Below are 55,772 nucleotides of genomic sequence, written 5' to 3'. Positions count from 1 at the left end.
GTAGAGCTCACGGTCGGGCGCCAGTGTCGGCAGAGCCAGGGAGGACACGGGCATGCGCGGTTCGGGGACACTGGCGAGTTCTGCGAGCTTTCCGCCAGCGCCTAGCAGGTCGTCTAGGGCAGCGGCCAGTTTCGGCGACGGAGCCTGTTTGCCGCCCAGAACGCGCACGAGATAGCCGTGGTCGTAGTTGGTGGCGCGTGCCGCTCCCCGGACGGACAGACCCTCGTCCCGTAGGGCCTCCCGGACGCGCTGGGAGAAATCGGTCATGGGGGCGCTCCATGTCACTGGTGACCGGTGACTTCCAGAGTAGTCACCACTGGTCGCCTCCCGTAGGGCCGCTTCCGAGACGAAGCATGGATCCATGGCTTCCAGCAGCCCCCACGGCGGGGACCCCGCAGCCGAACGGCCAGCGCCCGCAGTACGGCACAGCGTGACGACGTTGGCGGACCTGGCGCGTCTGACACAGCCTCGGGCGAGCAGGGTCCCCCGGGTGTATCCGGCCCTCCCCGTTCCGCTCCCCCGTCGCAGCGCCCAGAAAGGACAGTGACCATGCCGAATGAGAACCGCGTCTACCGTCTCGTCGACCCGTTCCCGCCGGAGACAGCGGAGGAACGCGCGGACGAACTCTTCGACGATGTGTCCGGGAAGCTCCGGGACCGACCCGAGAGCAGGTCCACCAAGGCGCAGCTACGCGCGCACCTTGAGAGCGCCGACGCGGCGTTTCAGGCCTTACACGACTGGGTGATGGCGGGCAACCCACTGCCCGACCCATGGCGTCGGTTCTACGAGCCCCGGGACAGCGAAGCCGATCCCGGCTGCGTATAGATGGGTATCTGGTTCGGGTACTGCCGCACAGTGGCGGGGATCCGCCCGTGCGGACCGGCCCCTTCCCGACTTCGCGGTGTCGATGGATCTGGCGGTTTCGACATGACCGGCACGGGCAGCGGTCCGCCAGACCCCACAGCTGATCAGGTAGCTGCGATCGAGTGGGCGAAGGCCTTCGAGGCCATCTCGCCTGACAGCTTCGCCCCGGCCGTCGTCGCTCTGCGAGCGCGCTACGGCCACAAGTACGTCATCCGGCGCAGCGGACGTCTGTGGATAGCAACGGACGTCGACCCCGCCACGGAAACCGCGCCGACCATCATCGAAGACAACTTGACCCACTTCGTGGCCGCACTGGAGAGCCCGGGACCACGCGTGGGCGCTCCCTTCGACCACCCAACCCAATAGCCGCACGCGCGCCGGACCCTCGCAGGGGCAGAGTTCCGGCGCGCGTTTGGCGTTGGCCCGGTCAAGGAGGGCACGACCGCCCACACGCGCGAGGGTGAGGGGGCGACCGAGCGGGGCGCCTCGCGCGCGTGCGCGCGCGTAGGACAGGGTCGACCGGTCGACCTTTCCCTTAAAAGCATGTGTGATCTAAAACACTATAGAACTTCGCGGCAGCTTCGCACCCATGACCGATTTCTAACGAAATGTCCGCGAAGCTTCGCAGCAACCTTGTTCAGATCTGCACAAGTCTGAATGTCTACAGCACTCATATATGGACCCTGGCACAGCTCGAATGTGATCAGAGATCCCACACAAGTCCCATATGGCGGTAGCCTGATCGCACCCTCGAACACAGAGCTCCGACTGATTGGCGACCACGTGCGGCCGCCGATGGTCGCCGGGAGCCATTGGCATTCCCAACCCTCCCGGTCGCGAAGGGAAAACTGTGGTTTCGAGGAAAGATGACGGTTGGTTGCGCCGCCCTGAAGCATGGAGGTGCTTCGAACTGCTGGTTCGCTTGTTGAGCGACTGGCTGCGAGGCTAGCCCGACCCCTGGCCTCAATGACAGGGGCCGGGGCCAGGTGGTGAGGTCCGTTGTGTTCTAGCCGACCCCTCGGACCTCACCGCTCATACAACCAACGCTTACAGAAAGGTAGACTTACTCCCACCCCTGCAGTAGGCCAACTACCACTTGGCCAACTGTCGCTTGGCATCACTGATGCTACATCTTCGCACGTACTAAGCGCTAATTAGCGCTGACTACTGTCGCAAATTTCATGTTAGTAGCAACGCCAGACTTGCGCTTATCTTGGGCCAAATCCACTATGAACTTGCCCGACCACCCTCGCGCCTCTCACTGACTTAAGACGTTCTGCCCGTGTGGCAGTACGGTGAGCCGGTTATCGACCAGTGCGGTCGACTGCATGAGCCGCACGGCGTCTTGGGTCGTTCAGGCTCCTCGTTGGCAGAGAAGTCACGCTTGGGTCCGTCCGCGCTGTCCGCATCATCCCCAATGGCGCCTCCGGCCTGGTCAACAGTGCCGAGCACAGGGAACCGCCTCGCTTCACGCGCACCCATCCCACCAGCACCACTATCCCAACGGGAACCTCCCGTTCCGCCAGCGTCCGCTGGGCACCACTCCTGTGGACGGAACAGACAGGGCGGACACACGACGGGGGCGGGTTCACCGCCTGGTGGACCCGCCCCCGGAAAAAGGTGGCGAGGGTCGCTCCCGCAACCCGTGCAGCCGGCGGAACGGGGAGCATCCGGATACCACCAGGCGCAGGTGGGGACGGGTAGGACACCACCCCTGACACGTCCGGGAGCTTCCCGGCACACCTTGATACTCAGGCAGCGGTATCCAGTGAAGTACCAGCGGCGGGGGCCTCTGAGCTGGTGGTCAGCTCCGGCGCCCCTTCCGCTGCAAGCGGCTTCGTCGTGCCGAACGGCAACCCCCTGACATGACGAAGGCCCCGCCCTACTCTGAGAAGTGCGACCGACTCAGGAAGACGAGGCCCGACATGCCAGAGCCCACCCCCGTGCCTGACGACCCAGGGCTCACATTCGGGCAACGGCTGAAGGTGCAGCGAACACGGCGGGGCATGACTCGCGACGTCCTCGCCGGCCTCGTCGGCAAGTCCGGTTCGTGGGTGAAAGCCGTGGAGGCCGGACGCCTCCAGGCCCCCAAGCTCTCCATGCTCCTACGCCTTGCCGAGGCCCTGCGTGTGCGGGACCTCGCGCAACTCACCGGCGACCAGTCCATTCCCATCAGCCTGTTCACCGGCCCCGGCCACGCCCGTCTTCCCGCCGTCCGCTCCGCCGTCAACGCGATGCCCGTGCTCACCAGCCGCGCCGCACCACCGGTGGGGCACCTGCGGGCGCGTCTCGACCAAGCCTGGGCGACGAGGCACAGCAGCCCCCGTCACCGCGAGGTTCTCGGCCAACTCCTTCCCGACCTGATCGGCGACTCACAACTCGCAGCGCATCAGGCGGACTCCCGCGCGGAGCGCCGAGCGGCGCAAGCCGTACTCGCCGAGGTCTACGCGCTCTCACAGTTCTTCATCGCCTACCAGCCCGCGCAAGACCTCCTCTGGCGGGTCGCCGAGCGCGGCATGATCGCTGCCCAGGACTCCGGAGACCTGCACGCGATCGGCGTCGCGTCCTGGCTGATGGCACAGGCACACAGGGATGCCGGAGACTGGGACGCTGCTGACGTGGTCACCTCGCACACCCTGGAGTTGTTGACCCGGCACTCCGATGGGGCGACCACCTCCGTCGCAGCGATCCACGGCGCCATGCTCTTCGAGGACGGGTACACGGCCGCACGGCGCGGAGAGACCGGCGCGGCATGGGGGCGGTGGGATGCCGCGAACTCCGTCGCCGACCGGCTTCCCGGCACGTACTACCACCCGGTCACCAGCTTCTCGCGGGCCATCATGGGAGCCCACGCGGTCACGATCGCCGTGGAGCTGCGAGCGGGGGGTGAATCGGTCCGGCAGGCCGACCGCACCGTGTCAGCGGCGATCCCGTCCCGTCCGAGGCGGGCTCGGCACGAGATCGAACAAGCACGCGCCTACTACCTCGACGCACAGCCGGACGTCGCCCTCTCCGTCCTGGAAGCGGCGAACGAGGCCGCACCGGAGACCATCCGCTACAACGGGTACGCGCGCCGGATCATCTTGGAAGAGCTGGACGAGCGCGACGGGCGGCGCCAACGACGGGCGTCCGAACTGGCCGACAGGATGGGACTGCTCACCGCGTGATCATGGGGGGACAAACTGTGTCCTCCCCCTGGTGTCACGAGTCGTAGCGTCGTCCTCACACAACCCCCGAGGTGAGCGATGATGACCGACCGACACACGGACGAGGCGCCGTCCCGACGCGTCCATCCGTCCGTGATCGAGATCGTCGCGGCCGACCACCCCTCATGGGAGATCAGCCGCGACCGCGCCGGAGACACACCCGGCCCTTGGCAGGCGACGCGCGGGGACGTGACCGTGTCCGCGCCGACCCCGCCCGAACTCCTCGACTCCCTGGAGGCGCACGAGCTCGACCGGCTCCGAAAGGAGCACGCGGGCCGGTGGAAGGTGTGGCGGACCCCCCGGTACTGGATGGCGACCGCCCTGGTCGCCGGGGTGGAGCCGACCCTCATGGAGGAAAGCGCCGGCGTTCTCGAAGCGAAGATGCTCCACCCCGGCACGTGGGGGCAGCAGACCTGGAAGGGCACGCCGTGACCTTCGAGGAGTTCGTCCGGCTCACCGCGCCACGCACCACCCGCGACCCCGAGCCCGATTTCCCACGGGGCGCTCCGCTTCCCCGTAAACGCGCACGCGCCGTCCCGCCCGCACCTGAACAGCGAGGAGAGCACCGTGAACCACCACGCCCCGACGACAGCCCGGCGGGCTTCCCGCCTCCCACATGGTGACGGTCGAGGGTTGAACCGTTGACCGGCAAGTATCGCGACACCCCCGGGGCCCGGTCGGACACACGACGGGGGCGGGTCCACCGCCTGGTGGACCCGCCCCCGGAAAAAGGTGGCGAGGGTCGCTCCCGCATCCCCCCTCAAAGTACGGAAGCAACCCTCGCCTGGGAAGCGGCCAGCAACTCCTCCCCCCGGGAGTCGCGGCCTGTAAGGTCTGCCGCGGATCGATCTTGTCGTTCCGCGTTGTTGAAGACACTACCCACCCCAACCTCGAAGAACAACCCTCAGTCACGAGAAACTACTTAAAGTGATCGTCATCGCTGTGCAGGCCCCGCGCCAAGGGCTCCGGATCTTCGTCAACCAGGGGTCATGACGGCGCCCCCGGGAACCGCGCATAGCCTGGACCGGTGAGATCACCGCTCCTCAGCCCTCGCTGGCTCGGCATCCACCTGGTCGCCCTGCTCGTCGTCCTCGTGTGCGTCGCAGGCACCTCGTGGCAGTTCGTCCGCGCCTTCGAACCCGACCGGGAGGTCATCACCAACCCGGTCGAGGACCTCGCGACCGCCCGCCCCGTCGCCGACCTGTTGGAACCGGGCGAGTACATGCACCCGGAGTCCTTCGCGAACCAGGCGGTCGAGGCCACCGGCCACTACGACACCGGCGCCCAGCTCCTGGTGCCCCGGGTCGTGGACGGCGTCTCCGGCCACGACGTCATCCTCCCGCTGGTCACCGCGGACGGCAGCGCCGTCACCGTCAACCGGGGCTGGGCCGAGGAGGGGCAGGACATCCCCGACGCCCCCGGCGGCGAGGTCACCGCCACGGGCTGGCTGCTGCCGCCCGTCGGCGCGGAGGGCGTCGTCCCCGTCGAGGTCTCCGAGGGGCAGGTCGAGCGCATCGCCGCGTCCGTCCTGGTCCAGGAGTGGAACCACCCCCTCTACGAGGGCTACGTCACCCTGCCCGCGCAGGACCCGGCCACGGACTCCCTGGTCCCGGTGCCGCCGCCCGAGCCGCCCACCGAGGTCAAGATCAACTGGCGCAGCCTCAGCTACACGGTGCAGTGGGCGATGTTCGGCGTCTCCGCGGTGGTCTTCTGGATCATCCTCATGCGGCGGGAACTGGCGGAGGCCCGCTCCCGGAGGGAACGGGCCTCCGACGGGGAGGGCGCGGAGGGTCAGCCGGCGGTCGCGGGCTCCTGAGCCCGCTCATCCGCGGCGCGCTCCTTGGCCTGCTCGGACCTGACCACCCGGTGCTCGACCACGAAACCGACCACGGGGACGGTGCCCGCCAGGGCCACGCCCAGCGTGCGCGCCGCGCTCCAGCGCCGGTCCAGCGCCACCCACAGCACCGCGAACACGTACACCATGTAGATGTAGCCGTGCGGCATCGCGATGAAGAGCATCAGCGGCGACTCGGGGCCGAACCACTGCTCCCAGCCCTGCGGCGCGGCCGTCAGGGAGAAACGGGCCGTCTCACCGACCAGGTACTTGGCGGGCATGGCCACGAAGGTCAGCCCCAACAGGAAAACACCGGTCACGTACGCGAGCACCCTGTACAACGCGAACGACACACGCCTCTTGTCCACCGCTACCTCACACGCTTCAGAAGACTTCCGCCCCGAGGAGGGTCGGGGTCCCTCCTCGAGGCTAAACGCTGTCCGGGACAGCGGCCCCCCGGGGTGGCCGAGGCCGGACAATCTCACATCCGCGCAGGTCAGCCCTTGTTGGAAACCCGGTCCGGGCTGCTCCACCGGCCGTCGGAGTCGGTGGTCCACGCCTTGGAGATCATGCGCAGCGAGAGGTAGGCGTCCACCAGGCGGATCGGGAAGAAGAACAGCCCGTACAGCAGGTAGGACGGCCGCCGCCGGATCATCGCCATCAGGCACGTGAGCATGTAGTCCGGGACGAACAGGCCGATGGCGATCGCCAGGAGCGGCAGGAACGCCGACACCGCGGTGAAGGCCCCGCCGAAGAACGGCAGTGTCGCGAACGGCGCCCCGCCGAGCGTGCCCACCAGGACGAACACCCCGAGCAGCGCGGTGAGCAGCAGGACCAGGGAGACCAGCACGACCTCGGCGATGTAGAGCGCGAGGAACGCCCAGAAGACGCTCGGCCAGAACCTGTGCCTGCGCACGGTCTGCCAGAAGCCCAGCGTCCACCGGCTGACCTGCTTGTAGTAGTCGGCGAACGTGAAGGGGTCCTGGCTGTAGGCCTTGGTGTCGGGGTTCATCGAGATGCGGCCCAGGCGCTTGTGGTGCACCTCGAAGGTCATGTTGAAGTCCTCGATCACCAGCCCCCTGGGGTTGACGTCGATCTCCCTCAGCGCCTCGCTGCGGTAGACGCTGGCGAAGCCCGGCACGATGAACGCCGTGTTGGTGTACCTCCAGGTCTGCCCGAACCGCATGAGGTACTGGAGCATGAAGTACAGGCGGTCCCGGTACGCGGAGATCGTCCTGCCGACGACCGTGCGCTCCTCGGGCTTCCACTCCGAGACGACGAATCCCGCGACGGCCGCGACCGTCGGGTCCTCCAGCTGCCGCCTCGCCCCCTCCACGTACCCCGGGTCGAGTTCGGTGTCAGCGTCGAGGATGAGGACCCCGCCGTAGTTCTCGGTCAGGGAGAACTCCTCGATGACCGCCTCGATGGCCCCGGCCTTGCCGCGGTTGGTGAGGAGTTCGAGCACGTTGACGCCGGTCCTGGCGGCGATCTCCGCGGTGGAGTCCTTGGAGGAGTCGGAGACGACGTAGATGTCCCAGCGGTTGAACAGGCTCAGCGCGGAGCCGATGGCCGCGTGGATGACGGGTTCCTCGTTGTGCGCGGGGATGATGACCGCGAGGGAGACGCCGGGGTCGCCGTCGGCGCCCTCGGGGGCTGTCTCGGCCTCCCCCGCGGCGTGGGACACGGCGACGGATCCGGTCGGCCCGCCGGGGAGTCCGGCCCTGACCGCGCCCGCCTCGGGGGCGCCCGCTCCGACCAGGACCCGTTCCGGGGAGGCGTGCCGGACGGGCCGGCGCCGCCGCGCGCGCGGCCGGACCACGGCGCGGATCGAGTCCTCGCTCAGCCGCAGGAGGCCGATGGCGGTCCACAGCAGGAGGTTGGCTCCGAACGCCAGCCACAGGAACACGTAGCCGAACGCGCCCAGACCCGCTGCGGCCGCCATGTCCGCGGCGAACGCGAACCAGTAGACGAAGAGTGAGACGGCGAGGACCAGGGCGATCAACCCGGTCAGCAGGCCACCGATGAAACGCGCGATACGCACAGCGCTAGGACCTCTCCGAGAAATATCGGTTTCGGGCCGACATTGACCCGCAAAGTCGGTGTTAGGTTGACGTCCTACGACACGGAGCGGTTGACCCTGGTTCGCGTCCTATGTAGGCCACGCAAATCGTATACACGGGCTTGCGTGAGGTGGTACCCATTAGAAGATATTTGCGAGGAGGACCTGGGGCAGAGCACGCCCCTGGTTTATTACGGCTGTCTGGAACCAGGCCAATCCTTGCAGAGGGCGACCCATGGAGAGAAGGAGAATGCTCGGAGTGATCGGCGGCTCACCATCCCCCTCGCCTGATCCGGCCCGCAACAGGGATGACTGCGGACCCATGAGCAACACTGTCACCAGCGATGACATCGAGCCCCTGGAGCCGATCACTCGGGTGGCGCTCCACCAGCCGCACTATCTGCCCTGGCTGGGCCTCCTCGACAAGATCGACCGTTCCGACCGTTTTGTCGTATTGGACACGGTTCAGTTTGAACGGCGCGGATGGCAGAACCGAAACTACGTCGCGGGCCGGGACGAGCCCGTCCTGCTAACCGTGCCGGTCAACCAGGGCAAGCGCGACGATCGCATACTGGACAAGCATATTGACAACGGGCAGCAATGGAGGACCAAGCACTACAAGGCACTCTCGGAACACTGTTACCGCAGAGCTCCTTACTGGCGCGAATACCGCGATGAAATCGCCCACCTGTACGAAAGAGAGTGGGACAACCTCGCGAAGCTCGCCACGGAGACGATCCGCATGCTGATGCGCTGCTACGGGATCGACACCCCGTTGGTGCTCGCGAGCGAGATCGGGGACTTCCCCGGCCGCAAGAGCGAGCTGCTCGCCCAGATCTGCGCCAAGGCCGGCGCGGACGTCATGCTCTCCGGCGACGGCGCCAAGGACTACCTGGACGTCGGGACCCTGCGCCGCTACGGGATCGGCGTCGAGTGGCAGGACTTCCGGCATCCGGTGTACCCGCAGCACACGCGCGGAGACGCCGGCTTCCTACCGCGCCTGTCGGCGATCGACCTCCTGCTCAACGCCGGGCCGGACGCGCTCCACGTGCTCCGCCGGGCGAGAACCCTGAGCTGACCGCGTGTCGGCACGCGGACCGGGGTCCCGCCCGCGCCCGCGGGTCCGGGACCTCTCCACGGGTTCGGGACAACCCCGATCGCCCCACCTCGGTTAAGGACGGGAAACCGGCATGACGACGGACTGGTCACAGGAACGCATCCTGGTCTACGCGCCCCACCCGGACGACGAGATCCTCGGCTGCGGCGGCCTCATGAGCAAGGCCAAGAGCGCCGGCGCCGAGGTGTTCGTCCAGTTCCTCACCGTCGGGGACACCGCCGACCAGTCGCCGAAGGGCTTCTCCACAGCCGAGGAGCGCTACGCGGAGATCAAGAAGGTCTCCGACCACTTCCGCTGGGACGACTGGCACATGGCCCTCCCCGGCGACGCCCACCACCTGCGGCTCGACACCGTCCCCCGGGTTGACCTGACCCAGCTGATCGAGCGCGGGAGCCCGCTGTCGATCGAGCGGCTCAGGCCGACCGTGGTGCTGGCCCCGCACCGCACCAGCTACAACCAGGACCACCAGGTCACGGCCGAGGCCGTGCACACCGCCCTGCGCCCCTCGAACGCCGCCCTGCGGCACCACCCGCGCCTGGTGCTGGCCTACGAGGAGGCCGCCGACCAGTGGCGGTCCGAGCCGGTGGCGCCCCCGAACCTCGTCGTCGAGCTGGACGAGCCGCAACTGCTGGACAAGCTCCTCGGCATGGAGCTGTACGGGTCGCAGAGCCACACGCACCCGCACACGCGCTCCGAGCTGACCCTGCGCAGCCTCGCCGTCCTCCGCGGCATGCAGGCCGGGGTCGCCCTCGGGGAGGGCTTCCACGTGCTGCGCTGTCTGGCCTGAACGACCGGGCCGCGTCCCGGTCCACACACTTCTCCGACACGCGCCCCGCTCGCGCAACTCCGGAAGTACCGCAACGCACATCGCCCGCAGTGGAGGGGAAACCATGAAGGCTGTAGTGACCGGAGGAGCCGGGTTCATCGGCTCTCACCTGTGCGACCACCTGGTCGCACGGGGATACGAGGTGACGGTTCTGGACGACCTGTCGACCGGCTCCGCCGACAACCTCGCCCAGGCGGAGGGTTCGCCCGGATTTCGCTTCGTGCGCGGGGACGTCCTGGACAGGGACCTGGTCGACGACCTGGTCGCGGAGGCGGACACGGTGTTCCACCTCGCCGCGGCCGTGGGCGTCTACAACATCGTCGACAACCCGCTGCGCTCCCTGAGGGTCAACCTGCACGGGACCGAGAACGTGGTGGAGTCGGCCGTCGCGCACCGGGTGCCGTACATGATCGCGTCGACCAGCGAGGTGTACGGCAAGAACGACGCCGACGGGCTCAAGGAGGACGACGACCGGATCTACGGTTCCGCGACCAAGAGCCGGTGGTCCTACGCCGCGGCCAAGGGGCTGGACGAACTGGTCGCCTACGTGCACGGCTCCGAGTCCGGCGTCCCGTGCGTGATCGCCCGCTTGTTCAACGTGGTCGGTCCCCGCCAGACCGGCCGCTACGGCATGGTCGTCCCCCGGTTCGTCGACCAGGCGATGTCGGGGGAGCCGATCACCGTGTACGGAACGGGGACGCAGCGCCGATGCTTCGGCTCGGTGTTCGACGTGGTGCCCGGCCTCCTCGGACTGATGGAGACCCCGGAGGCCTTCAACCGGGCCGTCAACCTCGGCGGCCACGAGGAGATCTCCATCAAGGGTCTCGCCGACCGCGTCGTGGAGCTCACCGGTTCGTCGAGCGCGATCACCTACATCGACTACGAGAAGGCCTACGGCGACGGCTACGAGGACATGCAGCGCCGCTACCCGGACACGTCGCTGGCGGGTCGCCTGATCGGCTACCGGCCCGAGCGCGACCTCAACGACATCATCCGGTCGATCGTCGAGCACCGGAACACGCCGCGGGCCGTACCCGAACCCGTGTAGGACCTCCTTCCGCACGACCGGCCAGGGGCGCCTCCCCGCCCCCGCCGGCCCCTACGGCGTGACGGCACGACGGCGGCGAGAGGACCTGTCGCCGGTGCCACGACGGGTGGCCGCCCGCCCCGGCGGGCTCCGGCGCGCTCCAGGCCCGCGGAGGGCAGGAGCGACCGCGCCGGGCTCTCCGCCGCCCGGCCCGAACAGGGCATAGGGAGGACAGGACTCGGGGTCCGCACGCGGACGGCCCGTGCCGCGAGCCGTCGCAGCGGCACGCGGCACCGGTCAGAGACCCAGCAGCTCCGTCAGCACCAGGACCACGCTCAGGGCCAGCACTGTCGCGCACAGGAGCGCCATCGCCCACGGTCGGGCCACGGACAACGGGGGCCCGTCCCCCTCCGGGTCCCGGGTGCCGTACGCGGTCCTCCGCCAGCGCACCCACAGGTGCGCGCCGAGTACGGCGCACACGAGCAGCAGACCCGCCGTCGTGGCCACGCGCACCGACGGGGACGCCCGGAGTGCGGCGGCGGCGTCGTGGGTGAGCGCGCCGCGCAGGAACAGCATCCCCACCACCGCGAGCAGGATGAGCGTCCGCTGCCAGGACAGCAGGGTGCGTTCGGGTTGGAGCCCGGGGTCGCCGCGCTCGACGGGCGCGTTCACAGGAGGTTGCCCAGCAGGACGAGGGCGCACACCAGCCCCACAGCGAACGCGGTGACCAGCGGGAGCAGGCTCAGCCGCAGAGTGCCGCCGCGGCGCATGATCCTCTGCACGCGGTACCAGCGCAGCGGGGCGTAGACCGTGATGACCCCGGCCAGTGCCGCCAGGAGCAGGCCGACCGCGGTGCGGGACCACTCCGCCCAGCCGAGGGGCAGCAGGTGCAGGACCGCCACGGCGCCGGCGAGGAGGGCCAGGGAAGTCCTCACCCAGGCGAGGAAGGTGCGCTCGTTCGCGAGTGTGAACCGGTAGTCGACGGGCCGATCCGGCGCGTCGTCTTCCGGTGCCGCGGCGTCCTTCACGGCCACCCCCGTTCGCATGGCACTTCCCGTTTTCCGTCCCCGCCCGGTCACGTTGCCACACAGTGGGTCCGTGCCTCTCGATCGACACTAGCCGCGGTTCGCCTTTCCTCCCCAACAGGTATGTAACACGTGTTGTGTTGGAAATCGCCCATCTGGGGCGGGTGTCCGTGCCATCGGCAACGCATGCGGAACAAACGAGTGGGCACGACCGCTGTAGGACTGAGAGATGGCGGTTGGCCGACGGTCGACTCCAACCAACGAAGAGATCAGGAGACCACGTGCCCACGGTCGAGCTCACCAAGGACAACTTCGCGGAGACGCTGAAGGACAACGACTTCGTCCTCATCGACTTCTGGGCGGACTGGTGCGGTCCCTGCCGGCAGTTCGCCCCGGTCTTCGAGAAGTCCGCGGACACCCACACCGACATCGTGCACGCCAAGGTGGACACCGAGGCTCAGCGCGAACTGGCCTTCGAGTTCAAGATCCAGTCCATCCCGACGCTGATGATCGTGCGCGAGCGCACCGTCATCTACAACGAGCCGGGCGCTCTGCCCTCCGAGGCGCTGGAGAGCCTGATCACCCAGGCCAAGGAGCTGGACATGGACGAGGTGCGCCAGAAGATCACCGAACAGGGCGGCGACGCCCCGGAGTAACCCGGGACACCGGAAACCCCACGCCCGGCCCTCCCGTGACAACGGCGGGGCCGGGCGTTCGCGTGCCCGGGCACGGGTCGGCCACGCCCGTGCCCGCCTTCGGTGACAGGTCGACAACGCTCGGCGTTCGGAACGCCTCCGAGTTCACCGCGCACGTTCACCTAGGCCACGAGGATCGTTCACCCGGGCTTCATGTGGACGGATTTGCATGGGATTCGACCGCGCTCCGCCGGTTCTACCCCCCATGACCGCGCAAGCACCGTCCGACCCGGAAGTGGACCCATGTCTGTCAGCAACACCGCGACCCCTCGCGGCACCGATCGAGGCACCGAGTCCGGTCGCGGCGTCGCACCCGACACCGTCCGGTACAACCGCGAGGTCCCTGGTCTCGGAGACCCCGTCTTCGACGTCTCCGGCCTCTCGATCCACTACGGGTCCAACAAGGCCGTGCGCGACGTGAACCTCAAGGTCGGACCGCGGCAGATCACCGCGATGATCGGCCCGTCCGGTTGCGGGAAGAGCACCGTCCTGCGGACGCTCAACCGGATGAACGACCTCATCCCCGGTGCCCGCATCGAGGGCCGGGTGACCTACCACGGTGAGGACCTGTACGCCTCCGAGGTGGACCCGATCGAGGTCCGCCGCCGGATCGGCATGGTCTTCCAGAAGCCCAACCCGTTCCCGAAGTCGATCTACGACAACGTGGCCTACGGTCCGCGCATCAACGGCGCCCGGGGCAACATGGACGACCTGGTCGAGGAGACGCTGACCAAGGCCGCCCTGTGGGACGAGGTCAAGGACAAGCTCAAGGAGAGCGCCTTCGCCCTCTCCGGCGGCCAGCAGCAGCGCCTGTGCATCGCGCGCACGATCGCGGTGAACCCCGAGGTGATCCTGATGGACGAGCCGTGCTCCGCGCTCGACCCCATCGCGACCCTCAAGATCGAGGACCTGATGTACCAGCTGGCCAGCGAGTACACCATCGTCATCGTGACCCACAACATGCAGCAGGCGGCGCGCGTGTCCGACCGGACCGCGTTCTTCACCGCCGGGGTGGACGACGAGGGCGACCGCTACGGCAGCCTGGTCGAGTACGACGAGACCACCACGATCTTCAGCAAGCCCTCCGACCAGCGCACGGAGGACTATATCGCCGGTCGCTTCGGCTGATCGGCTCCGCGGTCCCACCCGGCGCGACCAACGATAGTGAGGCCGCTTCGGCTGATCGGCTCCGCGGTCCCACCCGGCGCGACCAGCGGTCGCGAGGCCCCGTCGGCGCCCGCCGGGGGCCGGCCGGGACGGGACCACCGCGACGGGACCGCCCTCCCCGCACCTTCGACGAAGTGGACCCCCCATGCCCGCGCTCACGCCCTCCGCGTCCGTCCCCCCTCCCTCGGGTGCCCTGGGGGAGACGGACTGGGTGGAGCGCCCGGACCGGTGGGAGGGCCCGTTGCGGGTGCTGCTGGTCGAACCCGAGTCGGAGCAGTCCCACCAGCTGGTGCTGTCGCTGAGCGGCCACGACGTGGACATCACCGTGTGCGTCGACGGAGCGGAGGCCCTGCTCCGGGTGGGGATGATGCGGCCGGACACGCTGGTGACCAGCGCGACCCCGCCCGAGGTGGACCTGGAGACGCTGGTGCGGGTCACCCGCCGGGCGACCGAGATCCCGATACTCATCGGGGTGGGGCCGGGCGACTCCCAGCGGGCGATGCGGGCCCTGGCGGCCGGCGCCACGGCGTGCGTGAGCCGCCCCTACCGGATCCCGGAACTGGCGGCCCTGCTGCGCGGCTCGCTCCCCGGGGCGGACCCCTCCGGCCCGGAGCACGGGGCCTCGCCCGCCGCGCTCCGCTCGGGCGCCCTGGAGCTGGACGCCCTGGGGCACCGGCTGTTCGTGGACGGGAACCCGGTCAACCTGGCCCTGCGGGAGTTCGGGATCATGGACTTCCTGCTGCGCAACAACGGGCGGGTGGTCAGCCGCGAGGAGCTGTGGACCGAGGTGTGGCACAAGCCCCTCCCGCCGGTGAACAACACGATCGCCGTGCACATCCGCCGTCTGAGGCACAAGCTGGGCGACTCCGAGGCGCAGCCCCGGTTCATCCACACGGTGCGCGGAATCGGATACCGGCTCGATACCGCGAATGGTGGTTGAGCGAATGTAAAGCGCTGTCGACGAACACTCAGGGTCCTCCGCCGGACACCGGAGCGACCCATTGTTCATCTCGGCGTCACTTTGCCGCCCGACACACGTGAAGGTGAATCCACGGGCAACCGGACACGTCACCTTCCTTGCCGTTCGGTCACGGAGAAAACCCCGCAGGCGTCGGCATACCCGCAGGTCATCACCGTGTGTTCCAGGCACATGACAGAAGCCGACAACAGCAGAACAACCCCGCCGTTATTAAACGGTGACCTCCATTCACTCCGCATTCACCCGTCTTCTACCATCCAGCCTCCATTTCGATGTCAGCGCGACTTTCTGCGCACTTACTGTCGTTTCACGTCAGCCCCGACAGCGGTGATTCAACGAGGAGAACTACGACATGCGCAACGGGCGTTCCAAGCTCGCCGTCCTGGCGGCCATCCCCCTGCTCGCCACGGCGTGCGGTGGTGGCGGCGACGCAGCAGGTGACGGTGCGGACGGTGGTGGCGGCGATCTCAGCGCGCAGCTGACCGGCGCCGGAGCCAGCTTCCCCGATCCCCTGTTCCAGGACTGGATCTACGAGTACTCCAACGGCGTCCAGCCCGGGGTCAGCGTCAACTACCAGAGCGTCGGCTCCGGTGCGGGCGTCGAGCAGTTCCTCGAGCAGACCGTCGACTTCGGCTCCTCCGAGGAGTTCCTGGGCGAGGAGGACCTCGCTGCCGCCGCCGAGGCCCGCGGCTGCGAGGCCGTGCAGTTCCCCGTCGTGTTCGGCGCGGTCGTCATCGCCCTGAGCAACCCCGACCTGGACGGCCTCGTCCTGGACGCGGAGACCCTCGCGGGGATCTACTCCACCGAGATCACCACGTTCGACGACCCGGCGATCGCCGAGCTCAACCCGGACATGGACCTGCCGGACGACGAGATCATCCCGGTGCACCGCGCCGACAGCTCCGGCACCACCTACGTGTTCTCGCACTACCTGACCACCGAGGTCGAGTCGTGGGCGGACGAGTACGGCGAGGGCAAGGAGCTGGACTGGGCCGACGGCCTGGTCGGCGGCCAGCAGAACGACGGCGTCGCCCAGGGCATCACCCAGAACCCGGGCGGCCTGGGCTACGTGAACCAGTCCTTCGCCCAGGAGGCCGACCTGGCCGTCGCCCACATCGTCAACGAGGACGGCACGCCGATCGAGCCGACCCTGGAGTCGACGATCGCCGCCACCGGCGAGGCCGAGATCCCGGACAACTTCCAGTTCTCCATCGACAACATCGGTGGCGAGGGCTACCCGATCGCGGGTTCCAACTGGATCTTCACCTACACCTGCGGCTACGACCAGGCCAACGCCGACGCGATCATCGACTTCTGGACCTGGGCCCTGACCGACCAGGGCGCCCAGGACCTGGCCGGCGAGCTGGGCTACGCCCCGCTCAACGCGGAGCTGACCGACCGCGTCATCGCCGAGCTGGAGAAGACCAACGCCGAGAACGGCGGCGGTGAGGCCGACGCCGACGCCGGTGCCGACGAGGACGCCGAAGCGACGGAGTAACCCTCCAGAGGGGCCGGGGTCGACGTACCCCGGCCCCGCCCCTCATCCCCCTCCGTCCCGAGGCGCCGGGGCGGGACGCTCTCCACTCCCACGAAAGCCACCGAGGAGAAGCACATGTCCACCGAGGCCCCCGAGGCCCCACAGGCCCCTGAGGACCCCCGGCGGGGGACGCTCACGTCCGGCAAGGGGCGCCTGGCAGACCCGATCTTCAAGTGGGTCGTCGCGGCCTGCGGCACCATCGTGCTGGTCATCCTGGCTCTGATGGTCATCCGGACGACGTCCGAGGCCTGGCCCATCTTCGCGAAGGAGGGCTTCTTCGGCTTCCTCCTCGGTGACGAGTGGACGGCCGGCGGCTCCCGCACGGAGATCACCGGCACGTACGGCGCCTGGCCGTTCATCTACGGCACCCTGATCACGTCGGTGATCGCGATCGCCATCGCACTGCCGCTGTCGATCATGGTCGCCGTGTACCTGACCCACCTGGCGCCGCGCCGCATCGCCAAGCCGCTCTCCTACACGGTCGAGCTGCTCGCCGCGGTGCCCAGCGTCATCTTCGGCCTGTGGGGCCTGCACTGGTTCCTGCCGAACGTCATGCGGCCCTTCTTCGACTGGCTCGAAGGCACCATGGGCTGGTTCTTCCTCTTCGAGGGCCCGGTGCGCGGCGTCGGCTACTTCCCCGCCGGCATCGTCCTGGCCATCATGATCCTGCCGATCATGACCGCCATCATCCGCGAGGTCGTCGCCGTCCAGCCGCTGGAACAGCAGATGGCCGCCTACGCTCTCGGGTCCACCCGGTGGGAGGTCATCACCAAGGTGGTGCTGCCCGCCAGCTTCTCGGGCATCGTGGCCGCCGCGATGCTGGGCCTGGGCCGCGCCCTGGGCGAGACCATCGCCGTGCTGATGCTGATCGGCGGGTCCCAGGGCTGGGGCGCGAGCCTGTTCGGCACCGGAAGCAGCATGGCGTCGCACATCGCCGCGACGTTCGGCGAGTCCTCGCCGGAGACCAGGACCGCGCTGATGGCGATCGGTGTCGCCCTGTTCCTCGTCACGATGATCGTCAACATCCTGGCCCGCGTCATCGTGTGGCGCCTGGGACAGTTCACGGGAGACGCCGCCGTATGAGCACCACGACCACCACCCCTCAGGCCGCACGGCCCGCCCCGCTGAGCCAGCGTCCCCCCGGCTCCGGGTTCCGCAGGTTCAAGAACCGTTCCGCGACGGTGGTCCTGACCGCCGCGATGGTCCTCGCCATGATCCCGCTGGTCCTCATCATCTTCGAGGTCACCCGGCGCGGCATCGGCGTGGTCAACCTGGACTTCTTCACCCAGACCGAGCCTCCGCCGCGCCGCGAGGGCGGCGGCTACGCGGCCGGTTTCGTCGGCACGCTGTACATCATGGCGCTGTCGATCCTCATGTCGATCCCGTTCGGCATCGCGACGGCGGTCTACATCGTGGAGTACGGGCCGAACCGGCTGACCTCCTCGATCCGCTTCTTCACCGACGTGATGACGGGCATCCCGTCGATCTTCGTCGGCCTCTTCGTGTACGGCCTTCTCGTGATCGGATGGGGCGGCCTGGGCTTCGGCACGTTCGTGGGCGCGGTGGCGATCGCGGTGATGATGCTGCCGATCGTGACGCGGTCGGCGGAGGAGATGCTCCGCCTGGTGCCCAACGAGCTCCGCAACGCCAGCTACGGCCTCGGGGCGCGCAAGTGGCAGACCATCGTGCACACCGTGCTGCCCGCCGCCGCGCCCGGCCTGACCACCGGCTCGATGCTGGCGATCGCCCGCGGCATCGGTGAGACGGCTCCGCTGCTGCTGACCGCGTTCGGCTCGGGCCTGATCGTCACGGCCATGCAGGGGTCGCCGCAGGGCGCCGTGCCGATGCAGCTGTACCGGGGCGCGGCCCAGCCCTTCGAGGCCGGTGTCGACCGCGCCTGGGGCGCGGCGCTGTGCCTGTTCGTCCTGGTGGTGCTGTTCACGGTCATCGCCCGCTGGATCGGCTCGCGGGCGTCCGTGGGCAGCCGCTAGCGGACCGGCCGGAACCGGCGCCCGTGGCACGCGAGGAGCCCTGACCCCGACGGCCCCGCACCTGTGGCCGGTGTCGGCGCCCCATTTCGCCGCGAGGGCGGGGGCGCGGCGGAGGGAGGGGGCCGCGCACCCTTCCGGTCGGCGCACGGGCCGCGCAGAACAGGGACCAAGGGGCCGCGCCGGTGTGCGCGGCCCCTTCCCCGTGTCCGGGGAGGGCGGCGCTTCCCGGGAGCGCTCCGCCCCCGGTAGCCTTTCGCCGAACGCACCCCGACCCCTGGAGCCACAGATGCCCACCACCGAGTACGCGGCCACGTTCGCCCTCGTCGACACCGACGGCGACGGGCTCATCTCCGCCCAGGAGCTGGCCTCCCTCATGCGCAACCTCGGCGACGAGTGCACCGATGAGCAGGCCGCCGAGGTGGTCCGCTCCATGGACGGCGACGGCGACTCCCGGATCTCCCTGGAGGAGTTCGCCGGCTACATGGCGCAGAACAAGGCCTGAGACCCGTACCGCCGGTGTCCGGCGCGACCCGCCGCCCGGAGGCGGACACGGCCGCGCCGGCCCGGTCGGTCGGCTACGGGGCCTTGGGGTCGCTGACCAGGTAGACCACGTCGGGCACGCTGTGCGAGACCGTCACCTCCATGACCTCGACCTCCGTGAAGTGCTCGCGCAGCAGGGCCTCGAAGCTCTCCACCTCGTTGGCGCTCCAGAAGGCGAGAACCCCGCCGGGGGCCATCAGGCGGGTGAGCTGCTCCAGCCCCGCCGCCTCGTAGAGGCGGTTGTTGTTCTCGACCACCGTCCAGTCGGGGCCGTTGTCGGTGTCCAGGCAGATCACGTCGTAGCGGGGCGGCTTCGCCTTCGCGGACGCCGCGGCCAGCCACGCGACGATGTCGGCGTTGTGGACCCGGCAGCGCGGGTCCCGGTGGACGTACTCGGCGGCCTCGCCCAGCTCCCCGTCGTGCCAGGCGATCACCTGGGGTTCGAGTTCGACGACGTCCACGAGCGACACCTTGGGGCTCTCCAGGGCCTCCCTCGCGGAGAAGCCCACGCCGAGCCCCCCGATGAGGACGCGGGAGCGGGAGCGCCCCTCCGGGAGGGCCGCCAGGCCGGCGCGCACCATCTCCCTCTCGGAGGTGCCGTCGCGGGTGTCCATGAGGAACACCCCGTTGGAGTAGATCTCGTAGTGGGCTCCCACTCGGCGGAGCACGAGGTCTCCCCCGGTCTCCCCGGTCACCCTCGCGAGGGTGACCGCACCGTCTTCCAGTGCGGAGAAGTCCGTGGAGGGGGCGGTGTCCGGGATTCGCTGGTTCATCTCCACATTGTGCCCGTGCCGGACCCCCCGACGGTGCACCCGTCCGCGCGGAGGACCAGCCCGGACGCCCGAAAACCTGCATTACGGGAAAGTTCCCACGGTATTGAATCCGTGATCCAATCGGTGTCTTTGTGACGCCAGTTACAACCTCTCCTCTGGGCACGATGGTCGCTACCAGACCACCGGATCCTCCCTGGTGGTTGCCAGTAAGAAGAGGAGAATGATCGGATGTCCTCTGTTCCGATCAGTAGGCAGGCGGCCCAACCGCCGAAGCCGAAATGGACACCCAGGAGCATCGCCGTCTGGATCGCCGTCGCCCTCGTGGGCGCACTCGCGTGGAGCGTCATCGCGCTCAACCGGGGTGAGGAGATCTCGGCCGCTTGGTTGATCTTTGCTGCGCTCTCGTCCTATGCCATCGGGTACCGGTTCTACGCGCGGTTCATTCAGTACAAGGTGCTGATGACCGACAACACCCGGGCAACCCCTGCGGAGCGCCTCAATAACGGGGCCGACTACCACCCGACCGACCGCCGGGTCCTGTTCGGTCACCACTTCGCCGCCATCGCCGGAGCCGGGCCCCTGGTCGGTCCCGTCCTGGCCGCCCAGATGGGCTACCTGCCGGGCACCATCTGGATCATCCTCGGCGTCATCTTCGCCGGTGCCGTGCAGGACATGGTGGTGCTGTTCTTCTCCACCCGGCGCAACGGCCGCTCGCTCGGCCAGATGGCCCGCGAGGAGATCGGCCCGGTCGGCGGCATCGCCGCGCTCATCGCCGTGATGGCGATCATGATCATCCTGCTCGCCGTGCTCGCCATGGTCGTGGTCAACGCGCTCGCGGACTCGCCGTGGGGCTCGTTCTCCCTGATCATGACGATCCCGATCGCCCTGTTCATGGGAGTGTATCTCCGCTATCTGCGGCCGGGCAAGGTCATGGAGACCTCCGCCATCGGCGTGGTGCTGCTCCTGCTCGCCATCGTCGGCGGCGGCTGGGTGGCCGAGCACGCGGTGCTGCGCGAGGTCTTCCTGTTCACGCCGAACGAGCTGACCTTCGGCCTGATCGTCTACGGCTTCGTCGCCTCGGTCCTGCCCGTGTGGCTGCTGCTGGCCCCGCGCGACTACCTGTCGACCTTCATGAAGGTCGGCGTGGTCGTGCTGCTCGCGGTGTCGATCATCGTGGCGATGCCGAAGCTCCAGCTCCCGCAGTTCACCGAGTTCGCGTTCAACGGCCAGGGCCCGGTGTTCGCCGGTTCGCTGTTCCCGTTCGTGTTCATCACCATCGCCTGCGGCGCCCTGTCCGGCTTCCACTCGCTGATCTCGTCGGGGACCACCCCGAAGCTCATCGAGAAGGAGGGCCAGGTCAGGATGATCGGCTACGGCTCGATGCTGACCGAGTCGTTCGTGGCGATCATGGCCCTCATCGCGGCCTGCATCATCGACCCCGGCGTGTACTTCGCGATGAACATGCCCGCGACCGCCCTGGGCGAGGGCGTGGAGAGCGCCGCCCAGGTGGTGAGCCAGCTCGGCTTCACCATCGACGCCGCGACGCTCCAGCACACGGCGGACCTGATCGAGGAGGACTCGATCCTCGCGCGCACCGGCGGTGCGCCGACGTTCGCCCTGGGCGCCGCGTACATCTTCTCCGAGGTGTTCGGCGGCGACGCCATGATGGCGTTCTGGTACCACTTCGCGGTCATGTTCGAGGCGCTGTTCATCCTCACCACCGTGGACGCCGGTACCCGCGTGGGCCGCTTCATGCTCCAGGACACCCTGGGCAACGTGTACAAGCCGATGCGCGACCCGAGCTGGAAGCCCGGGGCGTGGTTCTGCAGCGCGGTGATCGTGGCCGCGTGGGGCTACTTCCTGTGGGCGGGCGTCAACGACCCGCTGGGCGGCATCAACCAGCTGTTCCCGCTGTTCGGCATCGCCAACCAGCTGCTGGCCGCGGTCGCGCTCGCGGTGTGCACGACGCTGCTCATCAAGTCGGGCCGCGCCAAGTACGCGTGGGTGACGCTGGTGCCGCTGGCGTGGGACGCGATCGTCACGCTGACCGCCAGCTACCAGAAGGTGTTCTCCGCCGACCCGAAGATCGGCTTCTTCGCCCAGCGCCAGCAGTTCTCCGACGCCCTCGCCAACGGCGAGACCAGTGTCGGCGCGATCCAGGGCGAGTCCGCGATGCGCCAGGTCGTGGTGAACACGACCGTGGACGGCATCCTGTCGGCCCTGTTCGCGCTGCTGATCGTCATCATCCTGGTCGACTCGGTCCGGGTGTGGATCAAGGCGCTGCGGGCCCCCGACGGTACGCTGCCCACCACCGAGACCCCGTACGAGCGGTCGAAGATCTGGGCCCCCTCCGGCCTCGTCGCCACCAAGGAGGAGAAGGCGTTCGCCGAGGAGATCGCGGCCGCCGGGGGGCCGCCGGGAACGGACGGCGACACCGGGGGCGGTTCCCCGGACGCGAAGAAGGAGTAGGGCATGCCGACACGCTCGGAGTTCGGGGCGAACCTGGCGCGCGGCCTCCGGGAGGCGTGGCAGATCGCCCGGGGCGTCGTGGGCGCGAGGGCCTACGAGATCTACCTGGAGCACCACTCCAGGGTGCACCCGGGTGAGGAGCCGATGACCGAGCGCGTCTTCTGGCGCCACCACACGGACAAGGGCGACACCAATCCCGGTGCGCGCTGCTGTTGAGGCGGTGACCCGCGAGGGCCCCGGAACCCGTTCCCGGGTTCCGGGGCCCTCGGCGTTCCGGGGGCGGACCGCGCCGGGCGGGAACGGGGCGGGCGGGAACGGGGCGGGAGCCCGTTCGGCGGAGGGTGGCGCGGGGGCGTATCCGGCCGGGCCCGCACGGCGGGGCGAGGTCGGCCCTCCGCGTGTGGGGGCTCGTCGGGCCGGTCGGGAGCCCGCAGGGGCGGGGCGGGAACGCACCTGGTCGGCCGGTACGGAGGCGCCGGACCGCTCCCGGAGGGCGGTCCGGACACCGGAACCTACCAGCGAGTAGGTTGGGGTGATCGGCGCGGACCACCAGCCCAGGAGGAGAGCCCATGACCCCCTCGAAGAAGACCGGCGGCCTGCTGTCCAAGGCGCGCCGCGCCGCTCCGTACGCGCTCGGCGGCCTGTTCGTGGCGTCGGGCGTGCTGCACTTCGCGGCGCCCAAGCCCTTCCAGGCGATCATGCCCCGCAGCCTGCCCGAGCCGCGCGCGTGGGTGTACGGCAGCGGCGTCGCCGAACTGGCCTGCGGTGTCGGCCTGCTCACGCGCAGGCGGTGGGCCGGTCCCGCCAGCGCCGCGCTGCTGCTCGCCGTGTGGCCGGCCAACGTGCGGATGGCCCTCGACTCGGGTTCGGGCAGACTGCCCGGCCCCGCCGACAGCAAACTGGTCGCCTGGGGCCGGGTGCCGCTCCAGGCCCCGCTGATCTGGGCGGCGCTCCAGTCCCGCCCGGCCGACGCCGCGGGGGACTGACGGCCCACCGGCGCGGCGGCCCCTCCTGAGTCCCCTGGATCAGTCCTTCCAGGAGGGGCCCCAGCCGGAACTGTCCGAGACGCCCTCGGGCAGGGGGTCCATGTGGACGGCGCCGAGGGGCCGGGACCCGCCGGGCGCAGTGGCGGACCGCGCGCTCCGGACCACGGGCTCCTCCCAGGACGCGGGCGGAGGCGGCGGGACGGCCGCCGGGTTCTCCCACGCGGGGGCCTCGCGGAAGTCCTGGGGCTCCTCCCAGGACGCGGGCGGAGGCGGCGGGACGGCCGCCGGGTCCTCCCACGCGAGGGCCTCGCGGAAGTCCTGGGGCTCTCCCCAGGGCTCCGGCGGCGCGGAAACCGTGCTCTCGGTGGCCGGAGCCCCCCACCCACCGGGCGGAGCCGGGGCGTCCCACGGGTCGGACGGGGCCGGGGCGGTGCGCTCGGTGGCCGGGGCCTCCCACTCGTCGTACGGGGCGGGGGTTCCGGCTCGGTGCCCGCCCGTCCCGCCCCGGGTCCCGTGCGCCGGGACGTCGTCGACCGGGGCCGGCGCCCCGCCGTGCGCGGACGGCGCACCCCAGGGCTCCGGGGCGGGGCTCCCGGCGTCGGGGGCCGGTCCCTGGGCAGCGTGGCCGGGCGCCCCGTGGTCCTGGACCGGCGGCGGCACGAAGTCGTGCTGGTACGCCTGCGGCACGCCCCACGGCTCCGCGGGGAGCGGCGGCGCTCCCGGGGCCGGCGCGGGCGGGGGCGGCGGAGCGGGGAGCATCGGGTGCACGACGCTGCCGGACGCGTGGGCCCGGGACCACCACACCGCCCCCTCCTCCGGGGACAGCTCCTCCTCGACCCGCAGCCAACCGGTGAGGTGCGGATGGCGGCGGCCGGTCCGCCAGCTGTGCGGGAGGGAGATCGGCTCCAGCACCACCGCACGCTCCCCGTCCACGACGGGGACGGCGCCGGGGCCCGCCTCGCGGTCGACCCAGGTGCCGTCGACGCCGACCAGGTCCCACTGGCCCTCCACGATCGACGTGCGCGGGTCGTCCTGGAGGTCGGTGGCGGAGGCCACCCACTCCGGCAGCGGGCGCCGGCCGGGGACGGCGCGCCCCTCGTCGCCGATCAGCGCGTCCTCCAGCAGGGTGTGCAGCTGGAAGTTGTCCGAGACCCCGTCGAACCGGACCCGGAAGACGCGGGCGGAGTGCCGGTGCAGGACCACCAGGCGGTCGGCCTCCGCCATGTGCAGCAGTTCGGCGATCTCGCCGTACTCCTCGATGTACGGACGCAGCTGCGAGGCGATGACGATGAGCTCCCCGAGCGTCCGGGGGTCCTCGCGCAGGGCCGCGCGCACACCGGAGTCGGTCAGCATCGTCTTGGCGGCCAGACCGTAGCGGTGCGAGACCCACCAGCCGGTGGTGGCGAGGGGCGCCAGCTGTTCGAGTTCGGGCGTGACGCGCTCCTCGGACGCCTCGCTGACCTCGCTGGGGTGCGGCGGCGCGTCGTCCCCGGACTTCTGCCACACGTGCAGGAAGACCCCGGCCAGCTTGCCGTACTCGGCGAGCTGGCTCATGACCTCCACCCCGGCGGGCCCCGCGGGCACACCGCTCTCCACCAGGGCCCCGCAGAGCAGGGCGAGGTCGGCGGCGACGCCCGCCGACCACCGGTGGGCGCGCAGGGTCTCGGTGAGCGCGGCGAGGCCGTCGATCCGGGTGTCGGCGGGGACCCGGTCGGCCAGTCGGAAGACCGCGCTGACGGCGGCGCGCAACTGGGACGGCTGGTTCTCGGCGGCGTCGGCCACGGCGCCGATGGCGCCGCGGAAGTCTTCGATCATTCGGGCATCCTGACACAGACCACCGTCAAGCGGACCAAGCGGCCTCCACCGGGGCGGCCGGACGGGACCGACCGACCGCTCAGCGGCGCCGGCTCCCGCCCCAGGCTCAGCACCGGCCCCTGCCGCCGCGGGCCGCGCGCCCGCGGAGCTACCCGCCGCCCGGCGGGCGCGGACGCGGACGGACACGGGCGGGCAGGCGGGGACACGACAGAGCCCCGCGACGGTCGTCGCGGGGCCCGTGTCACGTCTGGGCCGTGGGAGGCGTCAGAGGCGGCAGGCGTAGATGTCCGTGACCAGGATGGCGCGGGCACCGAGCGTCCACAGGTCGTCCATGATCTGCTGGGCGGCCTTGCGCGGCACCATCGACCGGACGGCGACCCAGCCCTCCCTGTGGAGCGGGGAGACCGTCGGCCCCTCCATGCCCGGGGTGAGCGCGGCAGCCTTCTCCAGGCGTTCGGCGTGCACGTCGTAGTCCATCATCACGTAGTCGCGGGCGACCAGGACGCCCCGCAGGCGGCGGAGCAGCGTCTCGATCTTGGGGTCGTCCCCGGCGCCGGTCGGCCGGATGACGACGGCCTCGGACTCCAGGATCGGGTCCCCGAAGGTCTCCATGCCCGCCTGGCGCAGGGTGGTCCCGGTGGAGACCACGTCCGCGACGGCGTCGGCGACGCCCAGCTGGACGGAGCTCTCGACCGCGCCGTCGAGGTGGATGACGCGGGCGTCGATGCCCTTCGCCGCGAGGTGGGTGCGCAGCAGTTCGTCGAAGGACGTCGCGATGCGCTTGCCGTTGAGGTCTTCCAGGGTCATGCCCGCGCCGTTGGGCGCGGCGAACCGGAACGTGGAGCCGCCGAAGCCCAGCGCCAGGACCTCGTCCACGGGGGCGCCGGAGTCGTGCAGCATGTCGCGGCCGGTGATCCCGGCCTGGAGGATGCCCTCGCCGACGTAGACGGCGATGTCCTTGGGGCGGAGGAAGAAGAACTCGGTGTCGTTCTCCGGGTCGACCATGACCAGGTCGCGGCTGCTCTTGCGCTGCCGGTACCCGGCCTCGCGCAGCATCTCCACGGCGGGCTCGGAGAGCTGGCCCTTGTTGGGCACGGCGATTCTCAACATGTCGGGCATGTTCATGGCTTTCTGTTGGCTGTGCGTACGGGTGCGGAGACGTCCGGGCCGGTACGCGCCGCGGCGGGCGCGAGGACCGGCCTACAGATGCTTGTAGACGTCCTCGAGCCGCAGGCCACGGGCCAGCATCAGAACCTGGAGGTGGTAGAGGAGCTGGGAGATCTCTTCGGCGGCCTGCTCGTCCGATTCGTACTCGGCGGCCATCCAGACCTCTGCGGCCTCCTCGACGACCTTCTTGCCGATGGCGTGGACGCCGGCGTCGAGCTGGGCGACGGTCCCGGACCCCTCGGGGCGGGAGCGTGCCTTCTCTGACAGCTCGGCGAACAGCTCTTCGAAGGTCTTCATGGTGTCTTTCCTCGACCGACAGATGCGGTACCAGGGTAGGCGGTCCGACGGCCCGGTGCCGCACCGGGCCGAGGATGTCTCAGCATGTGGGCGGCGGTTTCCACCACACGGCCCGCCGCGCTCCCCTCACCAGACGCGGCGGGCGGTGGCGCGCACGAGCGGTTTGGGCAGGAATCGGAGGAGTCCGGTGGCGACCTTGTACGGCCCGCCGGGGACCACGCTCGGACGGCCCGCCGACCAGGCGATGAGCGACTCGCGCACGACCAGGTCCTTGGGGACGAACGCGAAGGCGGGGAGCCCGCTCTCCTGGACGCCCAGGGTCATGTTGGTGCGGACGAAGCCCGGCAGGACGACGGTGACGTGCACGTCGTGCTCGGCGACCTCGGCGGCGACGCTCTCGCTCCACAGGGTGACGAACTTCTTGCCCGCGCCGTAGACGGAGCCGCCTGGGTTCGCGACGATCTCGCCCGCGACGGAGGAGACGCTGATGACGCCGAGCTTGGCCGAGACCTCACCGGCCTTGCGGCGGGCGATCTGCACGGGCAGGACGGCACGGGCCAGGTGGAGGACGGCGCGCACGTTGAGGTCGATCATGGCGTCGATCTCGGAGGGGTCCTGCTCGGTGAAGGTCCCTCCCTCGCCGCGTCCGGCGTTGTTGACCAGCAGGTCGATGGGGGCCTCGGTTCCGCTGCCGTCGGCCTGGAGCCGTCCGACGGCGCGGGAGAGGCCCTCCTCCGTGCCGAGGTCGGCGGCGAGCGGCTGGACGCGCACCCCGTAGCGGGTGGAGATCTCCTCGGCGAGCGTGTCGAGGACGTCCCCGCGCCGGGCCACCAGGACGAGGGAGAAACCGCGTTCGGCGAGCCTGCGGGCGTACTCCTCACCGATCCCGGTGGAGGCTCCCGTGACCAGGGCGGTCGGGGCGTGGGCGGGGGGCTCGGGGGTGTTCGCCGGTTCGCTCATGTCCCCAGGGTAGGGCGACCGCACGGCCGGTGGTCGGGCCCGGGTCCCGGTCGCGCGTGCGGGTACGGCGGAGGCGGCGTTCGGGTTCCCGATCCTCCCGTGTGGTTCTCCACACCCTTCACTGACCTGGTATTCCGCCGGAAGGCGGTCGCGTCGACTCCCCCTGGGAGGCCTGAGGCGTTAGCGTTCGGGTATGTCCGAGATCCAGAGCCCTGCCGGACCCCTTTCCTCTCTCAGGCTGGAGGAGCGCCTGCGTGACACCAGGCTGTTCTTCAGCCAAGCGCTACGGACGTTCCACGCGACCGGTTCCATCCTTCCCAGCAGTCCCGCGCTGGCGCACGCGATGGCCGAGTACGTCCGCAGCCGCCCCGTCCCCGACAAACCCGTGCGCATCCTGGAGGCGGGCGCCGGAACCGGTGCGATCAGCCGGGGGATCGCGGCCGCGATGATCCCCGGTGACACCGTGGACCTGGTCGAGGCCAACCCGGAGTTCGCCGCCCACGTCGAGGAGCTGCTGAAGAGCGACCCGGTGATGTCGCCGATCGCCGACTCGGCGACGGTGCACGCCAAGCTCGTGAACGACATGGGGCCCGACCGCCGGTACGACGTGATCGTGTCGGGGCTGCCCTTCGCCAACTTCACCGCGGACGCCGTCCGGGAGATCCTCGACTACTACTTCGAGGTCCTCGAACCGGGTGGCACCCTCTCCTTCTACGGCTACCTCTACACCAAGGAGGTCAAGGCGGTCATCGCCCGGCGCGAGGACTACCTCCGCCAGGCACGCACGAGCTGGCTGGTCCAGGACTGGATCGACCAGTACGGCATCCGCTCCGACAAGGTGTTCGCGAACGTCCCCCCGGCGTGGGTGCACCACCTGCGCAAGCCTGAGACGACAGCCTGACCCCCCCCGTCCGCACCGACGACCGGGCCCGCCGCACGTGTGGCGGGCCCGACGTGTACCCCCCCCACCCCCCGCCCCCGGCCGTGGCGCCTCCGTGTTCACCCGCCCTCGATCCTCCGGACGGCGTCGCGGACGTCCACGACGAGCCGCCGGTCCCTCAGCGCCTCCTTCCATCCCATGCCGGTCCATCCCGGCCAGGCGCTGCGCTCGGAGTCCCGCAGTGCGTACAGCAGTGGCAGGGCCTCGGCCGCGTCCGGCCCGATCCGGCCGAGAAGCCGCACCGCGGGGGGACCGACACGGGTGGCCGCCCACGTGGTCAGGACGCGCTGTGCCGGGGAGAGCAGCACCCGGAGCACGAACGCGGTGTCCCCGGTGATGCTCCACAGGGCGCTCAGCGCGCGGGTCTCCCGCAGGTGGCCCTGCTCCAGGTGGGACTCCAGGTGCTCGCGCAGGGCGGGGGCGTGGCGGACCGCCGGGGGGCCGATCCCGTCGAGGAGTTCCTGGAGGCCTTCGTGCCCCATGGCCGGGCGGTCGGGGAGCAGGTCGAGTGCGGCCCCCGCGTCACCCGTGATCCCGAGGTAGGCCCGCGCGACGCCCGCTCCGGGCGCGTCACCGCCCAGGGAGCGGACCCGGGCGGCGTGCCCGGCGGCGGCCGGACCGATCGCGGCGAGCGCGCCCAGGGCCCTCTCCGCGTGCCGTCCGGTGTCCAGGAGTGCGGCGACGTCGTCGGCCAGGGGCGCGGCGGCCGGCCCCCACCGCACCAGGGAGCGGAGGACGGCGTCGGTGTCGCCGCCTTCGCCGCGCAGGCGCTCCCGGAGGTGCGGCACCAGGACGTCGGCGTGCCCGGCGAGGTGTTCGAGGATGTCGGGGAGCCCGAGGTCGCGGCCGGTCTCGCGCCCCGGGTCGAACCCGAACCCCGGCCGGTCGGCGCGCGCCGTCAGCAGCGGGACGGCACGGGCGTCCCCCATGAGGGCGAGCGTGAGCAGGGAGAACGCGGCCTCCGTTCCGATCTGCCCGGTCCCGGCGCCGGCCCGTGCCGTCCCCGCCTCCTCCGGGTCTTCCCCGTCCCCCGCGCTGTCGTCCGCCGCCCCGTCGGGGCCCGTCGCCGGGCGGGCGAGCTCCGCCAGCCGGTCGGCCGACGGCCGGGCAGCGCCCCCGGCCATGGTCAGAAGGCGAAGGCTCCACGCGCGGACCTCGGAGTCGGGATCGTCCAGCAGCGCTCCCACGGGCCCGGCCCACCGCTCCCCGCCCGAGCGGTACTCGGCGACGAGGTCGTGCGCGAGCCGGACGGCGCCGAGGCGGACGGCGGCCCGGGGATGGTCGATCAGGGCCTCCACGATCCGCTCGCGGGCGGGCCGGTCCTCCGCGAGGGCCCGTGCGACGAAGAGGAGCCCGTACCTGACCAGCAGGGTCCCGCTGCTCAGGGCGGGGTACGCGATCTCCGACCACAGCGGCCTCCCGGTCACGGGGCGCGCGGCGTCCCCGACGATCCCCTCCAGAACCAGGGGGAGGGGGTCCGCCGGGACGAGGGCCGGTGACGCGAACGCCACCACCATGCGCTCGTCCAGGTCCCCGTGCTCCCGACGGTCGAGGAGCCACGACAGGACGTCCGGCGGGATCCCGTCGGGGCGGGCCCCCAACAGCTCGACGGCGCGCGTCAGCAGCCGGAGGCGGGTCCGCCGGCCGTCCCCCGTCCCCGAGGCCCCCGCACGCGCCTCGTCGCGCCCCCGGGGCCCCTCGGCTCCCGCGAGCGCCCCCTGCCCGTTCTGCCCCTCGTGCGCACCCTCCGCACCGTCTCCCGCGGCCTCCCAGCGTCCGTGCAGCACCCGGAACAGGCGGGGCACGGCGTGCGCCTCCCGAGCCAGCGCGTCGACCGCGTGGAGGACGATCGACGGAAGCGGATCGAGGAGCAGGGCCTCGATCCGGGGCCGCTGGTCGGACCACGCCCCCGGCCACGCGGTGTCCAGGTTCTCCGGCCGGACCCTGTGTGCGAGGCCGGTCAGGTCGACCACCAGGTTCATGGCCGCCTCGCGCGCCTCGGCCGGACGGTCCCGGTCGGAGGCGAGCCGGACCAGGAACGGCAGCAGCGCCGGGACCGACGAGGTGAGCACGTCGGGTTCGGAGACGACGACCCACATCCGCACCGTGGTGTCGACGCAGTCGGCGATCTCCTCGATGGCGTCGACGGCCTCCTGCGGGGAGGGTTCGAACGCCTGGATCAGAAGACCGGGGATCTCGGACGCGGGTCCGTCGAGGTCCTCCAACGTGTCCCACGGCACCTCGTGCACGTCGGCGGTCCAGGTGAGGGGGTCGCCCATGGCGGGTTCCTCCGTGTCTGCGGGTGATCGGGGGTTCGCCCGGCAGAATCGCCCGGGGCTCCGCACGACAGAGTGACACATTTGTGACCTGCCCCACTGAAATGTGATGTGCAGGGACCCGCAGTGCGCAGGTAGTCTCGCGTTGACTTCCCGAGGGGCGGATCTTTGCGACTGGTGCGACCAGTTTGCCCGCATACAGGCTAAATCTTCCTGAGATCTATCTAAAGTCCCCTGAAGCTCATTCCGTGCCACAAGCCCCGGATCTACCTTCATCACACCAGTCCCGTGTGAACCGGAAGCATGCTCGCGGAGTCCTACATTTCACCCATTTCCCCAGGTCATCGTGGACCAATGGAGGAGGCAGCGTGACGCTCACCCAGGAGGTCGGGACGACCCCGGAGACGCCGGAGGAGGGCACCGTCCCCGAAGGCCTGTCCGTGGACGTCCGGCAACGCGTCTCGGCTCTGGCCAGAACCTCACGTCTCCTGGTCGCCTGCGACTACGACGGCGCGCTGGCCCCGTTCGACCCCGCCGACGACGCCGGCGCCGCCAGGCGCCGCCCCGTTCCCGAGGCCGTTCGCGCACTGCGCGACCTGGCCGACCTGCCCGGCACGGTGTGCGCGGTCATCTCCGCCCGCCCCCTGCGCGACCTGGCCGCCCTGTCCCGTCTGCCCGCCGAGATCCGCCTGGTGGGCGCCTACGGGACCGAGTTCGACACCGACCTCACCATCGAGCCCGACAGCGTCGAGACCGGCCCCGACGCCCCTCCCGCCGACAAGGCCGCAGCCCTGGCACTGCTCCGCGAGCAGGTCGAGGCGACCGCGACCCTCTACATCGGCGGCGGCGAGGGCGAGGAGCCCGTCTTCGTGCAGCTGACCGGCGCCGACGCGGGTGTGCGGGTCGGCGCCGAGCCCACGGTGGCCTCCCACCGGGTGGCCGACACCCCGGCCGCCGCGAACCTGCTGTCCGCGCTCACGACCGAACGCCGGTCCTGGGTGTTCGGCGAACGGCCCACGCCGATCGAGCGCATGTCGATGCTGTCCAACCAGGGCTCCGTCGCCCTGGTCGGCCCGGACGCGCGCCTGCTGTGGTTCTGTCACCCCGAGCCCGACTCGAACGCCCTGTTCGCGGAGGTGCTGGGCGGCCGGTCCGCGGGGGTGTTCGCCATCGCGCCCGCCCACGGCGGGCGCCCGCTCGGCCAGCGCTACCTGCCCGGCACCATGACCGTGCGGACCCGCTGGTCGCGGATGGACGTCACCGACTACCTCGCGCACGGCACCCCGCAGGGCCGCACCGACCTGGTCAGGGTGATCAGCGGCGTCACCCCGGCGACGGTGGAGTTCGCGCCCCGCCCCGACTTCGGCCGGGCGCCCGTGAGCCTGACCGTCCAGGAGAACGGCCTCCTCGTGGAGGGCGCCGACTTCCCGATGGTGCTGTACTCGCCCGGGGTTGAGTGGGAGATCGACCACGACGGCGCCGGTGACGTGGCCCGCGCGGTCGTGCACCCCCGCTCGGAGCAGCCGGTGGTCCTGGAGCTGCGCTGCGGCACCGACTCCCTCGTCCCGGCCACGCTGCCCGAGTCCGAGCGCCAGCGCACGTCCGGCGAGCACTGGTCGGCCTGGCTCGACGGCCTCACCCTTCCCGAGACCGCCCGGCAGCTGTCGGCGCGTTCGGCCCTGACCCTGCGCGGCCTGTGCACGCCGTCCGGCGGTGTGATGGCCGCGGCGACCACGTCGCTGCCGGAGGAGATCGGCGGCGTCCGCAACTGGGACTACCGGTACTGCTGGCTGCGCGACGGCGCGCTGACCGTGCAGGCGCTGGTGACCCTGGGGTCGACCGCCGAGGCGGAGGGCTTCCTGGACTGGGTGCACGGGGTCGTGGACTCTCTGCCGAGCCCCGAACTGCTCGCCCCGCTGTACTCGCTGCGCGGCACCGCGCTGGGGCCGGAGGAGGTCATCGAGTCGCTGTCCGGCTACGCGGGTTCGCGCCCGGTGCGGATCGGCAACCTCGCGGACCGGCAGGTGCAGCTGGACGTGTTCGGTCCCGTCGTGGAGCTCATCTCCCGCCTGTCGTCGGTGCGCGGCACCCTCGCGGACCGGGACTGGAACCTGGTGCGGGCGATGGCCGAGGCGGTGGCCCGGCGCTGGTTCGAGCCGGACCACGGCATCTGGGAGGAGCGCGACGAGCCCCGTCAGCGCGTGTACTCCAAGGTGATGTGCTGGGTGACCCTGGACCGCGCCGTCACCCTCGCGCAGACGTACGGCCGCGAGGCGGACCCGTCCTGGCGCGGGCTCCGCGACGAGATCGCGGCCGAGGTCCTGGACAAGGGCTGGAACGACGAGGCGCAGGCCTTCACGACCGCCTACGACGGCACCGACCTGGACGCGGCGTCGCTGCACATCGGCCTCTCGGGGCTGATCGACCCGGCCGACGAGCGCTTCCAGGCGACCGTGACGGCCGTGGAGGCGGAGCTGCGCAGCGGCCCGACCGTGTACCGGTACCACCGTGAGGACGGCCTGCCGGGCGGCGAGGGCGGCTTCCACCTGTGCACGACGTGGCTCATCGAGGCGTACCTGCTGACCGGGCGCCGCGCGGAGGCCGAGGAGCTGTTCAAGCACCTGGTGGACTGCGCCGGACCGACCGGGCTGATCCCGGAGGAGTTCGACCCGGTCACCGAGCGGGCTCTCGGGAACCACCCGCAGGCGTACTCGCACCTGGGCCTGATCCGCTGCGCGCAGCTGCTCGACCGCCTGTAGGCGCGAACACGTGAGGAAGGAAGGGGTCCGGCGGCCGGTCGTCGGACCCCTCCGCTATGTTCCGGCTGTGGCGGGGTTCGTGTCGGTACCGGGGACGCGGCCGGGGCTCCGGGCCTCCCACCGCGTACGGCACAGGCCCGAACGGCGGGCCCGAGCCGGGCGCCGCCGTGTCCGCGCCGCTCACGATCGGCGCCCGGAGCCGGTGGAGACGGACACCGGCCTCCGGCCGATGTCCTCGCGGCCGCGCGAACCGGCCGCGATCCTCCTCGGCGCGGCCCCGACCCCACCCCCTGGGCCCGACGGTCCCAGGGGCTCCGCCCGCACCGGCACAGCATCCCCGGCTCCGCGCGCCCGTTCCGCGCGCGGACCTGCACCTGGAGGACGAGAATGTACGCGATTGCCCTGGACGACGAGGGTGCGGAGCTACGCCCGCTGGAACCGTGGCGGGCCAGGGAGTTCCTGGAGCACATGGACCGGGGCCGGGAGTTCGTCGGCCGCTTCGTCGGCCTGGCGGACGCCGTCACGGACCTGGAGTCGAGCCGGAGGTTCCTTCAGGGGTACGCGCACAGGACCGCGTCCGACACCGGGCGCATCCACGGCATCTGGTCGGACGACACCCTGGTCGGCGGCGTGATCTTCCGGACGATGGACGTCGGGCTCGGCGTGGCCGAGGCGGGCTGCTGGCTGGAGCCGTCGGCGGCCGGCCGGGGGCTGGTGACCCGCGCGTGCCGCGTGCTCATCGACTGGGCCGTCGAGGAGCGCGGTATCCACCGCGTGGAGTGGCACGTCGCGGCGGGGAACGCGGCCAGCATCGCCGTGGCCCGACGGCTCGGGATGACGAGGGAGGGCGTGCTCCGGGAGAGCTACCCGTACAGGGGCGAGCGGCACGACATCGAGGTGTGGTCCGTGCTCGCCCCGGACTGGCCGGCGGCCGAGCCGACCTCCTGACGGAGGCCGCGCCCGGGGCGCCGGCACGGTCCGGGCCGCGGGCACGGCGACTGTCACCGGCCCCCGGTAGGGTCCCGGCCATGACGGCCGCGATCCACCTCACACTCGACTGCTCCGACGCGCGGCTCCTCGCCGACTTCTGGAAGACCGCGCTCGGGTACGTCGACGAGCCACCGCCCGCGCCCTTCGCGACCCGCGGGGAGTGGCTGGCGCAGTTCGACCTGACGGAGGAGGAGTCCGAGGACGACGGGGAGTGGCTCTGCGATCCGGAGGGGATGGGTCCCCGGTTGTCGATCCTCAGGGTCCCCGAGCCGAAGACCGCGAAGAACCGCCTCCACATGGACATCAGGGTTCCCGTGCCCGGCGGACCCGAGGCGCGGTGGGCGGGGACCCTCGCGGAGGCGCGGCGCCTGGTGGACGCGGGTGCGCGCGTCCTGGAGGAGGCGGACGGCCACCACGTCGTGATGGCCGACCCCGAGGGCAACGAGTTCTGCCTGGTCGGCGTCCCCGCCTGAGGGGTTCCCCGCCCGGGAGACCCGGCCCCGGAACGGGGTGCGCGTCGGGGTCCGGGGCGGAGCGGGTCGAGGCGGGGCGGTTCCGGAGCGGGCCGGGTCGGATCGGGTCAGACGAGGAGTACGGCGAGCAGCGCCGCGCCCAGGAGCACGACGTAGGCGACCGCGTGGACGCGGTCGGGGATGCGGCCGACGATCCGCCGGGCGAGGGCGATGGTCGGCAGCGACCCGGCGAGGAGCGTGGCGGCGGCGACAGCGTCCACGTAGCCGATCTGCCCGGCCCGGTCCCCCGTCGCGTCCGCCCCGCCCGCCAGGGCGTACACGGCGGTGCCGACGACGGCGACCGGAAGGCTGAGCGGGTTGGCCATCGCGGTGGCGTTCGCCATGGGCAGGCCCCGGCGGCGCAGGAGCGGGACGGTCAGCACGCTGCCGCCCACGCCCAGGCAGCTCGCCGCCGCACCGATCCCGACCCCTCCGGCGGTGACGGTGACGGGGCCCAGACCGCGCGGCTCCGCACCGGCCGCCCGGGTGAGGAAGCCCTTGCGGACCACGCTGTCCACGATCGTGGCGGCGAGGTAGGCGGCGAACAGGATCCGCTGGACGGTGTCGCCGACGGCGAGGGCTCCGACCGCGCCGACGAGCGCCCCGAGGCCCACGTACAGCGCCAGCGGCCACACGTACTCGCGTTTCAGGCGCCCCGCCCGGTACTGGGCGACGGTCGCGCCGAGCGAGTTCACGACCATGACCGCGGTCGAGGTGGCGACGGCGACGTGCATGGGGTCGCCGGCCGCGCCGTTCTGGGCCTGGGCGAACGCGTAGACGACCGGCACCGTCACGAAGCCGCCGCCGAAACCGAACAGCACGGTCGTCAGGCCGGTCAGGACGCCGAACGCGAGGAGGGGGAGGACGTGGTCGATCACCCGCTCCACGCTAGGGGGAGAGTCGCTGTCCGGCATTCGACGGAACGACGGGTTCCTTCGCGGATCGGACAGCGCGGGTAGACTCCGCCGCGTGCGGAACACCCACGTGGACGAGGTGGACGGGATCGACCGTCCCGTCCTGGCCCTGGGCACCGACTATCCGACCGGCCACGTGCTGGAGGCGCACCGGCACCGCCGGGTGCAGTTCCTGTACGGGGCGACCGGGGTGATGCGGGTCGAGACGGCGGACGGCTCCTGGACGGTCCCGCCCCACCGCGCGGTCCTCATCCCGGCGGGGACCGAGCACCGGGTGACCATGACGGGCGTGAGCACCCGGAGCCTGTACGCGGAGCCGGAGGCCGTTCCGTGGTTCCCCCGCAGGTGCCAGGTCGTCGACGTCTCGCCGCTGCTGCGGGCCCTGCTCCTGGCGGCTGTGGACATGCCGCCGAGGTACGACCCGCACGGCCGCGACGGGGCTCTCGTGGCGCTGCTGCTGCACGAGATCCGGGGGCTCGTGCCGCTCCCGCTGGACCTGCCGCTCCCCGGGCACGCGGGGCTGAGGGCGCTCTGCGAGGGGTTCGCGGCGGCGCCGGGGGTCCACGAGCCGCCCGCCCGCTGGGCGGAGCGGCTGCACGTCAGCGAGCGCACCCTGCACCGGATGTTCCTGGCCGAGACGGGGATGGGGTTCGCACGGTGGCGGCAGCGCGCGTGCGTGCTGCACGCCCTGCCGCTCCTGGCCCGGGGCGAACCGGTGGCGCGGGTCGCCTCGGACCTGGGGTACGCGAGCCCGGCGGCGTTCGCGACGATGTTCTCGCGCGTTCTCGGGGCGCCTCCCCGGGACTTCCGCTCCGCGTCCGGGTGACCGTCCCGGGTCGCGTCCCCCGACGGGGCCGGGGTCGCGGGGGTGCGCGGACGTCCTGCGTCCTGCGTCCTGCGTCCTGCGTCCTGCGTCCTGCGTGCGGGGAGTGCCGGGTGCGCCGCGTGTTCAGGGACCGGCGGGGGCGGTCCCGTCTACCGGAAAAGAACCTGGCCGGCCAGGTCCGGAAATGCGAAGGCCCGAGGGTTCCGGGGCGACCGGACCGGAAACACCGTAGGCGGCCACGGTGCGTGATCCGCGTGGCGTCCGTGGTTCTGTTCTTCGCGGAAGGAATCGCATGTCCCCCCTCTCCGGTCCGCGGCACGTGGTCGCGGTGGCCGACGCCTCCCCGCTCGCCTGCACGGTGTCCGCGTCGGTGTCCGCCGCCGTACCGCACCGCGACACCTCCACCTACGGGCACGCCCCCGGCCCCGGCAACGCCGCCCGCACCACCCCCACCGGCCGGACGCGGACCCTCCACGCGCTCAAGGCCTGACCGACGGGACCGCCGCCGACGGACGGGGCGCCCGGGTGGACCACCTGACCCGTGGTCATTCGGGTGGGAGGACGTTCGGAGGCCGGTCCGGCAGGGCGGCCCCTCCTGGGGCGGGGGCCGCCCGGGCCACGGCACCGTGCCCCCGGTTCCCGGCCGGACCGGTCGGGGAACGGGGGCAGGGTGGCGCTTACGGTCCGCGGACCGTTGGACTGCGGGAAGGGCCGGGGCGGAGCTCGGATCAGGCCGTCCGGCGCGAGCGGCGGCCCCGTGCGGGACGCCCCGGAGATCTCCGAGCGCAGGCCCGGCGATCACCGCCCACCGGATGGCGCACGGCCCACCGAGGTCGGATATAAGGTGCGGCCATGCACCAATGGTCCCCTTATTCCCAATACCAACACGGTTACCAGCAGGGGCCCCCTCCCCCGGCCGGGCTGGCCGGAACACCGGTCTGGTTCGACGCGCGCCCCTTCCAGCAGGTCCAGGAGAACGTGTGGGTCGACGCCGCAGGTGACGCGATCGTCCTCGACTACTACGACATCGCGCCGAACCTGCCGGCGGCCCTGCAGGACCTGGCGGGCCTGCGCGCCCGAACGAGCGCCAACACGGCGCAGGCCGGCATGGGCCTCGTGGACCTCGACGTGATCGGTCTGGACGGGATGCCCGTCATCCGGCAGATGGTCAAGGGCGACAACCCGCACCAGGAGCGCGGCCTGGCCTACCTCGGGACGTACACGATCCCGAGGTCGAATTCGAGTGTCGTCGTGAAGGTCCAGTGCCTGGAGGGGCAGCCCACGGGTATGCGTGAGGCGTCCGTGCTGCCGCAGTTCCTCCAGCAGTACAGGGGCGGGGCCGCCGCCCCGGACGAGGCGATGGCGGCCTGGGCACAGCACCCCTACGCCTACGGCATCACGGGCGGGCGCCCGCGCAACCACGCCGACGACCCGGCGTGGGACCCCCACTTCCCGGACCACCCGCTCTCGCGTGCCCGGCGGCTCCTGGGTTCGCTGGCGTACTCGATCAGGGTCGACGCGTCCTTCAAGGCACAGCCCGCCTTCTGGCCCCAGTACTGACGGTCGGCCGCCCTCCCGGAACCGACACGGGACACCGGGGTGGCGTGCGGGCGCCCGCCGGACCCGGCGCACTCCCGGGACCGCCGGCGAAGGGCGGGAACCCGCCGGCCGGTGTCCGACAGAAGGCGATACATCACCCAAAGGCGTCAGGCGAACACGCCGGGTGGTCTACAGTGCTGTACGACTCCCTGCCGGACCGGTGTGTCCGGCCGTTTCCCTCCGCGTACTCGCACGGACGCGCCTCCTTCACGGAGACCACGGCCCACCGTGCCGAACCGTGCGTGACGGGAGCCCGTGGCCCGGGGCGTCCCGGTCCGGTCGCCGAGGCCGGTCGGCGGTGCCGCGCAACGACCGAGGAGGACAAGGATGCACGTGATCGGGGCGGGCTTCCCGCGCACCGGGACGACATCGATGAAGGCGGCGCTGGAACAGCTCGGCCTCGGGCCCTGCCACCACATGTTCGACGTGCTGGCCTCACCCGACCTGGCCCGGCGCTGGGGCGGTACCGCGTCGGCGGACGCCGGGGACATCGACTGGGCGCACCTGCTGGAGGGGTGGCGCTCCGGGGTGGACTGGCCGCTGTCGTTCTTCTGGCGCGAGCTGGCGCAGGCCCACCCCGACGCGAAGATCGTCCTCACCGTCCGCGACCCGCACCGCTGGTACGCGAGCATGCTCGCGACCATCTTCGAGGTGACGCGCAAGGCCTGCGCCGAGGACGAGGACGCGCGGGTCTCCGTGGAGTTCCAGCGGATCATGCCGCTGCTGGACCGCATGTGGCGTGCGTCCTTCGGCGCGCCCCTCGGGTCGGTGCCCTCGGAGGAGGTCGCCGTCGCCGCCTTCGAGCGCCACACGGAGCAGGTGCGGGCCGAGGTCCCGGGCGAGCGGCTGCTCGTGTACCGGACCGGCGAGGGGTGGGAGCGCCTGTGCGCGTTCCTCGGCACGGATGTCCCGGACGGGCCGTTCCCGCATCTCAACGACACCGAGGCGATGCTCAAACGGCAGGAGTCCCGGATCGGGGGCACCACCGCCGTCTGAGCGGCGGGGCGGCCCTCCGGCGGGCCGCCCCGTGGCCGGTCCGCGACTACACGATCTGGTCGGCGATGGCGGCGACGAGGCCGCCGTCGATGATCAGGTCCTGGCCGTTGACGTAGGCGGCCTCGTCGGAGGCGAGGAAGGCCACCGCTCCCGCGACGTCCTCGGAGGTGCCGAAGCGCCCCGCGGCCACGGCGGCCACGACGTCCTCGTGGTCCTCCTCGGGGATGGCGGCGTGGAACATCGGGGTCTCGATGTAGCCGGGGCTCACGGAGTTGACCCGGATGCCCCTGGGACCCAGCTCGGCGGCGAGGGTGTGCGAGAGGTTGTGCACCGCGGCCTTGGTGGCCGAGTAGAGGGTGGCGCCGGACATGCCCCGGTGCAGCGTCCACGACGCGTTGATGACGATCGCCCCGTGGTCGACCAGCAGGGGGAGGGTCTTCTGGACGGTGAAGAACACGCCCTTGAAGTTGATGTCCGTGAGCCGGTCGAACTCGGCCTCTGTGACGTCTCCGATCGGCTGGAAGGACGCGACGCCCGCGTTGGCGAAGACCACGTCCAGCCGTCCGAACCGGTCCTCGACACCGGCGGCCAGCGCGTCGAGGTCGGCGGGGTCCGCCGCGTCGCCGCGCACCGCGAGTACGCGGTCCCCGCCGTCGAGTTCCTTGACCGCGGCGTCGAGTCGGACCTGGTCCCGGCCGGTGATGACCACCCGCGCGCCCTCGTCCAGGAACCTGCGGGCCGCGGCCAGGCCCATGCCGCTCGTGCCGCCGGTGATGAGCGCCGTCTTGCCGTCGAATCGTGCACTGTGGTTCGTCATGGTCCGAGCGTCCCAGCGGGACCCCGGGGCGAACAGGGCCCGTTTATACGGGGTGTGGCACCACCAGGATCGGCGGCGGGCGGGGCGGCCGGGCGGGGGCGGCCGGACGGCCGGTCAGGGGGCAGGGTCCGGTGAGGAGGGACCAGGGGTCGGGGGTCAGGCCGACGTCGTGGCCGGGGCCGGGGTCAGGGTCAGCTGGGCGAGCCGCTCGCCGGTCCCGGTGCCGGGACGCGGATTGTGCAGCTCCAGGGTCCAGTCCGGGCGGTCGGCCACCGTCAGGGTCGTCTTGTCGAAGACGAGGTCTCCGGCCTCGGGGTGCAGGACCGCCTTGACCGTCTGGACGTGGTCGCCGACGTCGTGGCGTGCCCACAGGTCGGCGAAGTCGGCGCTGACGGTGCTGAGGTCGTCCACGATCCGGCCGAACTCGGGGTCGTCGGGGAATCGGGCCGCGTCGGCGCGGAAGGCGGCGACGACGTCCGGCGCGACCGACGCCCAGTGGACGTGCATGGCGCGGTACCGGGCGTTGGTGAAGAAGGTGACGAGGCAGTTGTGGTCGGTCTCGCCGTAGCCGAACACGGCACGCGCCGCGTCGTTGAGGACGAGCAGGTTCCAGTACCGGTCCCGCAGCATCGCGGGGCGCGGCATCCACGCCTCGATCAGGTTGCGCAGTTCGGGGGTCACGGAGGTGGCCCTGGGTCCGCCGTCCCGGGGCGGGTTGACCCCGGCGAGCGTGTACAGGTGGATGCGCTCGGGGCCGTTGAGGCGCAGGGCCCCGCTGATCGCGTCGAGCACCTCGACGGAGACGTTGATGTCGCGTCCCTGTTCGAGCCAGGTGTACCAGGAGACGCCGACCCCGGCGAGGACGGCGACCTCCTCGCGTCTCAGGCCGGGTGTCCGGCGTCGGCCGCCGGTGGCCATGCCCACGTCGTCGGGGGTGAGTCTGGCCCTGCGGGTGCGCAGGAAGTCGCGGAGCTGGTCACGGCGGGTCCGTGCCGCGGCGGGAGTTTCGCTGGCCATGCGTCATGGTAACCGGGCGGTTCCCGTCCGTCCGGGCGTGCGGACCACAGAGCCGTTCCGGCCTCGCCCCGCGAGGCGACGCTTGGTGTGTACCGGTTGCAGAGGAGTCCGCGCGCGGGGCCACGCTAATCGGAAGGCGGAACAGGACCAGCGCACCGGCCGCACCGATCAGCCCCGCGACCCGGTACCGCAGCGGGACGGGACGGTGCTGTTCCGGGGCATCTCCATCGGGGAGGAGCTCATCGGCCCCTCCCCTGGTACCGCCAAGCCCATTCGCAGGAGGCTCCCGGAGAAGCCGAGGGCATCAGGGCGCACCTGTTCCTTGTCCACACCCCAGTTGGCGGCCAGCACGGTCGTTCATCGACTCTTCGAACTCGGGGGGTGACAGAGCGAAGTATTCCATCCATACTGGAATCCACTTCGATCCCCTGGAGGAAGCCCATGGAGCTGACCCCCCTCGCCGGCGAATGCACCAACCGGAGGACCTGCCCCACCGTCTACGCCAGCGACCGCGGAACGATCGTCGTGCAGGGCTACACGCTCGCAGCCGAGGACCTCGCCGGGATCACCCTCCCCGAGGGGGAGAACGCCGTGGAGATCCCCCTGTCCCTGCTCAGGGAGGCCGCCCGTGTTCACGGAAGCTGAATTGGAGGGGTTCTTCGACACCCACCTGACGGAGTCGGCATTCCGCCTGGAAACGCTGGACCACTACGACGTCGCTTCCGACGGAGGTGACTTCCAGCGCTTCGTGGCCGGCGAGCCAGAACCGGACTGGGAGCGCAAGAACCCGTGGCTGGAGACGCTGAGGGCGGCGAAGGAGGCCGGTGTCCGCGAGTACCGGGTCCGGGTGCTGCGGACCCCGCTCAGCGACTACCTCCGCTACTCCTGCGAGTGGGGGTACGCGCTCAACGGCGAGGCGGGCGAGGAGATCCACGTCCTGGACCTGGCGGAGCGGAAGCTTCCAGCCGAGGTGGTGGACCACGACTTCTGGCTACTCGACGACAAGTACCCCCTGCGCATGCACTACAGCCCGAAGGGCGAGTTCATCGGCGGCGAACTCGTCGATAGCCTTGAGCTGTACCAGAAGGCGAGGGACGCCGCGCTGGCCTCCGCTGAGCCGTTCGCTCCGTGGTGGGCACGCCATCCCGAGGAATGGAGAGCCAACCGGACTGTATGACGGCTCCGCAGAACACCCCCGCCGGTCGCGGCGCCGAAGGCCGCGACCGGCTCGCCCGCGCCCTGCGCGACGCCCGTGCCGACGCCGCCGTCAGCGGGGTTCGTGCCGGTCAGGACGCGGGGATGTCGCAGTCCAAGATCTCCAAGATCGAGCGAGGGCTTCTTCTACCGTCGGTCGATGACGTGGCTGCGCTGTGCAGGGTCTACGGGATCGCGGGTGGCCGACGGACCGAGCTGGTTTCTCTGGCCGAGGGTCTGCGGCAGGAGGCGTCCAGCCGGGTGATCATGGCGCGTGGTGTCTCGGAGTTCCAGCGTCGGGTGACCCGGATAGAGGCTGATGCGTCGTTGGTGCGCTCGTTCGAGCCCGCTCTTGTCCTCGGGGCGCTCCAGACCCGTGAGTACACGCGACGCATCTTCGACGACCCGCGGGACAAGGTCTCGACGGAAGAGGCCGAAGCGTCGGTCGAGGCCAGGCAGGAGAGGCACAGAGCCCTCCGGGACGGAACGACCGGCTACAGGCTGATCATGCACGAGGGAGCCCTGCGCTGGCATGTGGGCTCTCCTTCGACCATGGTGGATCAGATCGAACAGATCGCCGCGATCGCGACCCGGGTGGGAAGCACGACCGTCGGCATCATCCCCTGGACCACTCCGGTGCATGTCTTTCCTGGCCATGCCTTCGACATCTATGACGAGGATGCCGTCGTGGTGGCGACCGAGACCGCCACCGCGACACTGACCGGCGCCGCCGACATCGCGACCTACACCGAACTGTTCACCGAACTGGAGAAGCTCGCCTGCTTCGGTGCGGAGGCCGTCGTTCACCTGGAACGCATCGCGGGAGAGTACCGAGCCCTCTCCGGGCGATAAGGTTGTCCGCGTGGTGAGGGAGCGGGCGGTGGCCGCGGGGTCGGGCCCGCGGCCGCCGTGTGGGTTCGGAGGGTCGGCCGGTCCGTGGCCGGGTGGTCAGTCGAAGAGCTGTTCGGGGCTGTCGACGGTCGCGCAGCGGCGGACCCAGGTCTCCAGGACGTCCAGGTCGGTGCAGGACTCGATCCGTTCCCGGACCTCGTCGGAGACGGTGAGGCGCCGCGCGTCGAGGAAGAGGAGAACGCTGCGGGCCGCCTCCTGCGCCCGGCCCTCCTCGCGGCCTTCCTCGCGGCCCTCCTCACGACCGAGGCCGACGTACTTGCGAGCGAAGTCGCTCTGCCATTCGTAGGTGTCCACGGACATCAAGCCCTCCAGGTCCTTACGGGCGGCCTCGTTGAGACCGGCCAGTACGTAGTCATAGTAGAACGTGCGGTGTTCGGGAGCCGTGGAGTCCAACGCCTCCACCACGGCTTTCAGGGTTGCCGGGTGGGTGTTGCCGTGCGCGTAGGCGGACAGCACGGCCAGCTCGGGGAGTTCGCGGGCCCGCGCGGGGTCGGTGACCAACGGGGTGCTGCCGGGGCCGATGACCAACGGGGTCAGCACGAACCCGGGGTGTCCGACGTCGATCGGTGTGGCGCACCAGCGCACCATGGCCTCGTCGGGGCACAGGACCACGAGCATGGCCGGGCACCTGAGACGGAGGTTGAGGGTGGCCAGGTAGGCGGGCCAGCTCGCCCGTTTGCCGGGGTCGCGCCCGTGCTGGCGCTCCACCACCACGGCGAGGACGTGCCGGGTGCCGTCACGGAGCAGGGTGGCCCCGTCGCTGTTGAGCTCCTTGGGGTCGCAGTTGGTCAGAACCGAACTGGTGGAGATCGCCTCCGTGTGGTGGGGCACGTCGATCCCCAGGGACTCCCGCAGGAGGGCCGGGACCATCTCGGGTCGGTTCTGGATGATCCGCAAGGGGATCTCGTGTGCTCGGCTCGGCATGGGACTCCTTCGCCATCGGTGGAGCGGGGAGGGGTGGAAGGCCGTGGGGAGGGGGCCCCACGGCCGGTGGTGCGGGTGGGTCAGTGTGTGGTGAAGGTGGCCCAGACGAGGGTGCCCAGTCCGGAGTGGGCGGGCCAGGTGTAGTGGCCCCAGGTGGTGGCCAGTCGGGTGATGAGCAGGAGTCCGCGCTGGCCTTCGGCCTGGTCCCATTCGGTGGCGGTGCGTTCGACCGGGACGCGGGGGACCCCGGTGCCGGGGCCGGGGATGTGCCGGTTGTGCAGGGTCAGGGTGAGTGCCCCGTCCCGGCCCCGAGTGAGGTGGCGCAGGACGGGCCGGTCGGGGTGGCCGTACTTGCAGGCGTTGGCGTGGAGTTCGTGCAGGCACAGGCGCAGGGTGTCGGACAGGTCGGGGCCCAGGCCGGGTGCGAGCCGGTGGAGGTCGTGGGCCAGGTCGCGGCGGCCTGCGGACAGGTCCGCCAGGCCGCCCCGGTAGGAGCGGGAGAGCATCGAGGGGGTCAGGGCCATCACGCCGCCACCCCCGCACCCTGCTCCCGGGTCTGACCCCGCATCTGCCCCTGGACCTGGGGCCGGGCCTGGAACTGTGCCTGCCTGCGGCGGTGTTCCTGCTGGTCGAGCCATACGCGGGTGAGGCGGGTGAAGGTGCGCCAGTCGTCGGCGTCCTCACAGGCGGGGTGCGGAGCGCGCGGGGCGGGGGCCACGGCCGGTGGTGACGGCACGGCCGGCGGAGGTGACGCGCCCCGGGTGGGATCCGGGACCCACGCGGGTGCGAGGAGGTCGCCGGAGGGCGGGACGTCGCGGTGGGCCCAGCCGCACATGCGGGCGGTGGCCTCGGCCTGGATGCGGTCGAGTTCGTGTGCACGCTCTCGGTCGAGTTCACGCTCGTGCGCGGTGTAGTAGGGCCTGACCAGGGCGAGGTCGTCGGCGGAAAGCCGGTCGGGGGCGGGGGCCAGGCGGGGCGCCGGGACGCGGACGAGCGCGGGGACGGGCGCGGAGGTGGAGGACGCGAGAGCGTGCGTCCTGGCCTGGGGAAGCGGGGCGTAGCGTCGCACCCGGGTCGAGCGGTGGCGTCGGCGGGCGTGGCGACCACGGGGTGCGAGGAAAAGGGCCTTCAGTGAGCCCAGGGCAAGGCTGAGGAGGGCGGCGCTATACTGGCGCATGCTGGCAATTCCTTTGGTTAAAAGGGTGGAAGTTGCTGGCCACGACCCCGAGCGGCTCTAACCGTTGCGGGGTCATCATGTGGATTGAGTTGTGTGAACAGAACACATATTAGGGGATGGGTGGAGTGGGGGAGTGCATTACCGGAGGGTAATGTATTCGAGTTTTCCGAGCGCCGCATTTCCACAGACCAGGCGCACGATGCACACCCTTTTCGGGCAAGCACGGATTAGCACTCTTTCGCCCGAATTAATAGCTTTGATGAGCAATCCGGATCACGCATGGCCGCTATCCGGCAGAAGCCCCCACTTCCCGGCGGCGCCACGGCACTCGCCCGCCCAGCGGGCCGGGCCGGAGCAGAGCCCTCGGGCACGGAGCCGGACACCGGGGCGCGACGGCACGACCAGCACCGGGCCCGGGCCTTGTCCGCCGTCGGCGTGAGGACCTAGCCTGGAGGGCCGTCGGCACGGGCGGGCCTTCCGCCGCCCCCGGGGCGCACCGGCCGGTGTTCCACCGAGAGGGCCGTGCACGACGGGATCGAGAGCCGCAGACACAGCAGGGAGAACGCCGCGATGACGCAGCCAACCTAGCCGCCCGCCCGGAGAGCCCGGGAGCACGGGCGGCGGTTCGGGTGAGGAAGTCATGTCCCGTACGGACAAGACGAAGCCGATCTGGGTACGGTGCGCCGAGCACAACCCCCGGCCCGTCCACGATCACCGACATGGTGTCTGCGACCTGCCGCCGGGCCCCGCGCGCGAGGACACCGGCACGCGCTGCCGGTGGGAGCCCGGGGTCGGCCAGACCTGCTGCGTGGGCCCCAACGGGCGCGCCGCCAAGCGGGAGATGGGCGACGCGAACAGGGCCGAGAACCGCAAGAGCCGCCACGCGGCCCGGCGCGTCCTCCGCCGTCGCGCGGCGCAGGACGGTCGCGACTGATCGCCGGGCGCGGGCCCGAGAGCTGACGAGCCGCTTCCCGACGCGCCGTCAGGCGTCCGGGCCGCGGCGAGGGCCGCCACCTCCCGGGTGGCGGCCCCACGCGTCCGCCCGCCGGTCAGGACCGGCCTTCACACCGTGGAGGAAGTCCGCCCACGCGTCGGCCGAGTACGCCACGTGCCCGAGACCGCGGTTCCGGGTGTCACGCACCAGGACGCGCTCCCCCTCCGCCACCTCCACGCAACGGCCCTCGGCTGCGCTGTAGCTGCTCGTGTGCCACAGACGCCCGTGGTACTCCTGCATTTTCATCCTCCCCACCTGATCACCACTCCCCCAAGAGCGATTTCGATCTTTTCTCCTGATTGAAACCATAAACGATGAAAGAAAACCACAGAGGCCCAGGCGAACCGGGTTTCCCCTTGTGGCGAATGCGACCATGACCGGGTGCGGACATTCGTGTTTCAGGTCTCCGAAATCGAGCATAGATTGGCGACGACCAGCACTTTCTCCGACGCGGACCGGAAGGCCCCCATGCCCGGACCAGAAGACCTCACCCGGTACGCCACACATCCCGAGTGGGCGAAGACGCTGGGCGCGGTCCCCCGCGAGCACTTCATTCCCGACGTCGCGTGGGCGGACCCGATGGGCGACGCACCGAGCCGGATGATCGACCGCGACGCGGACCCGGCGTCCTGGACGTCCGCCGTCTACGACAACACCGTGATCGTCACGCAGATCGAGGACGGGCGGGTCCCCCTGACGGCGGAGAACATCGACAGGACCTCGGAATACACGTGCTCCAGCTCCGCCCCCGAGAACGTCGCGAGCTTCCTGGAGCTGCTCGACCCGTACCCCGGCGACCGCGTGCTGGAGATCGGCACGGGGACCGGCTGGACGGCCGCGCTGCTGGGACGGCACGTGGGCGACGAGGGCGTGGTCAGCGTGGAGGTGGACGAGGCTCTCGCCCGGCAGGCGCGGGCCAACCTGGAGCGGGCCGGGGCCTCCGTCCGGGTGGAGGTCGCGGACGGCGCGGAGGGCCGGCCGGACGGGGCGCCCTTCGACCGGGTGCACGTGACCTGCGGTGTGGAGGACATCCCGTACGCGTGGATCGCGCAGACCCGGCCCGGCGGCGTGGTGGTGCTGCCGTGGATGCCCCCCTCGCGGGGGTACAAGCTCAGGCTGACCGTGCTGGACGACGGCACGGCGCAGGGGCGCGTCCACGGCGAATGCGGGTACATGATGCTGCGCTCACAGCGGTCGCGCGGCATCGACCTGGCGGACAACGAGCACGAGTCCGTCCCCGGGGTCGACCCCCGCCGGATCATCCGTGCCGGGCGCGGGTTCGAGATCGCCCATGTCGGGCTGGTCCCCCGAACGGCCCTGTCCTCCTGGGAGTCGGCGGACGGCGGCGTTCTGGCGATCCTCAACGACCGCACCGCCTCGCACGCCCTGGTGCGGCGCTCCGCCACGGGCGAGCTCCAGGTGACGCAGCGCGGACCGCGCAACCTGTGGGACGAGGCCGAGCAGGCCTTCCTCACCTGGACCGGTTGGGGGGAACCCCGTGCCGACCGGTTCGGCGTCACCGTGGCACCCGAGGGGCAGCACGTGTGGCTCGATTCCCCGGACAACCGGATCGAAAGGGTGAAGAACTGATGGGCGATCACCGCAAAGAACTCAACTGCTCCCATTGCCGCGGAACCGGAAAGGACACGGCATCGCGGGACGGGAAGGTCGAGGAGGTTCCGTGCGCCCTGTGCGGCGGAACGGGAAAGGCTTGACGGGAACCTCATTCACGTGGATCGAGGGACCGGAGAGTGCCCTTCCTCAGAAATGAGAACGGCTGACCAGCGGGCTGGTCAGCCGTTGTGTTGCAAAGCCTAGAAGGGTTTTCTCTTCACGCCCTGGAGGAAGACCGCCCACGCGTCGGAGGAGTACGCCACGTGCCCGAGACCGCGGTTCTGGGTGTCACGCACCAGGACGCGCTCCCCCTCCGCCACCTCCACGCAACTACCCTCAGCCGCACTGTAGCTGCTCTTGTGCCACTGGCGCCCTCTGTGTCCGTGCCCGTTCATCAATGCTCTTCCTGACCTTCCTGACCAGTTCCACGGAGGCGACCATCGACAGCGCCTCGGCTTGCAGGCAGCCGAAGATGGTCATCCGTTTCTGTACCGTCTCCATGTCGTCCATCTGGACCTCACCACCCGCGTACTCGGCGGATGCCATAGCAGGGCTTTCCGGAAAGGTGTAGATCCGAAACGGACCGGCCGCTCCATGGTGGTGACGTACATCCGAGGGCAGAGCCTGGATCCGAATCTTGCCCTGTTCGGCAAGCTCGATCACTCGATCCAGTTGAGCAATCTGGGTTTTTTCGTCCCCGATCACACGACTCAGGGCGAACTCCTCCACCACGATAGACACTAGCGGGGGGTGGTCCTTCGTCAGGATCGCCTGGCGCTCCCTCCGCAACGCGACCATGCGTTTCACCTCCGCGTTCGAGGTCCAGGGAGCGGTGTCCCGGATCGTCGCCTGCGCGTATTCGGCGGTCTGGATCAGTCCGGGGATGAGCTGGCACTGGTACTCCCGCAGCTCAGAAACCCGCTGTTCAATCTTGGAAACCTGCTCGTACCACTTTGGGAGATTTTCCGGTGATTCCGCACTCTCGTACGCCCGCACGAGACGGCCGTTGCCGTTGAGCGCGTGGTCGAGTGCGAGCGCCTGTTCCGCACTCATTCCGCGGATACCGTTCTCCCATGCCGAGACCAGGGCGGGAACCACCCCGGCGTAAGGCGCCACGTCCTTCTGTCGCAGGCTCGCGCCGGTGCGCAGAGCCCGCAGCTCAACGCCCACTTTGCGCCATTTCGCCTTGCCGCGCTTCTTCTCCATGTCCGCCCGATCATCCGAGGGGGAAACCAGCGGAACCACAGTGCCGTAGACCTGCAACCAGGACCAACCGATTGCCTAATATCACGCCAACCTGGTTGTTTCTCTTTCCCTCCCGACCGAAACCGTCCAGGGTGGTGCTCACGGACCGACACCCAACTGCACTTACAGCATTTACGCTGCTCAAAGCAGGTCCGAAGTCAAACGGGAACTCTCGGGCTCCGCATTGCGGCATGCCCGGAACGGGGATTCAGGTGGGATCAGTGATCCATATGGAACAACGGCGGGACAACCAGGTTGAAGTCGGAACTCCCCCGCGCCTCCCGCGCAGGACCACGAACCGCCGCGACCGCGCGGCCATCCTGGTGGAGCCGGACCCGAAGAGCATCGGCCACTCCCTCACCATCGCCGGCGTCCCGGAGACGGCCTCGATCCTGCGCCAGCGGCTCGCCTCCCTGTCGGCCCTCCCGCCTCAGCCCACCGAGCTGCTCCAGAGCCTCGTCTCCGAGCTGTTCAACAACTCGATCACCCACTCGCGGAGCGGCGAGGAGGGCGGCGAGGTCGTCGTCACCCTGCACAGGCTCCCGGGCCGGGTCCAGGTCAGGATCACCGACCAGGGTCCCCGCACCGACAGCGCGCCCTCCCCGTACGTCCGCGCCCCGGACCCGCACCGGGTCGGCGGGCTGGGCCTGCGCATGGTCTCGCAGCAGGCCAGCAGGTGGGGCACCCTGCACGAGAACGGGCGCACCACCGTGTGGTTCGAGCTGGACCGCCCCAGCAGCCACACCACACGCGCGGCCGAGGCGGACGACTCCACCGCCGCAGCCCTCTCCGCCGACCCCCCGGGCCCCTCCGCCCCCACCACCGACCGCCGCGACCACGGTGCCGCCGACAGCGACGGCCCACGGTGAGGGGGTGGAACGAACGCGCACCCGCCGCAGGGGCGCCCGCCGGGTTCTGGACCTGTCCCGCACCGGAGTGCTCGTGGGCCTCGGTCAACCCGATGGCCCATCCCTGCCCGGTCCGCGTCCCGGCCTCCCGACACCCCCTCGAAACCCTGTCCCGCCCCGCTGCGGACCCGCACCCGAAAGGACGCAGTTGACCGCCCGCACACACCTCACGGAAACCGCCGACGAGCTCCTCACCCCCGGAGAGGTCGCCCGCCTGTTCCGGGTGGACCCCAAGACCGTCACCCGCTGGGAGAAGGACGGCAAGCTCACCTCGATCAGGACCCTGGGCGGCCACCGCCGCTACCCCCGGCCCCAGCTGACCGCCCTGTTCGACGAGGAGCCGACGGTGGACGAGGTGATCGCGTCCCTGGAGTCCGTGCACGCACTGGCGGTGGACATCGGCGCCACGAGCGACGCCGCCCGCATCCTGCGGCTCGCGAGGACCCTCCGCTCCACGGCCTGAGACCGCAGCCCCGGGGCTCTCCACCGGGGGCGGCCGGAAGGGTGGACCCCGCCCGTCCGGCCGCCCCGAGCCCTACCGCCGTCCGCGCTCCGAGCGGGTGTCCGAGGCGGATTGTAGTGTTCGACCACGTCCCGGACACCGGAGGAACCGAGCGATGGCCACCACCGACACCGTCCTCACCAGGCGGGCGCTCAACCGCGCCACCCTGGCCCGCCAGCTCCTCCTGCGGCGCGAGGACCTTCCGGTCACCGAGGTCGTCACCCGTCTCGCCGGGCTCCAGGCGCAGACCACCCACACCTGGTACGCCGGGCTGGAGAACCGGATCGAGGGCCTGGCGCCCGAGTCGGTCGGGCAGCTCCTCACCGACGGCGCCCTCGTCCGCGTCACCCTCATGCGCGGCACCCTCCACCTGGTCACCCCCGAGGACTGCCGGTACCTCCGGCCGACCGTCCAACCGGCCATCGACCAGGTCGTCGCGCACAGCACCCACGGCCGCGCCACCCGGGGCCTGGACCCCGACGAGATCGCGGCGGCCGGGTACGAGATCCTCACCCGCGCCCCTCTCGACCTGGGCCAACTGGGCGCCCGGCTCAACGAGCGGTGGCCCGACGTCGAGGGGACCCACCTGGCACAGGTCGTCAAGGGCCGCCTGCCCATGCTCCAGATCCCGCCGCGCGGGGTGTGGGGAGCCTCCGGCCCGGCCGCGCTCGCGCCCGCCGACACCTGGACGGGGCTCCCCATGGACGCAGCGCCGGACCCGGAGGGGATGGTGCTGCGCTACCTGGCCGCGTTCGGCCCGGCCGGGGTGAAGGACGCGCAGGCGTGGTCCGGGCTGACCCGCCTGGGCGAGGTGTTCGACCGGCTCCGCGACCGGCTCGTGGTGCTGCGCGGCGAGGACGGGAGGGAGCTGTTCGACCTCCCCGACGCCCCCCGCCCGGGGGAGGACACCGCCGCGCCGGTGCGCCTGCTGTACGACTTCGACAACCTGCTGCGCGGGCACGCGGACCGCAGCCGGGTCATCTCCGACGACGACCTCAAGAGGCTCGCCTCCCGCAACGGGATGCCGCCCGCGACGGTGCTGGTCGACGGGGAGGTGCGCGCCTCCTGGAAGGTGGTCCGGACCAGGCGGGACGCCGTCGTGGAGGTCGTCCCGTACGCGGAGATCAGCGGGGCCGACCGCGAACAGGTGGAGGCGGAGGGGCTGCGGATGCTGCGGTTCCTCGCCGCGGACCGGGGCGGGCACGAGGTCCGGTTCGCCCCGCAGGCCTGACACCGGGGCCGATCCCCGCCCCGCCCGGGGCCCGGGGACGCGGGGGCAGAGGCGCCCGGACGCAGGTCGCAGGGGCCGGGGCCCCGGTGACCGAGGACGCCGGGGAATCGGGGCGCAGGGGCCCGAACCCGGGGGGCAGGGCCCGGACCCAGGGCGCACGGGAGGGGTCGGAGGCCCGGCCACGACTCCGTTCCGTACACCAGCCGCACAACCTCCGATCGGACCCCTGGACGCGGCCACGGCTCCGTTCCCCGTCCCCACCGCGCCACGTGCCCGCAAACCCGTGGGCACAGGCGATCGCGCCCGTTATCTACGCACGTAGGCGAACACGGACACAACGTGCGGGTATGGAAGTATTCATGGGTGACTGATGAGTTCCGCGCCGCGTTCCAACGGGTGCTCGACACCGCCGCAAGCCAGGCACCCGGGTTCCCCGCAGCCGTGCACGACGTGTTCCGGCTGTCCTCGCAGGTGCCCACGGAAGAACTCGCGATCGCGATGGAGGCCCTCGCCCCCGTCCTCGGCGACTCCGAACGGGTCGCGGGCATCGCCGCCGACCTCTCCGTCCTGGCCGGAGCCCTGGTCGAGTCCGGCGCCCCGGCGGGGGAGGTGGGGCTGGAGGTACTGAGACAGCTCGGAAGTTACGGTCAGGCCGCAGTCGCGTTCATGCACGCCTGGGACAAGACCGGCGGCGGCCCCCTCCCCTCCCCGACCGAGGTGTCCCAGCCCGAGGAGCACCGCGTCGAGGAGGTCCTCGGCGACAACGCCCCCCTGGCCACCATCGGCTGGTGGACCTCGCTCCGCTACGGTCTGGCCGCCAAGGCCATGCTCGGCGACCCCGGCGTGCGCGCCGCCGTGCGCGCCGACTCCAGCGCGCTGGACGGGCTCAGCCAGATCACCCACGCCCTCTCCACCCAGCTCAGCGAGTTCGTCGAGGTGAGCGAACTCCTGCGGATGGCCGAGGCCGACACCGCCCTGGTCCTCGACCGCGCCTCGTGGCGGGGCTTCCGGGTGCGCTTCGACGGCATCGGCGACAACTTCCAGCTCCACACCCTCCTCGCGGACGCGCTCATCGGCAAGGAGGGCCGCCTCGTCCCGGGCACCCGGCCCGACCCGCGCTGGACCTCCGCGTGCCTGAACGCCCCCGCCGACCCGCTCGCGGACGTGGTGCGCGGCGAATGGGACCTGGTCGGCGGCAACGGCGAGTGGGTCGGCAACGAGGCCCGCCCCGGCGACATCCCGGTGGTCGACGGCGAACGCGTGCTGGTGCTGGAGCCCCAGACGCTCACGCACTCCTGGAAGGCCGGTCGCAGGCACCCGCACGTCCCCGGCTCGCTGGAAGTCCTGGAGGAGCTGCGCCACGACGAGGCGGCCGCCTGGTGGGCACGCATGCACCCCGCGGGTTCGGTGCGCCACCCGCTGGCGCCGCCGGTCGAGAACGACGAGACCGGCACGCACAGCAGGCCGCCGCGCCACTTCGGGGTGGCCGCGCACTACGCCGAGGTGGACTCCGGGCCGATGTCGGCGGCGTTCGCCGCCCTGGACCCGGAGAGCCTGAAGGAGGACCCCTTCGCCCCGGGCGGCGTCGACGCGTCGGAGATCGGGAGCGAGGACGAGGACGGCCGTCCGTCCGGTTCCGGCGACCGGGCCGGGGACGGGTCTCCCTCGGGAGGTCCGGCCGGGAGCGGCGCCGGTGCGGGGTTCGGCGCGGAGCCGGCCGTGCCGACGACCCCGCCGTCGATGGAGGACCCGTGGGGTGTGCCGCTGGAGTTCCGCGACGAGTACGGCAGCGGAGGCTTCCAGGAGTCGGAGGACGACGAGGAGGGGCCGCTGTTCGGGGGCCCGCCCCCGTCCACCCCTTCCGCCCCGTGGAGGAGTCCGCGGGACTACCGGGACGGAGCCGGTCCCGGCGGTGAGCCCGGCTACGAGGGCCTGCCCGGGGCCCGCGACGAACTGGGGCTGCGCGACGAGTCCGCCGCCCGGTTCGAGCCCGGCGAGGGCGACCGCTTCGGGTTCCGCAACGAACCCCCGTACGACGGTGCTGCCGGGCGCGGGTCCGCCTTCGGGGCGCACGACGCCCCCGAGCCCCACCCGTGGGGCGCGGACCCGCTCTCGCCCGGCACGCACGGGGAGCCCGGCCCCCACGCCCGGACCGACGAGCCCGCGCCGCCACCACTGGACCACGCCCCGCACGCGTGGGGGGCCGACCCGGCGCCGCACTCCCCCGCCGCCGAGGACGACGCCGAGGCCCGCCCAGAGCCCGAGCAGGGCACGGAGCAGCGGGCTCCGGGCGCGCACCTGCTGCCGCCGATGCCCCCGGGCGTCTCGGACAGCTGGTCGTGGGCCCCCGGCTGGAAGTGGCCCACCCCGCCCGAGCGCTGAGCCCGGGTCCGGGAGGCGTCCCCGGGGGCGGTGGCGGCGTCGCGACGTCCGCGCGGACCTCCCCGGTCCGCGAACAGCAGACGCGGACACAGACACACGCGCGGGCGCAGGGGATCGGCCGGTAGCGGCCGCTCCGCGGGCGCGGGGAGATCCGGGGCGGACACCGGCGGAAGCGACCCCGCATGACACATGTCATCCCCGGCCCGTTGCACCTCTCACACCGACGCGGTGACACCTACGACTTTCAGCGGTCCACCGACTGGGCGATCCTTGGTACATGGCGACGACGCAGAAGGACACCCCCGGCAATCCGGACCGCTCCGCCCCCGACACGGCGGCGGGAGCCCCGGCCGCGACCGCCGACGCGGAGTCCGCCGCGCACGACGGCCGAACCGCCGAGGAGATCGAGAAGGAGCGCAAGCAGGAGGAGGCCATGGAGGCCCTCCGCGCCATGAAGCCCTGGAAGGGCAAGGCGACCCGCCAGGACAAGGCCCTGCTGTTCACGGTCATCGCGATCCCCGTGTTCTTCATGGCGCTGACCCCGCTCAAGCCCTTCCTGATCGCCGAGCACCCGATCGGGCTCGCCTTCGTGACCGGCAGCAACGCGGCGATCGGCGCGGCCTCGGCCTTCGCCCGCATCGGAGAGATCCCGCTGTGGCTCGTGGTCGTCGCGGGCGTGGTCGGCAAGATCAAGGTCGACTGGCTCTTCTGGTGGGTGGGCAGACGCTGGGGACGGGGCTTCGTCAACCTCATCGCCCAGGGCGACAAGGCGCAGCGGTTCGCGGACAGGGCCGAGGACATGAACCCCTGGATCATCAGAGCCGCCGTCCCGCTGTCGTACCTGCCGGGCGTGCCCGCCCTCTTCGTCCACGTCGTCGCGGGCTGGACCGGCATGCGCCTGCGGACCTTCCTGCTGCTGGACGCCCTCGGCGCCCTGCTCCTGACGGGCACGGTCGCCGGGATCGGCTACGCGGCGGGGCAGACCGGGGTCGACATCGTCCTGGCCGTGGACAGGTACGCCCTGTGGGTCACGCTCGCGATCGTCCTCGTGATGGCGTTCGTCCCGGTGGTCAAGCAGATTCGCCAGGCCAAGGCCGAGGAGGCCGCCAGGGTCCGGAAGGCCGCCGAGGCCGCCGAGGCCGAGCAGGCGGGGGAGCCCGCCGCCACGGACGGCGCCAGGGCCGACGGCGACCGGGAGTCCGCGGACTCCGAGAACTCCGCGGGGTCCGCGGTGGTCGACGCCGGAACTCCCGCCCGGTAGCGACCGGAACCGCTGCCCGTGCGGCACGAGAGCCCCTGCCCGGACGGTCCCGTACTCGTGGCCGACTCCGACGCCCTCACCCGCCACGGGTACGAGACCACGGGCGGCCCCGGCCAGCGCCCGACCGCGAGAGCTCCCTCCGGCTCCCCGCGGCCCCGCCCCGACCGGCGGCCGACCGCCGGTGGCCACCGTCCGCCCCCGGGAATACGCCCACGACCAGCCGCGACGCCCACAGCTCCGACCAGTCCCGACCTGGTCACACACGCGGAAGCGATACGCGACTAGGCTGGCGTTCGGCAATCGGACACCCCGGGCAAGCCGTCTGCGCTGGGTGAGTCACAAACACACTCAAGGAGATCCCGTCATGGGACAACGACACTTCGATCTGGTGGTCCTCGGCGCTGGTCCGGGCGGCTACGTGGCGGCGATCCGCGCCGCCCAGCTCGGC

General features: G+C 71.2%; 56 protein-coding genes and 1 pseudogene (2 of these 57 only partly in view). 37 read left to right on the top strand and 20 right to left on the bottom strand.

Annotation, left to right across the window (positions count from 1 at the left end; all coding sequences use genetic code 11):
- Positions 1-267: the beginning of a helix-turn-helix transcriptional regulator gene (locus Q8791_RS18010; protein ID WP_330092888.1), read on the bottom strand. It extends 912 nt beyond the left edge of the window; 267 of the gene's 1,179 nt are visible here — the first part of the coding sequence; it begins with the start codon at positions 265-267; the stop codon falls past the left edge of the window.
- 282 nt (positions 268-549) lie between these two features.
- On the opposite strand from Q8791_RS18010, the gene Q8791_RS18005 reads away from it, so the two are divergent.
- The 5 genes from Q8791_RS18005 to Q8791_RS17985 all read left to right on the top strand — a co-directional run bounded on the left by Q8791_RS18005 (position 550) and on the right by Q8791_RS17985 (position 5,886).
- Entirely contained in the window at positions 550-825 is a 276-nt protein-coding gene (locus Q8791_RS18005; protein ID WP_330092887.1) for a hypothetical protein, read from the top strand.
- A 102-nt stretch (positions 826-927) separates the two neighbouring features.
- Positions 928-1,230, top strand: a complete 303-nt coding sequence (locus Q8791_RS18000) for a hypothetical protein (RefSeq protein WP_330092886.1) — start codon at positions 928-930, stop codon at positions 1,228-1,230.
- Between the two features lie 1,499 nt (positions 1,231-2,729).
- Positions 2,730-4,031, top strand: a complete 1,302-nt coding sequence (locus Q8791_RS17995) for a helix-turn-helix domain-containing protein (RefSeq protein WP_330092885.1) — start codon at positions 2,730-2,732, stop codon at positions 4,029-4,031.
- 81 nt (positions 4,032-4,112) lie between these two features.
- The gene (locus tag Q8791_RS17990) at positions 4,113-4,502 is read left to right on the top strand and encodes a hypothetical protein (RefSeq protein ID WP_330092884.1); all 390 of its coding nucleotides are present in this window, start codon (positions 4,113-4,115) and stop codon (positions 4,500-4,502) included.
- 595 nt (positions 4,503-5,097) lie between these two features.
- The gene (locus tag Q8791_RS17985) at positions 5,098-5,886 is read left to right on the top strand and encodes an SURF1 family protein (RefSeq protein WP_330092883.1); all 789 of its coding nucleotides are present in this window, start codon (positions 5,098-5,100) and stop codon (positions 5,884-5,886) included.
- On the opposite strand, the gene Q8791_RS17980 is transcribed toward Q8791_RS17985, so the two are convergent.
- Entirely contained in the window at positions 5,862-6,272 is a 411-nt protein-coding gene (locus Q8791_RS17980; protein ID WP_330092882.1) for a DUF3817 domain-containing protein, read from the bottom strand. The genes Q8791_RS17985 and Q8791_RS17980 overlap by 25 nt on opposite strands.
- A gap of 128 nt (positions 6,273-6,400) precedes the next feature.
- Positions 6,401-7,945: a glycosyltransferase family 2 protein gene (locus Q8791_RS17975; protein WP_330092881.1), complete on the bottom strand. Its 1,545-nt coding sequence runs from the start codon at positions 7,943-7,945 to the stop codon at positions 6,401-6,403.
- 340 nt (positions 7,946-8,285) lie between these two features.
- Between Q8791_RS17975 and Q8791_RS17970 the strand changes: the two genes are divergently transcribed.
- The 3 genes from Q8791_RS17970 to Q8791_RS17960 all read left to right on the top strand — a co-directional run bounded on the left by Q8791_RS17970 (position 8,286) and on the right by Q8791_RS17960 (position 10,954).
- Entirely contained in the window at positions 8,286-9,041 is a 756-nt protein-coding gene (locus Q8791_RS17970) for a WbqC family protein (RefSeq protein ID WP_330092880.1), read from the top strand.
- A gap of 112 nt (positions 9,042-9,153) precedes the next feature.
- Complete coding sequence (locus tag Q8791_RS17965) at positions 9,154-9,867, top strand: PIG-L deacetylase family protein (protein WP_330092879.1); 714 nt, start codon at positions 9,154-9,156, stop codon at positions 9,865-9,867.
- Positions 9,868-9,970: 103 nt separating this feature from the next.
- Complete coding sequence (locus Q8791_RS17960) at positions 9,971-10,954, top strand: NAD-dependent epimerase/dehydratase family protein (protein ID WP_330092878.1); 984 nt, start codon at positions 9,971-9,973, stop codon at positions 10,952-10,954.
- Between the two features lie 276 nt (positions 10,955-11,230).
- On the opposite strand, the gene Q8791_RS17955 is transcribed toward Q8791_RS17960, so the two are convergent.
- Positions 11,231-11,605 (bottom strand): DUF202 domain-containing protein, encoded by a 375-nt coding sequence (locus Q8791_RS17955; RefSeq protein ID WP_330092877.1) that lies wholly within the window; start codon positions 11,603-11,605, stop codon positions 11,231-11,233.
- The gene (locus Q8791_RS17950; RefSeq protein ID WP_330092876.1) at positions 11,602-11,979 is read right to left on the bottom strand and encodes a YidH family protein; all 378 of its coding nucleotides are present in this window, start codon (positions 11,977-11,979) and stop codon (positions 11,602-11,604) included. Before Q8791_RS17950 ends, Q8791_RS17955 begins: the two co-directional genes overlap by 4 nt.
- A 260-nt stretch (positions 11,980-12,239) precedes the next feature.
- Between Q8791_RS17950 and trxA the strand changes: the two genes are divergently transcribed.
- From trxA to Q8791_RS17915, 7 genes are all read left to right on the top strand, one after another.
- Entirely contained in the window at positions 12,240-12,614 is a 375-nt protein-coding gene (gene trxA, locus Q8791_RS17945) for a thioredoxin (protein WP_267947578.1), read from the top strand.
- Between the two features lie 282 nt (positions 12,615-12,896).
- Complete coding sequence (pstB, locus tag Q8791_RS17940; protein ID WP_330092875.1) at positions 12,897-13,781, top strand: phosphate ABC transporter ATP-binding protein PstB; 885 nt, start codon at positions 12,897-12,899, stop codon at positions 13,779-13,781.
- A 184-nt stretch (positions 13,782-13,965) separates the two neighbouring features.
- On the top strand, positions 13,966-14,760 hold the full coding sequence (locus Q8791_RS17935) for a response regulator transcription factor (protein WP_330092874.1): 795 nt from the start codon (positions 13,966-13,968) through the stop codon (positions 14,758-14,760).
- 391 nt (positions 14,761-15,151) lie between these two features.
- Positions 15,152-16,297, top strand: a complete 1,146-nt coding sequence (pstS, locus tag Q8791_RS17930; RefSeq protein ID WP_330092873.1) for a phosphate ABC transporter substrate-binding protein PstS — start codon at positions 15,152-15,154, stop codon at positions 16,295-16,297.
- A 114-nt stretch (positions 16,298-16,411) separates the two neighbouring features.
- Positions 16,412-17,419 carry a phosphate ABC transporter permease subunit PstC gene (pstC, locus tag Q8791_RS17925; protein WP_330092872.1) on the top strand — a complete coding sequence of 336 codons (1,008 nt, stop codon included), beginning with the start codon at positions 16,412-16,414 and terminating at the stop codon, positions 17,417-17,419.
- The gene (gene pstA / locus Q8791_RS17920; protein ID WP_330092871.1) at positions 17,416-18,327 is read left to right on the top strand and encodes a phosphate ABC transporter permease PstA; all 912 of its coding nucleotides are present in this window, start codon (positions 17,416-17,418) and stop codon (positions 18,325-18,327) included. The genes pstC and pstA overlap by 4 nt, the downstream gene beginning before the upstream one ends.
- A 286-nt stretch (positions 18,328-18,613) precedes the next feature.
- Entirely contained in the window at positions 18,614-18,829 is a 216-nt protein-coding gene (locus Q8791_RS17915; RefSeq protein WP_330092870.1) for an EF-hand domain-containing protein, read from the top strand.
- Between the two features lie 73 nt (positions 18,830-18,902).
- On the opposite strand, the gene Q8791_RS17910 is transcribed toward Q8791_RS17915, so the two are convergent.
- The gene (locus Q8791_RS17910; RefSeq protein WP_330092869.1) at positions 18,903-19,640 is read right to left on the bottom strand and encodes a spermine/spermidine synthase domain-containing protein; all 738 of its coding nucleotides are present in this window, start codon (positions 19,638-19,640) and stop codon (positions 18,903-18,905) included.
- A 228-nt stretch (positions 19,641-19,868) separates the two neighbouring features.
- On the opposite strand from Q8791_RS17910, the gene Q8791_RS17905 reads away from it, so the two are divergent.
- From Q8791_RS17905 to Q8791_RS17895, 3 genes are all read left to right on the top strand, one after another.
- On the top strand, positions 19,869-22,109 hold the full coding sequence (locus tag Q8791_RS17905; protein WP_330092868.1) for a carbon starvation CstA family protein: 2,241 nt from the start codon (positions 19,869-19,871) through the stop codon (positions 22,107-22,109).
- A gap of 3 nt (positions 22,110-22,112) precedes the next feature.
- Positions 22,113-22,325 carry a YbdD/YjiX family protein gene (locus Q8791_RS17900; RefSeq protein ID WP_330092867.1) on the top strand — a complete coding sequence of 71 codons (213 nt, stop codon included), beginning with the start codon at positions 22,113-22,115 and terminating at the stop codon, positions 22,323-22,325.
- 353 nt (positions 22,326-22,678) lie between these two features.
- On the top strand, positions 22,679-23,095 hold the full coding sequence (locus Q8791_RS17895) for a DoxX family protein (protein WP_330092866.1): 417 nt from the start codon (positions 22,679-22,681) through the stop codon (positions 23,093-23,095).
- A 39-nt stretch (positions 23,096-23,134) separates the two neighbouring features.
- Here the strand turns inward: Q8791_RS17895 and Q8791_RS17890 are convergent, their stop codons facing one another.
- The 4 genes from Q8791_RS17890 to Q8791_RS17875 all read right to left on the bottom strand — a co-directional run bounded on the left by Q8791_RS17890 (position 23,135) and on the right by Q8791_RS17875 (position 27,334).
- Positions 23,135-24,910 (bottom strand): hypothetical protein, encoded by a 1,776-nt coding sequence (locus tag Q8791_RS17890; protein WP_330092865.1) that lies wholly within the window; start codon positions 24,908-24,910, stop codon positions 23,135-23,137.
- Positions 24,911-25,174: 264 nt separating this feature from the next.
- Positions 25,175-26,029, bottom strand: a complete 855-nt coding sequence (gene hisG / locus Q8791_RS17885) for an ATP phosphoribosyltransferase (protein ID WP_330092864.1) — start codon at positions 26,027-26,029, stop codon at positions 25,175-25,177.
- Positions 26,030-26,110: 81 nt separating this feature from the next.
- Positions 26,111-26,374, bottom strand: a complete 264-nt coding sequence (locus tag Q8791_RS17880; protein WP_014913038.1) for a phosphoribosyl-ATP diphosphatase — start codon at positions 26,372-26,374, stop codon at positions 26,111-26,113.
- 126 nt (positions 26,375-26,500) lie between these two features.
- Complete coding sequence (locus tag Q8791_RS17875; RefSeq protein ID WP_330092863.1) at positions 26,501-27,334, bottom strand: SDR family NAD(P)-dependent oxidoreductase; 834 nt, start codon at positions 27,332-27,334, stop codon at positions 26,501-26,503.
- 193 nt (positions 27,335-27,527) lie between these two features.
- On the opposite strand from Q8791_RS17875, the gene Q8791_RS17870 reads away from it, so the two are divergent.
- The gene (locus Q8791_RS17870; RefSeq protein ID WP_330092862.1) at positions 27,528-28,235 is read left to right on the top strand and encodes a class I SAM-dependent methyltransferase; all 708 of its coding nucleotides are present in this window, start codon (positions 27,528-27,530) and stop codon (positions 28,233-28,235) included.
- A 98-nt stretch (positions 28,236-28,333) separates the two neighbouring features.
- Here Q8791_RS17870 and Q8791_RS17865 read toward each other — a convergent pair whose 3' ends face one another.
- The gene (locus Q8791_RS17865) at positions 28,334-30,553 is read right to left on the bottom strand and encodes a hypothetical protein (RefSeq protein ID WP_330092861.1); all 2,220 of its coding nucleotides are present in this window, start codon (positions 30,551-30,553) and stop codon (positions 28,334-28,336) included.
- Positions 30,554-30,918: 365 nt separating this feature from the next.
- Between Q8791_RS17865 and Q8791_RS17860 the strand changes: the two genes are divergently transcribed.
- The 3 genes from Q8791_RS17860 (at position 30,919) to Q8791_RS17850 (ending at position 34,772) form a co-directional block, all read left to right on the top strand.
- Positions 30,919-33,309, top strand: coding sequence for a trehalase-like domain-containing protein (locus tag Q8791_RS17860; protein WP_330092860.1), 2,391 nt, complete (start codon positions 30,919-30,921; stop codon positions 33,307-33,309).
- Positions 33,310-33,696: 387 nt separating this feature from the next.
- Complete coding sequence (locus Q8791_RS17855) at positions 33,697-34,257, top strand: GNAT family N-acetyltransferase (RefSeq protein ID WP_330092859.1); 561 nt, start codon at positions 33,697-33,699, stop codon at positions 34,255-34,257.
- 80 nt (positions 34,258-34,337) lie between these two features.
- Complete coding sequence (locus Q8791_RS17850; protein WP_330092858.1) at positions 34,338-34,772, top strand: VOC family protein; 435 nt, start codon at positions 34,338-34,340, stop codon at positions 34,770-34,772.
- A gap of 107 nt (positions 34,773-34,879) precedes the next feature.
- Here Q8791_RS17850 and Q8791_RS17845 read toward each other — a convergent pair whose 3' ends face one another.
- A complete protein-coding gene (locus Q8791_RS17845) occupies positions 34,880-35,689 on the bottom strand; it encodes a sulfite exporter TauE/SafE family protein (RefSeq protein ID WP_330092857.1) in 810 nt (269 codons plus the stop codon).
- 91 nt (positions 35,690-35,780) lie between these two features.
- Between Q8791_RS17845 and Q8791_RS17840 the strand changes: the two genes are divergently transcribed.
- The 4 genes from Q8791_RS17840 to Q8791_RS17825 all read left to right on the top strand — a co-directional run bounded on the left by Q8791_RS17840 (position 35,781) and on the right by Q8791_RS17825 (position 39,146).
- Positions 35,781-36,551, top strand: coding sequence for an AraC family transcriptional regulator (locus Q8791_RS17840; RefSeq protein ID WP_330092856.1), 771 nt, complete (start codon positions 35,781-35,783; stop codon positions 36,549-36,551).
- A 292-nt stretch (positions 36,552-36,843) separates the two neighbouring features.
- Positions 36,844-37,041, top strand: coding sequence for a hypothetical protein (locus Q8791_RS17835; RefSeq protein ID WP_330092855.1), 198 nt, complete (start codon positions 36,844-36,846; stop codon positions 37,039-37,041).
- A gap of 362 nt (positions 37,042-37,403) precedes the next feature.
- Positions 37,404-38,111: a hypothetical protein gene (locus Q8791_RS17830; protein WP_330092854.1), complete on the top strand. Its 708-nt coding sequence runs from the start codon at positions 37,404-37,406 to the stop codon at positions 38,109-38,111.
- Positions 38,112-38,477: 366 nt separating this feature from the next.
- A complete protein-coding gene (locus Q8791_RS17825) occupies positions 38,478-39,146 on the top strand; it encodes a sulfotransferase family protein (RefSeq protein ID WP_330092853.1) in 669 nt (222 codons plus the stop codon).
- 46 nt (positions 39,147-39,192) lie between these two features.
- Here the strand turns inward: Q8791_RS17825 and Q8791_RS17820 are convergent, their stop codons facing one another.
- Together Q8791_RS17820 and Q8791_RS17815 are read right to left on the bottom strand one after the other, a co-directional pair.
- Entirely contained in the window at positions 39,193-39,963 is a 771-nt protein-coding gene (locus Q8791_RS17820) for a glucose 1-dehydrogenase (protein ID WP_330092852.1), read from the bottom strand.
- 156 nt (positions 39,964-40,119) lie between these two features.
- Positions 40,120-40,980, bottom strand: a complete 861-nt coding sequence (locus tag Q8791_RS17815) for a helix-turn-helix transcriptional regulator (protein ID WP_330092851.1) — start codon at positions 40,978-40,980, stop codon at positions 40,120-40,122.
- A gap of 441 nt (positions 40,981-41,421) precedes the next feature.
- On the opposite strand from Q8791_RS17815, the gene Q8791_RS17810 reads away from it, so the two are divergent.
- From Q8791_RS17810 to Q8791_RS17800, 3 genes are read left to right on the top strand one after another with little or no spacing between them, the layout of a single operon-like run.
- On the top strand, positions 41,422-41,625 hold the full coding sequence (locus tag Q8791_RS17810; protein WP_330092850.1) for a hypothetical protein: 204 nt from the start codon (positions 41,422-41,424) through the stop codon (positions 41,623-41,625).
- Positions 41,609-42,157 (top strand): DUF6879 family protein, encoded by a 549-nt coding sequence (locus tag Q8791_RS17805; RefSeq protein ID WP_330092849.1) that lies wholly within the window; start codon positions 41,609-41,611, stop codon positions 42,155-42,157. Before Q8791_RS17810 ends, Q8791_RS17805 begins: the two co-directional genes overlap by 17 nt.
- A complete protein-coding gene (locus Q8791_RS17800) occupies positions 42,154-43,026 on the top strand; it encodes a helix-turn-helix domain-containing protein (RefSeq protein ID WP_330092848.1) in 873 nt (290 codons plus the stop codon). Before Q8791_RS17805 ends, Q8791_RS17800 begins: the two co-directional genes overlap by 4 nt.
- Positions 43,027-43,122: 96 nt before the next feature.
- Here the strand turns inward: Q8791_RS17800 and Q8791_RS17795 are convergent, their stop codons facing one another.
- The 3 genes from Q8791_RS17795 to Q8791_RS17785 form a co-directional block, all read right to left on the bottom strand.
- Positions 43,123-44,010 (bottom strand): hypothetical protein, encoded by an 888-nt coding sequence (locus tag Q8791_RS17795; RefSeq protein ID WP_330092847.1) that lies wholly within the window; start codon positions 44,008-44,010, stop codon positions 43,123-43,125.
- A gap of 80 nt (positions 44,011-44,090) precedes the next feature.
- Positions 44,091-44,534 (bottom strand): ATP-binding protein, encoded by a 444-nt coding sequence (locus Q8791_RS17790; RefSeq protein ID WP_330092846.1) that lies wholly within the window; start codon positions 44,532-44,534, stop codon positions 44,091-44,093.
- Positions 44,534-45,187 (bottom strand): hypothetical protein, encoded by a 654-nt coding sequence (locus Q8791_RS17785; RefSeq protein WP_330092845.1) that lies wholly within the window; start codon positions 45,185-45,187, stop codon positions 44,534-44,536. Before Q8791_RS17785 ends, Q8791_RS17790 begins: the two co-directional genes overlap by 1 nt.
- Positions 45,188-45,827: 640 nt before the next feature.
- On the opposite strand from Q8791_RS17785, the gene Q8791_RS17780 reads away from it, so the two are divergent.
- Positions 45,828-46,121: a hypothetical protein gene (locus Q8791_RS17780; RefSeq protein ID WP_330092844.1), complete on the top strand. Its 294-nt coding sequence runs from the start codon at positions 45,828-45,830 to the stop codon at positions 46,119-46,121.
- Positions 46,122-46,169: 48 nt separating this feature from the next.
- Here the strand turns inward: Q8791_RS17780 and Q8791_RS17775 are convergent, their stop codons facing one another.
- On the bottom strand, positions 46,170-46,427 hold the full coding sequence (locus Q8791_RS17775; protein WP_330092843.1) for a DUF397 domain-containing protein: 258 nt from the start codon (positions 46,425-46,427) through the stop codon (positions 46,170-46,172).
- A gap of 222 nt (positions 46,428-46,649) precedes the next feature.
- Here Q8791_RS17775 and Q8791_RS17770 point away from each other — a divergent pair, with 222 nt between their 5' ends.
- Positions 46,650-47,771, top strand: a complete 1,122-nt coding sequence (locus Q8791_RS17770; protein WP_330092842.1) for a methyltransferase domain-containing protein — start codon at positions 46,650-46,652, stop codon at positions 47,769-47,771.
- Positions 47,772-47,995: 224 nt separating this feature from the next.
- On the opposite strand, the gene Q8791_RS31845 is transcribed toward Q8791_RS17770, so the two are convergent.
- Both Q8791_RS31845 and Q8791_RS17760 read right to left on the bottom strand, forming a co-directional pair.
- Positions 47,996-48,121, bottom strand: a complete 126-nt coding sequence (locus Q8791_RS31845) for a DUF397 domain-containing protein (RefSeq protein WP_407942021.1) — start codon at positions 48,119-48,121, stop codon at positions 47,996-47,998.
- Between the two features lie 10 nt (positions 48,122-48,131).
- Positions 48,132-49,001: a helix-turn-helix domain-containing protein gene (locus Q8791_RS17760; protein WP_330092840.1), complete on the bottom strand. Its 870-nt coding sequence runs from the start codon at positions 48,999-49,001 to the stop codon at positions 48,132-48,134.
- A gap of 269 nt (positions 49,002-49,270) precedes the next feature.
- On the opposite strand from Q8791_RS17760, the gene Q8791_RS17755 reads away from it, so the two are divergent.
- The 6 genes and pseudogenes from Q8791_RS17755 to lpdA form a co-directional block, all read left to right on the top strand.
- Complete coding sequence (locus Q8791_RS17755) at positions 49,271-49,909, top strand: ATP-binding protein (RefSeq protein ID WP_330092931.1); 639 nt, start codon at positions 49,271-49,273, stop codon at positions 49,907-49,909.
- A gap of 187 nt (positions 49,910-50,096) precedes the next feature.
- A pseudogene (locus Q8791_RS17750) lies at positions 50,097-50,276 on the top strand (BldC family transcriptional regulator); the annotation flags it as partial.
- A gap of 289 nt (positions 50,277-50,565) precedes the next feature.
- Positions 50,566-51,681 (top strand): winged helix DNA-binding domain-containing protein, encoded by a 1,116-nt coding sequence (locus Q8791_RS17745; RefSeq protein WP_330092839.1) that lies wholly within the window; start codon positions 50,566-50,568, stop codon positions 51,679-51,681.
- 363 nt (positions 51,682-52,044) lie between these two features.
- The gene (locus tag Q8791_RS17740; protein ID WP_330092838.1) at positions 52,045-54,063 is read left to right on the top strand and encodes a chromosomal replication initiator protein DnaA; all 2,019 of its coding nucleotides are present in this window, start codon (positions 52,045-52,047) and stop codon (positions 54,061-54,063) included.
- Between the two features lie 277 nt (positions 54,064-54,340).
- A complete protein-coding gene (locus Q8791_RS17735) occupies positions 54,341-55,324 on the top strand; it encodes a DedA family protein (RefSeq protein WP_330092837.1) in 984 nt (327 codons plus the stop codon).
- A gap of 364 nt (positions 55,325-55,688) precedes the next feature.
- A protein-coding gene (lpdA, locus tag Q8791_RS17730) for a dihydrolipoyl dehydrogenase (RefSeq protein WP_330092836.1) crosses the window boundary here: on the top strand, positions 55,689-55,772 show its 5' end (the start). It continues 1,323 nt past the right edge of the window; 84 of the gene's 1,407 nt are visible here — the first part of the coding sequence; it begins with the start codon at positions 55,689-55,691; its stop codon lies beyond the right edge, outside the window.

It is taken from the genome of Nocardiopsis codii (genome assembly GCF_036327455.1).
In the GTDB taxonomy this organism is placed as follows: domain Bacteria; phylum Actinomycetota; class Actinomycetes; order Streptosporangiales; family Streptosporangiaceae; genus Nocardiopsis; species Nocardiopsis codii.
This window is presented reverse-complemented; position numbering and strand designations above follow the sequence as displayed.

Coding starts and splice junctions, on each gene's coding strand:
- Q8791_RS18005 (WP_330092887.1), top strand. CDS start 550: ATGCCGAATGAGAACCGCGTCTACCGTCTCGTCGACCCGTTCCCGCCG.
- Q8791_RS18000 (WP_330092886.1), top strand. CDS start 928: ATGACCGGCACGGGCAGCGGTCCGCCAGACCCCACAGCTGATCAGGTA.
- Q8791_RS17995 (WP_330092885.1), top strand. CDS start 2,730: ATGACGAAGGCCCCGCCCTACTCTGAGAAGTGCGACCGACTCAGGAAG.
- Q8791_RS17990 (WP_330092884.1), top strand. CDS start 4,113: ATGACCGACCGACACACGGACGAGGCGCCGTCCCGACGCGTCCATCCG.
- Q8791_RS17970 (WP_330092880.1), top strand. CDS start 8,286: ATGAGCAACACTGTCACCAGCGATGACATCGAGCCCCTGGAGCCGATC.
- Q8791_RS17965 (WP_330092879.1), top strand. CDS start 9,154: ATGACGACGGACTGGTCACAGGAACGCATCCTGGTCTACGCGCCCCAC.
- Q8791_RS17960 (WP_330092878.1), top strand. CDS start 9,971: ATGAAGGCTGTAGTGACCGGAGGAGCCGGGTTCATCGGCTCTCACCTG.
- Q8791_RS17950 (WP_330092876.1), bottom strand. CDS start 11,979: ATGCGAACGGGGGTGGCCGTGAAGGACGCCGCGGCACCGGAAGACGAC.
- pstB (WP_330092875.1), top strand. CDS start 12,897: ATGTCTGTCAGCAACACCGCGACCCCTCGCGGCACCGATCGAGGCACC.
- Q8791_RS17935 (WP_330092874.1), top strand. CDS start 13,966: ATGCCCGCGCTCACGCCCTCCGCGTCCGTCCCCCCTCCCTCGGGTGCC.
- pstS (WP_330092873.1), top strand. CDS start 15,152: ATGCGCAACGGGCGTTCCAAGCTCGCCGTCCTGGCGGCCATCCCCCTG.
- pstC (WP_330092872.1), top strand. CDS start 16,412: ATGTCCACCGAGGCCCCCGAGGCCCCACAGGCCCCTGAGGACCCCCGG.
- pstA (WP_330092871.1), top strand. CDS start 17,416: ATGAGCACCACGACCACCACCCCTCAGGCCGCACGGCCCGCCCCGCTG.
- Q8791_RS17915 (WP_330092870.1), top strand. CDS start 18,614: ATGCCCACCACCGAGTACGCGGCCACGTTCGCCCTCGTCGACACCGAC.
- Q8791_RS17910 (WP_330092869.1), bottom strand. CDS start 19,640: ATGAACCAGCGAATCCCGGACACCGCCCCCTCCACGGACTTCTCCGCA.
- Q8791_RS17905 (WP_330092868.1), top strand. CDS start 19,869: ATGTCCTCTGTTCCGATCAGTAGGCAGGCGGCCCAACCGCCGAAGCCG.
- Q8791_RS17900 (WP_330092867.1), top strand. CDS start 22,113: ATGCCGACACGCTCGGAGTTCGGGGCGAACCTGGCGCGCGGCCTCCGG.
- Q8791_RS17895 (WP_330092866.1), top strand. CDS start 22,679: ATGACCCCCTCGAAGAAGACCGGCGGCCTGCTGTCCAAGGCGCGCCGC.
- Q8791_RS17890 (WP_330092865.1), bottom strand. CDS start 24,910: ATGATCGAAGACTTCCGCGGCGCCATCGGCGCCGTGGCCGACGCCGCC.
- hisG (WP_330092864.1), bottom strand. CDS start 26,029: ATGCCCGACATGTTGAGAATCGCCGTGCCCAACAAGGGCCAGCTCTCC.
- Q8791_RS17880 (WP_014913038.1), bottom strand. CDS start 26,374: ATGAAGACCTTCGAAGAGCTGTTCGCCGAGCTGTCAGAGAAGGCACGC.
- Q8791_RS17875 (WP_330092863.1), bottom strand. CDS start 27,334: ATGAGCGAACCGGCGAACACCCCCGAGCCCCCCGCCCACGCCCCGACC.
- Q8791_RS17870 (WP_330092862.1), top strand. CDS start 27,528: ATGTCCGAGATCCAGAGCCCTGCCGGACCCCTTTCCTCTCTCAGGCTG.
- Q8791_RS17865 (WP_330092861.1), bottom strand. CDS start 30,553: ATGGGCGACCCCCTCACCTGGACCGCCGACGTGCACGAGGTGCCGTGG.
- Q8791_RS17855 (WP_330092859.1), top strand. CDS start 33,697: ATGTACGCGATTGCCCTGGACGACGAGGGTGCGGAGCTACGCCCGCTG.
- Q8791_RS17850 (WP_330092858.1), top strand. CDS start 34,338: ATGACGGCCGCGATCCACCTCACACTCGACTGCTCCGACGCGCGGCTC.
- Q8791_RS17835 (WP_330092855.1), top strand. CDS start 36,844: ATGTCCCCCCTCTCCGGTCCGCGGCACGTGGTCGCGGTGGCCGACGCC.
- Q8791_RS17830 (WP_330092854.1), top strand. CDS start 37,404: ATGCACCAATGGTCCCCTTATTCCCAATACCAACACGGTTACCAGCAG.
- Q8791_RS17825 (WP_330092853.1), top strand. CDS start 38,478: ATGCACGTGATCGGGGCGGGCTTCCCGCGCACCGGGACGACATCGATG.
- Q8791_RS17820 (WP_330092852.1), bottom strand. CDS start 39,963: ATGACGAACCACAGTGCACGATTCGACGGCAAGACGGCGCTCATCACC.
- Q8791_RS17815 (WP_330092851.1), bottom strand. CDS start 40,980: ATGGCCAGCGAAACTCCCGCCGCGGCACGGACCCGCCGTGACCAGCTC.
- Q8791_RS17810 (WP_330092850.1), top strand. CDS start 41,422: ATGGAGCTGACCCCCCTCGCCGGCGAATGCACCAACCGGAGGACCTGC.
- Q8791_RS17800 (WP_330092848.1), top strand. CDS start 42,154: ATGACGGCTCCGCAGAACACCCCCGCCGGTCGCGGCGCCGAAGGCCGC.
- Q8791_RS17795 (WP_330092847.1), bottom strand. CDS start 44,010: ATGCCGAGCCGAGCACACGAGATCCCCTTGCGGATCATCCAGAACCGA.
- Q8791_RS17790 (WP_330092846.1), bottom strand. CDS start 44,534: ATGGCCCTGACCCCCTCGATGCTCTCCCGCTCCTACCGGGGCGGCCTG.
- Q8791_RS17785 (WP_330092845.1), bottom strand. CDS start 45,187: ATGCGCCAGTATAGCGCCGCCCTCCTCAGCCTTGCCCTGGGCTCACTG.
- Q8791_RS17780 (WP_330092844.1), top strand. CDS start 45,828: ATGTCCCGTACGGACAAGACGAAGCCGATCTGGGTACGGTGCGCCGAG.
- Q8791_RS17775 (WP_330092843.1), bottom strand. CDS start 46,427: ATGAAAATGCAGGAGTACCACGGGCGTCTGTGGCACACGAGCAGCTAC.
- Q8791_RS17770 (WP_330092842.1), top strand. CDS start 46,650: ATGCCCGGACCAGAAGACCTCACCCGGTACGCCACACATCCCGAGTGG.
- Q8791_RS17760 (WP_330092840.1), bottom strand. CDS start 49,001: ATGGAGAAGAAGCGCGGCAAGGCGAAATGGCGCAAAGTGGGCGTTGAG.
- Q8791_RS17755 (WP_330092931.1), top strand. CDS start 49,271: ATGGAACAACGGCGGGACAACCAGGTTGAAGTCGGAACTCCCCCGCGC.
- Q8791_RS17745 (WP_330092839.1), top strand. CDS start 50,566: ATGGCCACCACCGACACCGTCCTCACCAGGCGGGCGCTCAACCGCGCC.
- Q8791_RS17735 (WP_330092837.1), top strand. CDS start 54,341: ATGGCGACGACGCAGAAGGACACCCCCGGCAATCCGGACCGCTCCGCC.